Annotated in this window: 52 protein-coding genes and 1 pseudogene (2 of these 53 cut by a window edge); 22 read left to right on the top strand and 31 right to left on the bottom strand. The window is 60.1% G+C overall.

What is annotated here, in order from left to right; all coding sequences use genetic code 11:
• From AB7933_RS16720 to AB7933_RS16730, 3 genes are all read left to right on the top strand, one after another.
• Positions 1-411: the 3' portion of a DUF934 domain-containing protein gene (locus tag AB7933_RS16720; protein ID WP_024075374.1), read on the top strand. Its footprint begins 54 nt before the window's first position; 411 of the gene's 465 nt are visible here — the last part of the coding sequence; its start codon lies off the left edge, out of view; the stop codon is at positions 409-411.
• Positions 412-494: 83 nt separating this feature from the next.
• Entirely contained in the window at positions 495-989 is a 495-nt protein-coding gene (locus tag AB7933_RS16725) for a hypothetical protein (protein WP_024075375.1), read from the top strand.
• 72 nt (positions 990-1,061) lie between these two features.
• Positions 1,062-1,733: a DUF3313 domain-containing protein gene (locus AB7933_RS16730; protein WP_024075376.1), complete on the top strand. Its 672-nt coding sequence runs from the start codon at positions 1,062-1,064 to the stop codon at positions 1,731-1,733.
• Between the two features lie 12 nt (positions 1,734-1,745).
• On the opposite strand, the gene AB7933_RS16735 is transcribed toward AB7933_RS16730, so the two are convergent.
• Both AB7933_RS16735 and AB7933_RS16740 read right to left on the bottom strand, forming a co-directional pair.
• A complete protein-coding gene (locus tag AB7933_RS16735) occupies positions 1,746-3,146 on the bottom strand; it encodes a DUF1254 domain-containing protein (RefSeq protein WP_024075377.1) in 1,401 nt (466 codons plus the stop codon).
• Between the two features lie 229 nt (positions 3,147-3,375).
• Positions 3,376-3,741, bottom strand: coding sequence for a response regulator (locus AB7933_RS16740; protein ID WP_024075378.1), 366 nt, complete (start codon positions 3,739-3,741; stop codon positions 3,376-3,378).
• Between the two features lie 297 nt (positions 3,742-4,038).
• Between AB7933_RS16740 and AB7933_RS16745 the strand changes: the two genes are divergently transcribed.
• From AB7933_RS16745 to AB7933_RS16765, 5 genes are all read left to right on the top strand, one after another.
• Entirely contained in the window at positions 4,039-7,536 is a 3,498-nt protein-coding gene (locus tag AB7933_RS16745) for a response regulator (RefSeq protein WP_024075379.1), read from the top strand.
• Positions 7,537-8,367: a CheR family methyltransferase gene (locus AB7933_RS16750; RefSeq protein WP_024075380.1), complete on the top strand. Its 831-nt coding sequence runs from the start codon at positions 7,537-7,539 to the stop codon at positions 8,365-8,367. It begins immediately after the preceding gene.
• Positions 8,364-8,963: a chemotaxis protein CheB gene (locus AB7933_RS16755; protein ID WP_024075381.1), complete on the top strand. Its 600-nt coding sequence runs from the start codon at positions 8,364-8,366 to the stop codon at positions 8,961-8,963. The genes AB7933_RS16750 and AB7933_RS16755 overlap by 4 nt, the downstream gene beginning before the upstream one ends.
• A complete protein-coding gene (locus AB7933_RS16760; RefSeq protein ID WP_024075382.1) occupies positions 8,957-10,150 on the top strand; it encodes a hybrid sensor histidine kinase/response regulator in 1,194 nt (397 codons plus the stop codon). Before AB7933_RS16755 ends, AB7933_RS16760 begins: the two co-directional genes overlap by 7 nt.
• Before the next feature lie 78 nt (positions 10,151-10,228).
• Positions 10,229-10,606: a response regulator gene (locus tag AB7933_RS16765; RefSeq protein WP_003217591.1), complete on the top strand. Its 378-nt coding sequence runs from the start codon at positions 10,229-10,231 to the stop codon at positions 10,604-10,606.
• Positions 10,607-10,695: 89 nt separating this feature from the next.
• Here the strand turns inward: AB7933_RS16765 and AB7933_RS16770 are convergent, their stop codons facing one another.
• From AB7933_RS16770 to AB7933_RS16785, 4 genes are all read right to left on the bottom strand, one after another.
• A complete protein-coding gene (locus AB7933_RS16770) occupies positions 10,696-12,366 on the bottom strand; it encodes an ATP-binding protein (RefSeq protein ID WP_024075383.1) in 1,671 nt (556 codons plus the stop codon).
• Complete coding sequence (locus tag AB7933_RS16775; protein ID WP_041161204.1) at positions 12,366-13,865, bottom strand: ATPase domain-containing protein; 1,500 nt, start codon at positions 13,863-13,865, stop codon at positions 12,366-12,368. Before AB7933_RS16775 ends, AB7933_RS16770 begins: the two co-directional genes overlap by 1 nt.
• Before the next feature lie 136 nt (positions 13,866-14,001).
• Entirely contained in the window at positions 14,002-15,060 is a 1,059-nt protein-coding gene (locus AB7933_RS16780; protein WP_024075385.1) for a tetratricopeptide repeat protein, read from the bottom strand.
• 76 nt (positions 15,061-15,136) lie between these two features.
• Complete coding sequence (locus tag AB7933_RS16785; RefSeq protein WP_024075386.1) at positions 15,137-16,030, bottom strand: bestrophin family protein; 894 nt, start codon at positions 16,028-16,030, stop codon at positions 15,137-15,139.
• Positions 16,031-16,260: 230 nt separating this feature from the next.
• Between AB7933_RS16785 and AB7933_RS16790 the strand changes: the two genes are divergently transcribed.
• From AB7933_RS16790 to AB7933_RS16810, 5 genes are read left to right on the top strand one after another with little or no spacing between them, the layout of a single operon-like run.
• Positions 16,261-17,910, top strand: coding sequence for an AMP-binding protein (locus AB7933_RS16790; protein WP_024075388.1), 1,650 nt, complete (start codon positions 16,261-16,263; stop codon positions 17,908-17,910).
• A 22-nt stretch (positions 17,911-17,932) separates the two neighbouring features.
• Complete coding sequence (locus AB7933_RS16795; RefSeq protein WP_024075389.1) at positions 17,933-18,700, top strand: SDR family NAD(P)-dependent oxidoreductase; 768 nt, start codon at positions 17,933-17,935, stop codon at positions 18,698-18,700.
• A 12-nt stretch (positions 18,701-18,712) separates the two neighbouring features.
• The gene (locus AB7933_RS16800) at positions 18,713-19,897 is read left to right on the top strand and encodes an acetyl-CoA C-acyltransferase (RefSeq protein WP_024075390.1); all 1,185 of its coding nucleotides are present in this window, start codon (positions 18,713-18,715) and stop codon (positions 19,895-19,897) included.
• Positions 19,898-19,909: 12 nt separating this feature from the next.
• Entirely contained in the window at positions 19,910-21,037 is a 1,128-nt protein-coding gene (locus tag AB7933_RS16805; protein ID WP_024075391.1) for an acyl-CoA dehydrogenase, read from the top strand.
• Between the two features lie 11 nt (positions 21,038-21,048).
• The gene (locus AB7933_RS16810; protein ID WP_024075392.1) at positions 21,049-21,822 is read left to right on the top strand and encodes an enoyl-CoA hydratase; all 774 of its coding nucleotides are present in this window, start codon (positions 21,049-21,051) and stop codon (positions 21,820-21,822) included.
• 288 nt (positions 21,823-22,110) lie between these two features.
• Here the strand turns inward: AB7933_RS16810 and AB7933_RS16815 are convergent, their stop codons facing one another.
• The 16 genes from AB7933_RS16815 to arnC form a co-directional block, all read right to left on the bottom strand.
• Positions 22,111-23,262: an acyl-CoA dehydrogenase family protein gene (locus AB7933_RS16815; RefSeq protein WP_024075393.1), complete on the bottom strand. Its 1,152-nt coding sequence runs from the start codon at positions 23,260-23,262 to the stop codon at positions 22,111-22,113.
• Between the two features lie 3 nt (positions 23,263-23,265).
• Positions 23,266-24,369, bottom strand: a complete 1,104-nt coding sequence (locus AB7933_RS16820) for an enoyl-CoA hydratase/isomerase family protein (protein WP_024075394.1) — start codon at positions 24,367-24,369, stop codon at positions 23,266-23,268.
• A gap of 134 nt (positions 24,370-24,503) precedes the next feature.
• Positions 24,504-25,349 (bottom strand): alpha/beta hydrolase, encoded by an 846-nt coding sequence (locus tag AB7933_RS16825; RefSeq protein WP_024075395.1) that lies wholly within the window; start codon positions 25,347-25,349, stop codon positions 24,504-24,506.
• Positions 25,346-25,747 carry a RidA family protein gene (locus AB7933_RS16830; protein WP_024075396.1) on the bottom strand — a complete coding sequence of 134 codons (402 nt, stop codon included), beginning with the start codon at positions 25,745-25,747 and terminating at the stop codon, positions 25,346-25,348. The genes AB7933_RS16825 and AB7933_RS16830 overlap by 4 nt, the downstream gene beginning before the upstream one ends.
• A 2-nt stretch (positions 25,748-25,749) precedes the next feature.
• On the bottom strand, positions 25,750-26,967 hold the full coding sequence (locus AB7933_RS16835) for a cytochrome P450 (protein WP_024075397.1): 1,218 nt from the start codon (positions 26,965-26,967) through the stop codon (positions 25,750-25,752).
• A 2-nt stretch (positions 26,968-26,969) separates the two neighbouring features.
• A complete protein-coding gene (locus AB7933_RS16840; protein WP_024075398.1) occupies positions 26,970-28,571 on the bottom strand; it encodes an acyl-CoA dehydrogenase family protein in 1,602 nt (533 codons plus the stop codon).
• Positions 28,572-28,834: 263 nt separating this feature from the next.
• Positions 28,835-29,545: an HPP family protein gene (locus AB7933_RS16845; protein WP_024075399.1), complete on the bottom strand. Its 711-nt coding sequence runs from the start codon at positions 29,543-29,545 to the stop codon at positions 28,835-28,837.
• Between the two features lie 165 nt (positions 29,546-29,710).
• Positions 29,711-29,962 (bottom strand): type VI secretion system contractile sheath small subunit, encoded by a 252-nt coding sequence (locus tag AB7933_RS16850; RefSeq protein WP_081329281.1) that lies wholly within the window; start codon positions 29,960-29,962, stop codon positions 29,711-29,713.
• Between the two features lie 213 nt (positions 29,963-30,175).
• Positions 30,176-31,798, bottom strand: a complete 1,623-nt coding sequence (locus tag AB7933_RS16855) for an ArnT family glycosyltransferase (RefSeq protein ID WP_024075401.1) — start codon at positions 31,796-31,798, stop codon at positions 30,176-30,178.
• Positions 31,799-31,801: 3 nt separating this feature from the next.
• Entirely contained in the window at positions 31,802-33,181 is a 1,380-nt protein-coding gene (locus tag AB7933_RS16860) for a UDP-glucose dehydrogenase family protein (RefSeq protein ID WP_024075402.1), read from the bottom strand.
• Positions 33,178-33,579, bottom strand: coding sequence for a 4-amino-4-deoxy-L-arabinose-phosphoundecaprenol flippase subunit ArnF (arnF, locus tag AB7933_RS16865; protein ID WP_024075403.1), 402 nt, complete (start codon positions 33,577-33,579; stop codon positions 33,178-33,180). The genes AB7933_RS16860 and arnF overlap by 4 nt, the downstream gene beginning before the upstream one ends.
• Entirely contained in the window at positions 33,576-33,923 is a 348-nt protein-coding gene (gene arnE, locus AB7933_RS16870) for a 4-amino-4-deoxy-L-arabinose-phosphoundecaprenol flippase subunit ArnE (RefSeq protein WP_024075404.1), read from the bottom strand. The genes arnF and arnE overlap by 4 nt, the downstream gene beginning before the upstream one ends.
• Entirely contained in the window at positions 33,920-35,575 is a 1,656-nt protein-coding gene (gene arnT, locus AB7933_RS16875) for a lipid IV(A) 4-amino-4-deoxy-L-arabinosyltransferase (protein ID WP_024075405.1), read from the bottom strand. Before arnT ends, arnE begins: the two co-directional genes overlap by 4 nt.
• Positions 35,572-36,456 carry a 4-deoxy-4-formamido-L-arabinose-phosphoundecaprenol deformylase gene (arnD, locus tag AB7933_RS16880; RefSeq protein ID WP_024075406.1) on the bottom strand — a complete coding sequence of 295 codons (885 nt, stop codon included), beginning with the start codon at positions 36,454-36,456 and terminating at the stop codon, positions 35,572-35,574. Before arnD ends, arnT begins: the two co-directional genes overlap by 4 nt.
• Positions 36,456-38,447, bottom strand: a complete 1,992-nt coding sequence (gene arnA, locus AB7933_RS16885) for a bifunctional UDP-4-amino-4-deoxy-L-arabinose formyltransferase/UDP-glucuronic acid oxidase ArnA (protein ID WP_024075407.1) — start codon at positions 38,445-38,447, stop codon at positions 36,456-36,458. Before arnA ends, arnD begins: the two co-directional genes overlap by 1 nt.
• The gene (arnC, locus tag AB7933_RS16890) at positions 38,444-39,481 is read right to left on the bottom strand and encodes an undecaprenyl-phosphate 4-deoxy-4-formamido-L-arabinose transferase (RefSeq protein WP_024075408.1); all 1,038 of its coding nucleotides are present in this window, start codon (positions 39,479-39,481) and stop codon (positions 38,444-38,446) included. Before arnC ends, arnA begins: the two co-directional genes overlap by 4 nt.
• Positions 39,482-39,974: 493 nt before the next feature.
• Here arnC and AB7933_RS16895 point away from each other — a divergent pair, with 493 nt between their 5' ends.
• Positions 39,975-40,793, top strand: coding sequence for a M949_RS01915 family surface polysaccharide biosynthesis protein (locus tag AB7933_RS16895; RefSeq protein ID WP_024075409.1), 819 nt, complete (start codon positions 39,975-39,977; stop codon positions 40,791-40,793).
• Between the two features lie 107 nt (positions 40,794-40,900).
• On the top strand, positions 40,901-41,815 hold the full coding sequence (locus tag AB7933_RS16900) for a site-specific integrase (protein ID WP_024075410.1): 915 nt from the start codon (positions 40,901-40,903) through the stop codon (positions 41,813-41,815).
• 65 nt (positions 41,816-41,880) lie between these two features.
• Here AB7933_RS16900 and AB7933_RS16905 read toward each other — a convergent pair whose 3' ends face one another.
• Complete coding sequence (locus AB7933_RS16905; protein ID WP_024075411.1) at positions 41,881-42,738, bottom strand: SDR family oxidoreductase; 858 nt, start codon at positions 42,736-42,738, stop codon at positions 41,881-41,883.
• Positions 42,739-42,831: 93 nt separating this feature from the next.
• A complete protein-coding gene (locus AB7933_RS16910; protein ID WP_024075412.1) occupies positions 42,832-44,043 on the bottom strand; it encodes a multidrug effflux MFS transporter in 1,212 nt (403 codons plus the stop codon).
• A gap of 200 nt (positions 44,044-44,243) precedes the next feature.
• Between AB7933_RS16910 and AB7933_RS16915 the strand changes: the two are divergent.
• Positions 44,244-44,999 (top strand): annotated as a pseudogene (locus AB7933_RS16915) (MCP four helix bundle domain-containing protein); the annotation flags it as partial.
• Between the two features lie 132 nt (positions 45,000-45,131).
• A complete protein-coding gene (locus tag AB7933_RS16920; protein WP_371858036.1) occupies positions 45,132-45,857 on the top strand; it encodes a methyl-accepting chemotaxis protein in 726 nt (241 codons plus the stop codon).
• A gap of 64 nt (positions 45,858-45,921) precedes the next feature.
• Here AB7933_RS16920 and AB7933_RS16925 read toward each other — a convergent pair whose 3' ends face one another.
• Positions 45,922-46,290 carry a winged helix-turn-helix transcriptional regulator gene (locus AB7933_RS16925; RefSeq protein WP_024075414.1) on the bottom strand — a complete coding sequence of 123 codons (369 nt, stop codon included), beginning with the start codon at positions 46,288-46,290 and terminating at the stop codon, positions 45,922-45,924.
• A 98-nt stretch (positions 46,291-46,388) separates the two neighbouring features.
• Here AB7933_RS16925 and AB7933_RS16930 point away from each other — a divergent pair, with 98 nt between their 5' ends.
• Positions 46,389-47,138: an SDR family NAD(P)-dependent oxidoreductase gene (locus tag AB7933_RS16930; protein ID WP_041161206.1), complete on the top strand. Its 750-nt coding sequence runs from the start codon at positions 46,389-46,391 to the stop codon at positions 47,136-47,138.
• A 263-nt stretch (positions 47,139-47,401) separates the two neighbouring features.
• On the opposite strand, the gene AB7933_RS16935 is transcribed toward AB7933_RS16930, so the two are convergent.
• Entirely contained in the window at positions 47,402-48,019 is a 618-nt protein-coding gene (locus AB7933_RS16935; protein WP_024075416.1) for a CatB-related O-acetyltransferase, read from the bottom strand.
• Between the two features lie 640 nt (positions 48,020-48,659).
• Between AB7933_RS16935 and AB7933_RS16940 the strand changes: the two genes are divergently transcribed.
• Complete coding sequence (locus tag AB7933_RS16940; RefSeq protein ID WP_305451923.1) at positions 48,660-49,388, top strand: hypothetical protein; 729 nt, start codon at positions 48,660-48,662, stop codon at positions 49,386-49,388.
• Positions 49,389-49,522: 134 nt separating this feature from the next.
• On the opposite strand, the gene AB7933_RS16945 is transcribed toward AB7933_RS16940, so the two are convergent.
• On the bottom strand, positions 49,523-50,503 hold the full coding sequence (locus AB7933_RS16945) for an IS5-like element IS1384 family transposase (protein ID WP_010466230.1): 981 nt from the start codon (positions 50,501-50,503) through the stop codon (positions 49,523-49,525).
• A 286-nt stretch (positions 50,504-50,789) separates the two neighbouring features.
• On the opposite strand from AB7933_RS16945, the gene AB7933_RS16950 reads away from it, so the two are divergent.
• Both AB7933_RS16950 and AB7933_RS16955 read left to right on the top strand, forming a co-directional pair.
• Positions 50,790-50,981 (top strand): hypothetical protein, encoded by a 192-nt coding sequence (locus AB7933_RS16950; RefSeq protein WP_024075418.1) that lies wholly within the window; start codon positions 50,790-50,792, stop codon positions 50,979-50,981.
• 277 nt (positions 50,982-51,258) lie between these two features.
• Positions 51,259-52,551 (top strand): tyrosine-type recombinase/integrase, encoded by a 1,293-nt coding sequence (locus AB7933_RS16955; protein ID WP_028688854.1) that lies wholly within the window; start codon positions 51,259-51,261, stop codon positions 52,549-52,551.
• A gap of 778 nt (positions 52,552-53,329) precedes the next feature.
• Here AB7933_RS16955 and AB7933_RS16960 read toward each other — a convergent pair.
• Complete coding sequence (locus AB7933_RS16960; protein WP_023629719.1) at positions 53,330-54,676, bottom strand: MFS transporter; 1,347 nt, start codon at positions 54,674-54,676, stop codon at positions 53,330-53,332.
• 73 nt (positions 54,677-54,749) lie between these two features.
• Positions 54,750-56,039, bottom strand: coding sequence for a salicylate 1-monooxygenase (gene salA, locus AB7933_RS16965; protein ID WP_024075419.1), 1,290 nt, complete (start codon positions 56,037-56,039; stop codon positions 54,750-54,752).
• Between the two features lie 127 nt (positions 56,040-56,166).
• Here salA and AB7933_RS16970 point away from each other — a divergent pair, with 127 nt between their 5' ends.
• Positions 56,167-57,069, top strand: coding sequence for a LysR family transcriptional regulator (locus AB7933_RS16970; RefSeq protein ID WP_023629248.1), 903 nt, complete (start codon positions 56,167-56,169; stop codon positions 57,067-57,069).
• Positions 57,070-57,142: 73 nt separating this feature from the next.
• Here AB7933_RS16970 and AB7933_RS16975 read toward each other — a convergent pair whose 3' ends face one another.
• Positions 57,143-57,370, bottom strand: coding sequence for a DUF2790 domain-containing protein (locus AB7933_RS16975; RefSeq protein ID WP_023629249.1), 228 nt, complete (start codon positions 57,368-57,370; stop codon positions 57,143-57,145).
• A 156-nt stretch (positions 57,371-57,526) separates the two neighbouring features.
• Positions 57,527-57,671: the final stretch of a LysR family transcriptional regulator gene (locus AB7933_RS16980; protein WP_023629250.1), read on the bottom strand. Its footprint extends 791 nt past the window's final position; the window shows 145 of its 936 coding nt (coding positions 792-936); its start codon lies beyond the right edge, outside the window — the gene reads right to left on this strand; the stop codon is at positions 57,527-57,529.

Genomic DNA, 57,671 nt, shown 5'->3' on the forward strand with positions numbered 1-57,671 from the left:
CCCTGGGTATTGGTGCGCGACGAGGTGCGAGCGCCTGGCCCGTTGATCCTGCCGTTGGCGGCCTATGAGGCGGGGCAGGGCGTGTGGTTGGGGCCGGATGATGAGGTCGAGCACCTGCAACCCTGGCTCGCCACCTTGCCGCTGATCGCCCTGGACTTCCCCAGCTTTCGCGATGGACGTGCCTACAGCCAAGCCTATCTGTTGCGCACGCGACTGGGCTGGCAAGGTGAGTTGCGCGCAATTGGCGATGTATTGCGCGACCAACTCAGCCATATGCGTCAATGCGGGTTCGATGCGTTTGCGCTGCGCGCCGACAAGTCCGCCGAGGATGCCCTCAAGGGCCTGGCGGGGATGAGCGTGCTGTATGGCCGCAGCGCCATCGAGCCACGGCCGTTGTTTCGCAGGCGATAGCCTGGCGGGCGTTAATCGTACGGCCAGGCGCCGCATCTGCCATGATCGGGTTTCGCAAATGGGCTCACCCAAGGAAATCCGCAATGGACGATGTACAGCAACTGGGCGAGATGCTTCGTCATTACGCCGATAGCGAAGCGCATAAAAAACAGCAGTTCGATGTGCAATCAGCCCGCTGGGCGCAAAAGCTCGGCGAGTTGTTCCAGCAGATCGAGCAGTGGCTGGAACCGGTCAAGACCCATGGCTTGCTGGAGGTTCACCGCGAAGCCTACGTGGCCAGCGGCCCGAGCATGCCGGTGGAGACATCGCCTTTCAACACGGAAAAACTCACGGTGCAGATCACCGGCAAAAACGTCGAGTTCGTGCCCGAGGTCATGGGCGCCGGCGGGTTGATCTGCGTGTCGGTCATGGGCCTTACCGCCGCGCGGCATGGCAGTGTCTCGCTGGTATTGCCCGCGGATAAGAACGACTGGCTCTGGAAGAAGACCAACGGCCTGAAAGACCCGGACACCTTCGGCTTCGACGCCAACTTCCTCGCGGCGCAGTTACAGAGCCTGATTCCCCGCGAACGCGGCTAAGCGCGCGATTTTTCCGTGATTGGCTATACCTACAGCTCAACGTTCTGATGATGGTTGCCAAGGAGTTCAAGCATGAAGCTAAGGCGAATGATCAGCACGCTCTGCATCGCTTCGATCGGGATGGTGGGCTGTGCCAGCAAAGTTACACAACCGGATGAATATTCGGGGTTCCTTTCCGACTACAGTCGCCTTAAGGAGGCCAAGTCGCCCTCGGGGGCCGAAGTGATGCGCTGGGTCGACCCCAAGCTGGATGTGAGTCGCTACAACGCGGTGTATATCGAACCCACCCAGTTCTACCCCAAGCCCCACGCCACGACGAAAATCCCCGAAAGCACGTTGCGCGGCATCAACGACTACTTCAACCAGGCGCTCAAGCGCGAGCTCGGCAAGTCATTGCCCCTGGCGCAAGGGCCAGGCAACGGGGTATTGGTGGTGCGGGCAGCGATCACGGCGGTCAGCACCAAGACCCAGGGGCTCAAGCCCTATGAGTATGTGCCTGTTGCGTTAGTCGCGGCGGCGGTCAGCGCTGGCAGCGGCATTCGCGACCAGGACACGATCCTGGGTACCGAGGCACAGTTTCTCGATGGGGCCAACGGCAACGTCGTCGCCCAGGTCGTGCGCAAAGGCACCGGCAAACCCCTGGAAAACGACGCACAAGCGATGACGCCCAATGATGTAAAAGGCGTCATCGATGGCTGGGCGTCGGACCTGCATCAGTCCTCCCTGAAGTTCAGAAAGCCCTAGGCCCGCCAGCGTCTACTTGAGAGGGGTCAGCGGTGGCAGTTTCCATTCACCGTTGCCCACCTCAGGTTTGGGCAGGTAAATCCGCAGTACCGCGTAGAACGGACCAGGAGGGGCAGGTAGCCAATTGCTTTGTTCTTCTTTCGGCGGTTCGTGGTGCTGCAGCGCCAGGGTCAAGCCGCCGTCGGCGTCCAGCTTGAGGTTGGGCAGCATCCGCGAGTTGATCTGGTAACGCTTCTTGTGATTGGGCACCAGCAGCTTGGTCTTGGCGTCGTACATGGTCAGCGACCAGAATGCATCGGCCGGCGGCAGCTGGCCCTTGGCAAAGTGGACGGTGTAGCTGTGACGAGCGCCGTTGGCGGGTTTACCCTCGCTGTCGATGAGGTAGCTCAGGGAGGCCGCCTCATCGGCCGAGTTGCGGAAAATCCCGATGTTGGCGCCAGCGTAGCGGTACAGGTAGTTGTTCTTCAGGCGGTCACGGCTGCCGAACAGGTCGGCGCTGGCGACCTGATGGGTGTCGAGCTTGTCCTTTTTAAAGGCTGCGAATTCCGCCCTGGCGTCGCTAATGCCGTCTTCCAGGGCCTTGCGCTGTTCAGCCGTCAACTGGTTGACCTTGAACGGCGCGCCAGGGGCAATGCCGATCTTGGCAAAGCGCGCCAGCAGGTCTTTTTCGCTGTCCTGGGGCGCGGCGAAGGCCAGCATGAAGTTCAGGTAGCGAAACAACTGCGGTCCTTCGGTCATGGTCGCCAATGGCTTGGGCCATTGGATCTTGGCTGCCTTGGCCGGGGCGGCTTGCTTCACGTAATTGCTCAGCGACTGCACTTTGTAGCCGTTCTGAATCTGCTTGACCTTGTTCAGGTCCTTTTCATCAAACAACTGAGTGCGGTAGAGGGCGTAGGCAATATTGCTCTCGCTGTACACCACACGGTCCACGTTGACTGGCTGCTGACCTTTCCAGTCCGGGCCGGCGACCATGTAGTGGCCGCCATTGTTGCCGGTGCTGCGGGTGCCCAGGTAAGCGAAATTCTGCGTATAGAGGTCGATCAGTTGCACCGAGTAGTAACGGTCGTCTTCGATCTTGGGCAGGGTGAGCACCAGCGGCTCGCTGCGCAGATCCATCCACACGAATGAATAGGGTGTGTCGATGTTCGGGGTCGCGAATGCGGTGTCCTTTGGCGTGAGCGCCTGGGCGGTATTGCCGATATGGTTGAACGGTGCCTTGAAGTTGGCCCCGCCTTTATCAACGGCCTGGGTGTAGAGCGTCTTGTACATCTCAACGACTGGATAGCCATACAAGTAGGCTTCCTTGGCAATGGCCCGCGCTTCGCTCGGCGTCGCCGTGAAATCGGCCCAGGCACCGGTACTCATGAGTATCGAGAGGCTCGCCAACAGCAGGCGCGTCGGTTTTCCAATCATGTTGTTGCGTCCTTCCAGGGGGGCTTGGTGGGGAGAGTTATGGTACATGGCGCGGATGCGCCATGAGTTTCCATTTTTATTGGCCGAACGTCACGTTAAAAGCACGAAATCAGGCGTGCAGCCGCCGTTGCCTTGGCCGATCGAATCAATAACTGAGAAATTCAACGTCAGAAGCTGCGCAGGCGCTGACAGCCGTGCAGGGTGGGCAGCATGCGCTGACAGTGGGCGGTCATGCGGCAGGCGGCAACATCGCTTTGACCTTGTCGCGCAACTGATCGATCGAGAACGGCTTGGCGATCACCTGCATACCGGTAGACACATCGATATTTTCGGCATAGCCGCTGGCGAACAATATCGGCAAGGTCGGACGCAACTCACGGACCTTGGCCGCCAGTTGCTTGCCGTCCATACCCGGCAGGCCCATGTCGGTCATCATCAGATCAATCGTCTGGTGGATGTCTTCAACCACTTCGAGCGCCTTTTCGGCATCAGCGGCCTCCAGCACTGCGAACTCCAACTCTTCGAGTACATCGACGATCAGCATGCGCACGATGGCGTCATCTTCGACTACAAGGATGGTGGAGGCGGTGGGCATAGTAGACATTCCTGAAAGGTGAGGGGCTGAGCGTGAAAGGCAAAAAGACAACTTAGTAATGAGTGGAAGCAACGCCAGCAAGTTCCAAAGTAATTGCTGGCATTGTGACGTTCGTGGAGCAGAATGTCCCGTCGGGTTGTTCTGTTCCCCTTGCTTCTTTGGGTGAGGAAGAAAGCGCGAGGAGTTCCGGAGCCAAGCAGCCTGATATTTAAGCAGCCGAATCAATACAGAAAAATAGCGTTCGCGCGCAACTTTGGGGCAAACTCCTCGTTTTTCTGAATTGGCCAAGGCATGCCCATGACTCCCGCGTCGACTGTCGATGAAAAGAGCTTTCGTACACTGCTGGGCCGAAACGTCGCGCTGCCCCTGGGCGTGGGCGTGCTCAGCGCGGTATTTTTCGTCTGCCTGATCACTTATTTGCTGTCGGTAATCCAGTGGGTGGAGCACACCGACCGGGTCATCAACAACCTCAATGAGACGTCAAAGCTGACCGTCGACCTGGAAACCGGCATGCGCGGTTTCCTGATCACCGGTGACGAGCATTTCCTCGATCCGTATGAAGTGGCCAAGCCTCGCATCATTGCCGATTTGCGCAATTTGCAGGACCTGGTGGCGGACAACCCCCAGCAGGTGGACCGCCTCAAGCGCTTGGAAGCCTTGCAGATCGAGTGGAACAAGTACGCCCAATCGATGATTGATATGCAGCGGGAGAGCGGTGATTTCCGTAGCGCTGTGAAGGCCGGCCGCGGCAAGCGCCTGACCGACGAAATTCGCAAGGGATACGACGATGCGGTGGCGATGGAGCAGCAGTTCCGTATCGCCCGCAACGAAGACGTCACCCGTACCACGGTCATCAGCGTCAGCTTGTACCTGGCATTTGTACTCGGGTTGAGTGGCTTTCTGGCCTACATTGGTCGTAAGAATTTACTTTCCTTATCCGATAGTTACAGCGCAAACCTCGCGTCACAACAGAAGATCGCGCAGCGCCTCGAGCGGCAAGCCTGGTTGCGTAATGGCCAGACCGAGTTGGCCGAACAGGTCCTCGGCCAACTGACCTTGAACATGCTGGGCCGCAATATCTTGCAGTTCTTCGCCCAGTACATGGGCTCGGCCGTCGCGGCGCTGTATGTGCGCGAAGAACACGGCGGCCTCAAGCGCGTGGCCACGTACGGCTTCTCCCGCGAGCAGGAGCAGCAGGAACAGTCGATCTACAGTGACGAAGGTATCGTCGGGCAGGCTGCCCAACTGGATCGCCTGATTCGCCTCGACGACGTGCCAGTGGACTACTTCAAGGTCAGCTCCGGCCTGGGCGAAGGCGCCACGCGCAGCGTGATGGTGATGCCGACGAGCGACGATGACCGGGTCAACGGCGTGATCGAACTGGGTTTCCTGCGCCCTCTGGAAGAGCGTGACGTCGATTTGCTGGAGCTGATCGCCGGGAATATCGGCACTTCCATCGAAGCCGCGCGTTATCGCCAGCGCCTGCAGGAAGTGCTGGCCGAGACCCAGCAGCTCAACGAAGAGCTGCAAGTGCAACAGGAAGAGCTCAAGACCGCCAACGAAGAACTCGAAGAGCAGTCGCGCATCCTCAAGGAGTCCCAGGCCCACCTTGAGACCCAACAGGCGGAACTGGAGCAGACCAACGAGCAGTTGGCCGAGCAGACCCAGACCCTGGCGGAGCAGCGCGACGCCATGGACCGCAAGAACGTCGAACTCAACCAGGCCCAGCTCGAACTCGAGGACCGCGCCGAAGAGTTGCAGCGCTCCAGCAAGTACAAGTCCGAGTTCCTCGCCAACATGTCCCACGAGCTGCGTACGCCGTTGAACAGCTCGTTGATTCTGGCCAAGCTTTTGGCCGAGAACCCCCAGGAAAACCTCAGTGCCGAGCAGGTCAAGTTCGCCGAGTCGATCTATTCGGCGGGTAATGACCTGCTCAATCTGATCAACGACATCCTGGATATTTCCAAGGTGGAAGCCGGCAAACTGGAGGTGCGCCCGGAAAACTCCAGTGTGGCGCGCCTGGTCGACGGCCTGCGCGGGATGTTCGAACCGCTCGCCGCCGATCGCAAGCTGGCGTTCCAGGTCGAAGTGCTGGAAGGCTCGCCGACCATGCTGTTCACCGACCGCCAACGCCTGGAGCAGATCCTCAAGAACCTGCTGTCCAACGCCATCAAGTTCACCGAGCAAGGTGAAGTCAGCCTGTCGGTCTCCCGGGCGCCGGGTGAGGGCATTGCCTTTACCGTGCGTGATTCGGGCATCGGTATTGCCCCGGACCAGCAGGAAAGTATCTTCGAAGCCTTCCGCCAGGCCGACGGCACCACCAACCGCCGTTACGGCGGTACGGGCCTGGGGCTGTCGATTTCCCGCGACCTGGCCACCTTGCTCGGCGGCTATATCAGCGTGACCAGCGAGCCGGGCAAGGGCAGCGTATTTACCCTGGTGTTGCCGGAGCAGTACATCGAGCGTGAGGAAGACGCGGCGCCTATCGAGCCGCCACGCCAGGTGGTTGCGGTCCCGGCACCCAAGCCGATCGCGGTATCACCCTTGCCGATCGCGGACGCCAAACAGATCCCACGGTTTGCCGACGATCGCGAGAAAGCCCCGTTTACCACCCGTTGCATCCTGGTGGTGGAAGACGAGCCGAACTTCGCCCGCATTCTGTTCGACCTGGCCCATGAGTTGGGTTACCACTGCCTGGTGGCCCATGGCGCAGACGAAGGCTACAGCCTGGCCGAGGAATACATCCCCGATGCCATCCTGCTCGACATGCGCCTGCCGGATCATTCGGGCCTGACCGTGTTGCAGCGCCTCAAGGAACATGCCAATACCCGGCATATCCCGGTGCATGTGATTTCCGTGGAAGACCGCGTCGAAGCCGCCATGCATATGGGCGCCATCGGCTATGCGGTCAAGCCCACCACCCGCGAAGAGCTCAAGGACGTGTTTGCACGCCTGGAAGCCAAGCTGACCCAGAAGGTCAAGCGCGTGCTGCTGGTGGAGGACGATGACCTGCAACGCGACAGCATTGCCCGCCTGATCGGCGACGATGACATCGAAATCACCGCCGTCGGCTTTGCCCAGGAGGCCCTCGACCTGCTGCGCGCCAACGTCTATGACTGCATGATCATCGACCTCAAGCTGCCCGACATGCTCGGCAACGAGTTGCTCAAGCGCATGGCCACCGAGGATATCTGCTCGTTCCCGCCGGTGATTGTCTACACCGGGCGCAACCTGACCCGCGATGAAGAGACCGAACTGCGCAAGTATTCGCGCTCGATCATCATCAAGGGCGCCCGTTCCCCGGAGCGCCTGCTGGACGAGGTGACACTCTTTCTGCACAAAGTCGAATCCCAGCTGTCCCATGAACGCCAGACGATGCTCAAGACTGCCCGCAGCCGCGACAAGGTGTTCGAAGGCCGCAAGATTCTGTTGGTGGACGACGATGTGCGCAACATTTTCGCCCTGACCAGTGCCTTGGAGCACAAGGGGGCTGTGGTGGTCATCGGGCGTAACGGTCGTGAAGCCATCGATAGACTCAATGAGATCGACGATATCGACCTGGTGCTGATGGATGTGATGATGCCCGAGATGGACGGTTACGAAGCCACCACCTTGATTCGCCAGGACCCGCGCTGGAAAAAACTGCCGATCATTGCCGTCACCGCCAAGGCCATGAAGGACGATCAGGAGCGCTGTCTTGCGGCGGGTTCCAACGATTACCTGGCCAAGCCGATTGACCTGGATCGCCTGTTCTCGCTGATCCGCGTATGGCTACCGAAGATGGAACGCATTTAAGTGGAGCGAAGTTTTTTGGAAAAAAGCAGCGATATTGAGCTGCGCCTGCTGATCGAGGCGATTTACCTCAAGTACAGCTATGACTTTCGCGACTATTCCGGTGCGTCGGTAAAACGCCGCGTGGCTCACGCCCTGCGCCAGTTCGACTGCGCAACCATTTCGGCGTTGCAGGAGCGGGTGCTGCACGACCCGGCGGCGTTCATGCAGTTGCTGCAATTCCTGACGATTCCGGTCAGCGAGATGTTTCGCGACCCGTCGCACTTCCTCGCGATCCGCCAGGAAGTGGTGCCGCTGCTCAAGACCTACCCGTCGATCAAGATCTGGATCGCCGGCTGCAGCACGGGGGAGGAGGTGTACTCCATGGCGATCCTGCTGCGTGAAGAGGGGTTGCTGGAGCGCACCATCATCTACGCCACCGATATCAACCCGGCGTCCCTGGACAAAGCCAAGCAGGGGATCTTTTCTCTGGAGAATGTCCGCGCCTACACTGCCAACTACCAGCAGGCTGGCGGGCAGCGTTCATTTGCCGACTACTACACCGCGGCTTACGATTACGCGATCTTCGACAAGACGCTGCGTGAGAATGTGACCTTCGCTGACCATAGCCTGGCGACCGATAGCGTGTTCTCAGAAACTCAATTAATTTCATGCCGTAATGTTCTGATTTATTTCAATAAAAAGTTGCAAGACAGGGCGTTTGGATTGTTTCATGAGTCGCTGTGCCATCGCGGCTTCCTGGTGCTGGGCAGCAAGGAAACCCTGGAATTTTCCGGCTACAGCAAGCAATTCGAACCCCTGGTCAAGCAGGAACGGATCTACCGAAAATCATGAACGACGCCGCCGCCAACCCGATTCGCGGGATTGAAGCCATCGTCGTCGGCGCTTCCGCTGGCGGGGTCGAGGCGTTGCTGAGTATTTTCAGTGACTTGCCCGACACCTTCGGTCTGCCGATCGTCGCCGTGCTGCACCTGCCGGATGAGCGCCGCAGCCAGTTGGCCGAGGTTTTTTCACGGCGCCTGCGCATCCCGGTACGGGAAGGCCAGGACAAAGAAGCGATCGAGCCGGGCACCTTGTATTTCGCCGGCCCTGGCTATCACTTGTCGGTGGAGCATGATCGCAGCCTGTCCCTGAGCCAGGAAGACCGGGTACATCATTCCCGGCCTGCCATCGACTACCTGTTCGCCTCCGCCGCCGATACCTATGGCAAGGGCCTGCTCGCGATTCTGTTGACCGGCGCCAACCAGGACGGCGCCCATGGCCTGATGCAGGTCAAGCACAGCGGTGGCACCACGGTTGTACAGGACCCCGACGAAGCACGCATTGCGGTGATGCCACGGGCAGCCCTGGCCCTGCACACCCCCGACCATATTCTGACCTTGAGCCGCATTGCCTCCTTGCTGGCTTCCCTGGAATCTTCCCCATGTTAAGTACTGTCCAGGCCAAACTGCTGATCGTCGACGATCTGCCGGAAAACCTGCTGGCCCTCGAGGCGCTGATCAAGCGCGAGGATCGCCAGGTCTTCAAGGCCTTGAGCGCCGACGAGGCCTTGTCGTTGTTGCTGGAGCATGAGTTCGCCATGGCGATCCTCGATGTGCAGATGCCCGGCATGAACGGTTTCGAGCTGGCCGAACTGATGCGCGGTACCGAGAAAACCAAGAACATCCCGATTGTGTTCGTCAGCGCCGCGGGCCGCGAACTGAATTACGCCTTCAAGGGCTACGAAAGTGGCGCCGTGGACTTCCTGCACAAACCCCTGGACATCCATGCGGTGAAGAGCAAAGTCAATGTGTTCGTCGACCTCTACCGCCAGAGCAAGGCGATGAAACTGCAGGTCGAAGCCCTTGAGCGCAGTCGCCGCGAACAGGAACTGCTGTTGACGCGCCTGCAGGCCACCCAGGCTGAACTGGAACAGGCCGTGCGCATGCGCGATGACTTTATGTCGATCGTTGCCCATGAGGTTCGTACACCGCTCAACGGGCTGATCCTCGAAACCCAACTGCGCAAGATGCACCTGGCGCGGGATAACGCCGCCGCGTTTACCCTGGACAAGATGCACGCGATGGTCGACCGCGATGAGCGCCAGATCCAGAGCCTGATCCGCTTGATCGAAGACATGCTCGATGTGTCGCGTATCCGCACCGGCAAGCTGTCGATTCGCCCGGCACGCTTTGACTTGACGCAATTGGTACGCAACCTGCTGGAGAACTTTGCCCCCCAGGTGGCGGCCGCCGAGTCGTCGATGCAACTGGACGCCGAAGGGCCGGTGGAGGGCAACTGGGACGAGTTCCGTATCGAGCAGGTGGTCTCCAACCTGCTGACCAATGCGTTGCGCTACGGGGCCAAGAGCCCGGTGGAGGTGCGCGTCTATGCCGTGCACGGCGAGGCGCGGGTGGAAGTGCGTGATCATGGTATCGGGATCAGCGAAGACAACCAGAAGCGGATTTTCCAGCAGTTCGAGCGCGTATCCGCCAGCCATGTAGCCGCGGGCCTGGGCCTGGGGCTGTTTATTTCAGAGCAGATCGTGGCGGCCCACGGCGGCACCATCGAAGTCGAGAGCCAGATAGGCGAGGGCGCGCTGTTCCGGGTGTGCCTGCCCCTGGATGCGCCGGTGTGAAATCAATCGTCACCTCGACGCAACCTCTGCATGACCCTATGGTCGTATTTGCAGCAAATGACCGAACAAAGGCTTCCCATGAGTGAAGATGCACAAGATGTCGTACTGATCGTCGAAGACGACGAATCCATTATGTTCGTGCTGGGTGAATACCTGGCCGGCCTGGGTTACCGGGTATTGAAGGCCATCGATGGGGAGCAGGCGTTTGAAATCCTCGCAACCAAGCCACACTTGGACCTGATGGTCACAGATTATCGCCTGCCTGGGGGAATCTCCGGGGTGCAGATCGCCGAGCCGGCGATCAAATTGCGGCCGGAGTTGAAAGTCATCTTTATCAGCGGCTACCCGCAGGAAATCCTCGACTGTAATAGCCCGATCACGCGTAATGCGCCGATTTTGGCCAAGCCGTTTGACCTGGATACGCTGCAAGAGCATATCCAGCGACTTTTAGCTTGAAACAGCCCAAGGCGACAGTGTCCGCATGAGGGGACACTGCTTTAAATCGAACCAACGGATTGCCGCCTAGATCGGTCCGTTTACCCGCGTCACGCCTGAATCATCTCCCTGACCTTCGCCGTTAACAGATCAAAGGTGAATGGCTTGGTGATCAACTGCATTCCCGGGTCGAGGAAACCACCGCGCACGGCGGCGTGTTCGGCATAACCGGTGATGAACAGCACTTTGAGATCCGGGCGTATCTGGCGACCGATTTCTGCCAACTGCCGCCCGTTCATACCGGGCAGGCCGACGTCGCTGATCATCAGGTCAATGCGTTGTTCGGACTCGATAATCGGCAGCGCCGCGTCGGCATCTCCCGCTTCGACAAAGCCGTAGCCCAGCTCCTTCAGTACCGCGCAGACCAATACGCGTACGGCCGGGTCGTCCTCAACGATCAATACCGTTTCACCCGCATTGGCAAAGGGCAGCAACGTCGGGTTGTCGGCCTCCAGCGCGGTGAGCTCGCCCACAAAGCGCGGCAGGAACAGGCTGACGGTGGTGCCTTTGCCCACTTCGCTGTGGATCGTCACATGGCCGTGGGACTGACGGGCAAAGCCGTAGATCATCGATAACCCCAGGCCCGTGCCCTGGCCAATGGGCTTGGTGGTGAAGAACGGATCGAAGACTCGGCCCATCAAGTGTTCCGGAATACCGCAGCCGGTATCACTGATGCTGAGTTCTACATAGTCGCCGGGCTTCAAGGTGCCGTAGGCCGCCGTGAAAACGCTGTCCAGATGGCGGTTGGTGGTGTCAACCAGCAGTTTGCCGCCGCCGGGCATGGCATCCCGCGCGTTGATCACCAGGTTGAGCAGGGCACTTTCCAGTTGATTGGGGTCGGCTTCGGCGGTCCATAAGCCATCAGTCAGGTGCATGTCGAGGTCGATGCTTTCGTTGATGCTGCGTTGCAATAACTCTCCCATGGAAGCGACCAGTTGGTTGATATCCACCGGTTTGGAATCCAGCGATTGGCGACGCGAGAACGCCAGCAAACGATGGGTGAGGCCGGCAGCGCGGTTGGCGGACGTCACCCCCAAATCAATCAGGCTATCGAGGTCATCCAGCTTGCCCCGCGATACGCGCCTTCGCAGCAGCTCCAGGCTGCCGATGATCCCCGTCAGCATGTTGTTGAAGTCATGGGCGATACCGCCGGTCAACTGTCCGACCGCTTCCATTTTCTGCGATTGGCGTAATGCCTCTTCGTTGCTGCGCAGTTGGGCCGTGCGTTCCTCGACTTGTTGTTCGAGGGTTTCCAGGGTGCGTTGCAGGCGCAGTTCGCTTTCGCTCAGGTCCACCAGGCGGTCGCGGGCTTCGTATTGCCGGCGTCGACCACGCAGGGCGGCGCTGACCAGGCTGATCAGCGTCACCGGATGGAAAGGCCGCTCCAGGAAGGTCACGTTGCCCAGCAACCCGCTCAGGTGCGAGGAGCCATTCTGTTCGCTGCCGCCGTGGTGGGTCATCAGCACAATCGGCAGGTCTGACCAGGCCGGCTGCTGATGCAGGTGATCCAGCAGCGGTTCGAGGTCGACCCCGCGCAAGGCTTCAGCGGCGATCACCAGCAGGCCGGCACCGTGCTCCAAGGCGTCGCAGAGCATGTTCAGGTTGCTGGCTACCATACCGCTGTAGCCGGCTTCGTTGAGCATCATCAGCGCCAGAGAACCATCGCGCCCCAAGGGTGCGAGGATGATTGCGCGCTCGGAGAGGGGGGAAAAACCGCTCACTATCCCTCTTCCTTGAGCAAGGGTGAGCCGGAGCCTGTGAAGATCGGAATACCGCGCAATACACCCTGGAAGTTGTCGAGGGGCTCGCCCACGGTCATGCCGCCGCTGCCGATACGGTATTCGCGGATCGTCGATTCATGGGAGCCGGTACGTTTCTTGATGATCGAGATGGCCCGACGCACTTTGCCCAATGCTTCGAAGTAACGCAGCAGAATGACCGTATCGGCCAGGTAGGTGATGTCCACGGGGGTCTGCATATCGCCGACCAGCCCGTGTTGAGCGACGGTCATGAACGTGGCAGCGCCCCGGCGGTTGAGGTACAGCAGCAGTTCATGCATATGCAGGATCAGCGCGTTTTCTTCCGGCATGGCGGCCTGATAGCCGTTGATGCTGTCGATGACCACGGTTTTGATACCCCGCTCATCCACGCAGCGGCGCACGCGGTGCGAAAACTCGCCCGGCGACAGCTCCGCAGCGTCGACCTGCTCGATCAGCAGGTTGCCGGTGGCTTGCATCGCGGCGAGGTCGATGCCCATGTTTTTCATGCGCTCGAACAATAGCCCCAGCTCTTCATCGAAAATGAACAGCGCGGCTTTTTCGCCACGGGCGACCGCCGCGGCGGCGAAGATCATCGAGATCAATGACTTGCCGGTCCCCGCAGGGCCGAGGATCAAGCTGCTGGAGCCGGTCTCCACACCGCCGCCCATCAACGCATCCATCTCCGCAATACCGCTGCTCAATGTCTCGCGGATGTAGACGCCGCGATGTTCGGCTGCCACCAGGCGGGGGAATACGTGGATGCCATCGCCCATGATGGTGAAATCGTGGAAGCCGCCTCGGTATTTCTGGCCACGGTACTTCACCACGCGTATACGGCGCCGCTCAGCGCCATAGGTGGGCGTCAGCTCTTCCAGGCGAATCACGCCGTGGGCCACGCTGTGTACGGTTTTATCCAGGGATTCGGTGGTCAGGTCATCCAGCAGCAGCACCGTGGCGTCATAGCGTACGAAGTAATGCTTGATCGCCAGGATCTGCCGGCGATAGCGCAGCGAGCTTTGTGCCAGGAGCCGGATCTCCGACAGGCTGTCGATGACTACGCGGGTCGGCTTGACTCGCTCGACCACTTCAAAAATCTGCCGGGTGGCTTCCCCCAGTTCAAGGTCGGAGGAATACAGCAGGCTCTGCTGGTGCTCGGCGTTGAGCAGGCTTTCCGGCGGGGTCAGTTCGAAGATATGGATATGGTCGTCGAGTTCCCACCCATGGGATTTGGCGCCCTGGCGCAGCTCGCGCTCGGTCTCTGACAGGGTGATATACAAACACCGCTCGCCGTTGTGTGCCCCCGCCTGCAGGAAGTGCAGCGCCACGGTGGTTTTGCCGGTGCCGGGTTCGCCTTCCAGCAAGAACAGATGGCTGCGTGAGAGCCCCCCGGAAAGAATGTCATCAAGACCTTCGATACCGGTGGCCGCCTTTTCACTGAACAGCTCTTTGGATGTAGACAAGAAGTGCCCTCGGGTCACATACAAGTAGAAGGGGCGCCGCCTCAGGGCGCGCCATAAACTCTTGACCGTGGTGGCGTGTGGCGGTTCAACCCATTGTATTAGTTTGTCCGTTTCGCAGGTTTATGCAGGCCTGGTATCAAAGACCTTGTTGCAAGGCCGGGTCGTCTGGGTTCTGTTGCTCAAGTTGGGCCAGCAGTACCTGCACATTTTGCAATTGGCCGCTTTCCTTCCAGTAATTGACCAGCAACACCCGCGCCTTGCGGTTGGCAGGGTGGCGCTGGATGATTTCTTCCAACTGGCGCTGGGCGGCCTCGAGTTCCTGCTGGGCATGCAGGGTGGTGGCGAGGTCGTAGCGGTAATCCTGATTGTCCGGTTCCAGCTCCACGGCCTTGGACAGGCCGAGCAGCGCATAAGGGCGCTCGCCGTGGTGCAGCAGCCACATGCCCAGGGCGTGTTGCAGGTAGGCGGACTCAGGGTGCGCCGCCAATTGGCGAGCCAGCAACTGGCGCGATTCGTCGGTCTTGCCTTGTTTGTCCAGCAGCTCAATTTGCGCGACTACGGCCTGCAGGTTGTCCGGCTGCAAGCGCATCGCCTGTTCCAGGGCGTTTTGTGCCTCCGGCAGCAACGCGCTGTGGATGTACAGCCGCGCCAGTTGAATCCAGCTTTCAGCCGTTTCAGGCTGAGCCTTGAGCGTTTTCACGAATTCATCGAGCACTTGCTGCAATGGCCCGAAATACAGGCCCAGGGTGTCCGGCGAGAGCCCCAGCAAGGCGTTGGCGGCGGCAAAGCGCACGCTTTGCTCGGCGTCCTCCAGGAGTGGCCCGAGCAACAGGGTGCGCTGGCCGGTGGGCACCAGGCCGACAATGCTGCGAATCGCCGCCTCACGAACCCGTGGCGATTCATTGGCCAGGTCCTTGTCGGCCAATTTCAAGGCCTGGGGGCTGGGGTAGTTGGGCAATTCGGCATGCAGCGCGGCGCGACGTTCGTCGGACAGGTCTGGCCGGGCCAACTGCTGATACAGCACGCGGGCCGCCCCCGGTTCGCCGTTGTGCGCCTGTTTCAGGGCCTTGGAATAACCGTGGGCGATGGCAGGGGGCACCGCGACCGGGGTGGCGCGTGAGAAATACCAGGTGATCAGCACAATCAACAACAGGGCGCACAGGCCGACGATGGAGTAACGGCGTGACTTTGACATGCAGGCGTCCGAAAGCTTGGGTAGCTATTGCAAAGCGCTCAGCTTCGGTCAGACCAGGGCGAGTGTCAAACCGGCGTCAGGTCAGCACGTAGTCCACCGGCTCCAGGGCAGGGGGAAGGTCGGTTGCACCGAGGGCGGCGAGGACCTCTCGCTCCAGGGTGCGCACGATGGCGTTGCAGGGCAGGTCGTTCTCGTCGAAGCCGAACGGGTCTTCCAGGTCGTCACCGATTTCATCCAGGCCGAAGAAGGTGTAGCTGACGATGGCGGTGAACACCGGCGTCAGCCAGCCCAGCGGCTCGGCCATGGCGAATGGCAAGAGAATGCAGAACAGGTAAATGGTGCGATGCAGCAGCAGCGTGTAGGGAAAGGGCAGGGGCGTGGCCTTGATCCGCTCGCAGGAAGCCTGTACCTGGCAGAGGCTGACCAGGCGGGTTTCGAGCTGGGTGTAGCGCCATTCACTGATCACGCCGTGTTCGGCCAGCGTGGAAAACCGCGCGCCCAGCTGTTGCAGGACCTGGTCGGGAAGATTGGGATGGGCCGCCGGCACCCCGATCCAGGGCTTGATCGCCTGGGCTTCATCCTCCAGGCGCAGGCGCGCGATCAAACCGTGGGCAAAACCGCACAAGCCGCGCAACAGGCTTGCCCGTTCCAGTGGGTCGCCGAGCACCTGGGTTTCACGTATCAACGAGCGCACATCAATGAGCATCTGCCCCAACTGCTTGCGACCTTCCCACCAGCGGTCGTAGCAGGCGTTGTTGCGAAAGCTCATGAAGATCGACAGCGACAGCCCCAGCAGCGTGAACGGCGTGGCGTTGACCTTGGAGAAATAGGCGGGGTGCAGGGTTTCCACCAGCACGATCACCGAGGCCAGCAATGTCACCAGCAGGCTGCGCAGGGCGATGCGCTTGGCAATCGAGCCCTTGAGGGAAAACAGGATGCCCAGGAGGTTGGGTTTGGGGCGAACGATCATCGCAAGGGGGCTTCTTCGGTGGCGCAGGCCATCAGGTTAGAAGCTGGCGGGCGAACCGTCCAATCGCTTGGGCCGACCGGCTGATCGGTGGGGTCTATGATGAGAAGGCATTGGCCAAACCAGTCAGCCAGGTTGATGGCTTTGACCATTGCTGCTGCAACGCTCTAGAGCGACTATTTCACGGGTTCCGTTTACGTCCTGAAAATAAAAATACAGAAGGATTTAAAGCGATGCGTGAGTATTTGGCTGCCACCACCGAGTTTGATTACCAGCACACCGTAGATGCCGCCTTGGCTGGCAACCTGCAGGGCCTGAATGCCTGTGTTGAATGCTGCGACCGCCATGCCTTGCCTGGGCGTATCGCGTTGTTCTGGGAGGGCAAGGACGGGCGCAGCGCCACGTCCACCTTCAGCGAGTTGCAGGACCAGGCGGCACGCTTCGCCAACTTCCTGCTGGCTCAGGGCGTCAAGCGTGGCGACAAGGTCGCCGGCCTGTTGCCACGCACCGCCGAGTTGCTGGTGGTGGTGTTCGCCACCTGGCGTATCGGTGCGGTCTATCAACCGCTGTTTACCGCCTTTGGCCCCAAGGCCATTGAACACCGCTTGAACAGTTCCGGCGCAGCCCTGGTGGTCACCGATGCGGTGAATCGGCCCAAGCTCGCGGAGGTTCAGGGCTGCCCGACCATCGTCACGGTCACCGGCCCTAAAGGTGAAGGTCTGGTACGGGGCGATTTCAGCTTCTGGGCCGAGTTGCCCAACTATTCCAAGCTCTGCGAGCCGGTGCTGCTGGACGCCGAAGAGCCGTTCCTGCTGATGTTCACCTCGGGCACCACCGGGCCGTCGAAAGCCTTGTCGGTACCGCTCAAGGCCATCGTTGCGTTCCAGAGCTATACCCGTGATGCGGTCGACCTGCGTCCTGAAGACGCGTTCTGGAACGTCGCCGACCCGGGCTGGGCCTACGGCATCTATTTCGGCGTGACCGGGCCGTTGTCCATGGGCCATCCGATCACCTTCTACGACGGCCCGTTCACCCTGGAAAGCACCTGCCGGGTCATCAATAAATACGGGATCACCAACCTCACCGGTTCGCCGACGGCCTATCGCCTGTTGATTGCCGGGGGCGAGCAGTTCGCCCGTTCGATCAAGGGCAAGCTGCGTATTGTCAGCAGCGCCGGCGAACCGTTGAACCCGGAAGTGATCCGCTGGTTTGCCGACAACCTGGGCGTCACCATCCACGACCACTACGGCCAGACCGAACTGGGCATGGTGCTGTGCAACCATCATGGCCTGGCGCATCCGGTACACATCGGCTCGGCTGGGTTTGCTTCGCCGGGGCATCGCATCGTGGTGCTGGATGACGATTACCAGGAGCTGCCCGCCGGCCAACCGGGCATTCTCGCCATTGACCGCGAGCAATCGCCGATGTGCTGGTTCGCCGGCTACGACGGGGTGAAGACCAAGGCGTTCGTCGGTAAGTACTACCTCAGTGGCGACACGGTCGAATTGAACCCGGACGGCAGCATCAGCTTTGTGGGGCGCAGTGATGATGTGATCACCACCTCCGGCTATCGGGTCGGCCCCTTCGACGTGGAAAGCGCGCTGGTTGAACACCCGGCCGTGGTCGAAGCCGCCGTGGTCGGCAAGCCCGACCCGGAGCGCACCGAGCTGGTGAAAGCCTTTGTGGTGATCAACGAGCAATACCGAGCGACCCCGGAGCTGGCCGAAGAGCTGCGCCTGCATGTGCGCAAGCGCCTGGCCGCGCATGCCTACCCGCGGGAAATCGAATTTGTCAGCGACTTGCCCAAGACTCCGAGCGGCAAGCTGCAACGTTTTATCTTGCGTAACCAGGAAATCGCCAAGGCCCAAGCGGCGTTGGCGTGATCCACCTTTCAAGGAAACAATGATGCAGATTGAAAACAAGGTTTTTCTGGTCAGCGGCGGCGCTTCGGGCCTCGGCGCGGCCACGGCCGAGATGCTGATCGCGGCCGGTGCCAAGGTCATGCTGGTGGACCTGAACGCCGAAGCCGTCGCCGCCAAGGCCCGGCAACTGGGTGACAACGCCCGCAGCGCCGTGGCGGATATCAGCCAGGAAGCCGCCGCCGAAGCCGCCGTAAAGGCCGCCGTGGCTGCCTTTGGTGGTCTGCATGGCCTGGTTAACTGCGCCGGCGTGGTGCGGGGCGAGAAAATCCTCGGCAAGAACGGTCCCCACGCGTTGGCCAGCTTCGCCCAGGTGATCAACGTCAACCTGATCGGCAGCTTCAACCTGCTGCGCCTGGCCGCGGCGGCCATCGCCGAAACCGAAGCCAATGCCGAGGGCGAACGCGGGGTGATCATCAACACCGCGTCGGTCGCAGCGTTTGACGGGCAGATCGGCCAGGCGGCGTATGCGGCATCCAAAGGCGCGATCGCCAGCCTGACCCTGCCGGCGGCACGGGAACTGGCGCGATTCGGCATTCGCGTGATGACCATCGCCCCGGGCATCTTCGAAACGCCAATGATGGCGGGCATGACCCCGGAAGTCCGCGATTCTCTCGCCGCCGGTGTGCCATTCCCGCCACGCCTGGGCAAACCTGCCGAGTACGCCGCGTTGGTGCGGCACATCATCGAAAATAGCATGCTCAATGGCGAGGTGATCCGTCTCGACGGTGCCTTGCGCATGGCAGCCAAGTGAGGAGGATGCGTCATGAATGATCCCATCGTGATTGTCAGTGCCGCGCGTACGCCCATGGGCGGGTTCCAGGGCGACCTTAAGGGCCTGACCGCGCCGCAACTGGGCGCTGCCGCGATTCGCGCGGTGGTCGAGCGCGCCGGTATCGCCAACGATGCCGTGGATGAGGTGTTGTTCGGCTGTGTACTGCCGGCCGGCCTCGGCCAGGCACCTGCGCGCCAGGCGGCCCTCGGCGCCGGGCTGGACAAGGCCACGCGCTGTACCACCCTCAACAAGATGTGTGGTTCGGGCATGGAAGCGACCATCCTGGCCCATGACTCGCTGTTGGCGGGCAGCGTCGACGTGGTGGTTGCCGGCGGCATGGAAAGCATGTCCAACGCACCGTACCTGCTGGACCGCGCCCGCAGCGGCTACCGTATGGGCCACGGCAAGGTGCTCGACCATATGTTCCTCGACGGCCTGGAAGACGCCTACGACAAGGGCCGCCTGATGGGCACCTTTGCCGAAGATTGCGCCGAGCACAACGGCTTTGCCCGTGAAGCCCAGGACGCCTTCGCCATTGCCTCCCTGACCCGTGCGCAGCAGGCCATCACCCAAGGCTGCTTCACCGCCGAGATCGTCCCGGTGCAGGTCACCGTGGGCAAAGAGCAGAAGACCATCCTGCACGACGAGCAACCCCCCAAGGCCAAGCTGGACAAGATCGCCAGCCTGAAGCCGGCCTTCCGCGAAGGCGGCACCGTCACTGCGGCCAACTCCAGTTCGATTTCCGATGGCGCGGCGGCGTTGCTGCTGATGCGTGAGTCCGAGGCGCACAAGCGTGGGCTCAAGCCGTTGGCGGTGATCCACGGGCATGCGGCGTTTGCCGACGAGCCGGGCCTGTTCCCGGTGGCGCCAGTGGGGGCGATTCGCAAGCTGATGAGCAAGACCGGCTGGAACCTGGGCGACGTGGACCTGTTTGAAATCAACGAGGCCTTTGCCGTGGTCAGCCTGGTCACCATGAGCAAGCTGGAGATTCCCCACGACAAGGTCAATATCCATGGCGGCGCCTGCGCCCTGGGCCACCCGATTGGTGCCTCCGGCGCGCGGATCCTGGTGACGCTGCTTTCGGCCCTGCGCCAAAAAGGCCTCAAGCGTGGCGTTGCCGCCATTTGCATCGGCGGTGGTGAAGCCACGGCCATGGCCGTCGAATGCTTGTATTAAGGACTCTGTACCATGCTCCCGAATGACGAACAGCTGCAAATCAGTGACGCGGCCCGGCAATTTGCCCAGGAACGCCTGAAACCGTTCGCCGCCGAATGGGACCGCGAGCACCGCTTTCCCAAGGAAGCCATCGGCGAAATGGCCGAATTGGGCTTTTTCGGCATGCTGGTGCCGGAACAATGGGGCGGTTGCGACACCGGCTACCTGGCCTATGCCATGGCCCTGGAAGAAATCGCCGCAGGTGACGGCGCGTGCTCGACCATCATGAGCGTGCACAACTCCGTCGGTTGCGTGCCGATTCTCACGTTCGGCAACGATCAGCAGAAAGAACAATTCCTCAAACCCCTGGCCAGCGGCGCCATGCTCGGCGCCTTTGCCCTCACCGAGCCCCAAGCGGGCTCCGATGCCAGCAGCCTGAAAACCCGGGCGCGCCTGGAAGGCGACCATTACGTGTTGAACGGCTGCAAACAGTTCATCACCTCCGGGCAAAACGCCGGGATCGTGATCGTGTTTGCGGTCACCGACCCCGCCGCGGGCAAGCGCGGGATCAGCGCATTCATCGTGCCGACGAATTCACCGGGCTATACCGTGGCGCGGGTTGAAGACAAGTTGGGGCAGCATGCCTCCGACACCTGCCAGATCCTGTTTGAGGATGTGAAGGTGCCGGTGGCGAATCGCCTGGGCGAGGAGGGCGAAGGCTACCGTATCGCCCTGGCCAACCTTGAGGGCGGTCGCGTCGGTATTGCCTCGCAATCGGTGGGCATGGCCCGCGCAGCGTTCGAAGCGGCGCGCGACTACGCCCGTGAACGCGAAAGCTTTGGCAAAGCCTTGATCGACCACCAGGCCGTGGCGTTCCGCCTGGCGGACATGGCCACGCAAATCGCGGTTGCCCGTCAGATGGTGCATTACGCCGCCGCCCTGCGTGACAGAGGCAAACCGGCCTTGGTCGAGGCGTCCATGGCCAAGCTGTTCGCTTCGGAAATGGCCGAGAAAGTCTGTTCGGCCGCCTTGCAAACCTTGGGCGGTTACGGTTACCTGAGCGACTTCCCCCTGGAGCGGATCTACCGCGATGTGCGGGTCTGCCAGATCTACGAAGGCACCAGCGATATCCAGCGCATGGTCATTTCACGCAATCTTTAAGGAGCCGAAACATGAGTTACGAAACCATCCTGCTCGAAGTCCAAGGCCGTGTCGGACTGATCACCCTCAACCGCCCGCAAGCCCTGAACGCGCTGAACGCGCAACTGGTCAGTGAGCTGAACCTGGCGCTCGACAGCCTGGAAGCCAACCCGGAAATCGGCTGCATCGTGCTCACCGGCTCGAAGAAGGCTTTCGCCGCCGGCGCCGACATCAAGGAAATGGCCGAGCTGACTTACCCCCGGATCTACCTCGACGACCTGTTCAGCGACAGCGACCGTGTGGCCAACCGCCGCAAGCCGATCATCGCCGCGGTCAACGGCTTCGCCCTCGGCGGCGGCTGTGAGCTGGCGCTGATGTGCGACTTTATCCTCGCCGGCGACACTGCCAAGTTCGGCCAGCCGGAAATCAACCTTGGCGTCCTGCCAGGCATGGGCGGCACCCAGCGCCTGACCCGCGCGGTGGGCAAGGCCAAGGCCATGGAAATGTGCCTGACCGGGCGCTTCATCGACGCGGTGGAAGCGGAACGCTGCGGGATTGTCGCGCGTATCGTGCCAGCCGATGAACTGCTGGACGAAGCGCTGAAAGTCGCCACCCTGATCGCCAGCAAGTCGGTACCGATCAGCATGATGGTCAAGGAAAGCGTGAACCGCGCGTTTGAAGTCAGCCTGTCGGAAGGTGTGCGCTTTGAGCGTCGGGTGTTCCACGCAGCGTTCGCCACCCAGGATCAGAAGGAAGGGATGGCGGCGTTCGTGGCCAAGCGCGCGCCAGCGTTCAAGGATAGATAACCCGGTATCCGGAACACCGGGGTTCAAATGGACTTGTTGTGACGAGTGGGCCTGTTGTGGCGAGCGGGCTTGCCCCGCGTTGGGCTGCGAAGCAGCCCCAATAAGCCCCCCGCGTTTATCCAGGCCTATTAAATCGTCGGGTTTTGGGGCCGCTTCGCGCCCCAACGCGGGGCAAGCCCGCTCGCCACAACAAGCCCGCTCACCATATCAAGCCGACTTGCCGCATCAAGCCCACTTGCCGCATCAATTCCACTTGCCACATCAAGCCCCCTCCCACAGCCGTTTCAATCAAAGCTGGTAATTCTTGAGCTCTCGGGCAATCACCATCCGCTGGATCTCGCTGGTGCCTTCGTAAATCTGCGTGATCCGCGCATCCCGGTAGTAACGCTCCACCGGGTAATCCTCCAGGTACCCATACCCTCCATGAATCTGCATGGCCGAGGAGCAGACCTTTTCAGCCATTTCCGAGGCGAACAGCTTGGCCTGGGACGCCTCAGACAGGCAGGGCTTGCCGGCACTGCGCAGGCGCGCGGCGTGCAGGATCAGCAGGCGCGCGGCATTCAGCCGGGTTTGCATATCGGCCAACAGGTTGGCGACGCTCTGGTGCTCGATGATTGCCTTATCGAACTGCACGCGGTCACGGGCATAGGCCAGCGCCGCTTCAAAGGCGGCACGGGCTATGCCCAAGGCCTGGGCGGCGATGCCAATACGGCCACCTTCGAGGTTGGACAGGGCAATTGCCAGGCCTTTGCCGCGCTCACCCAGCAGGTTGGCCTCGGGGACCGTGCATTGGTTGAGGGTGACGGCGCAGGTGTCGGAGGCGCGAATGCCCATCTTGTGTTCGGTACGGTCCACCACGAACCCGGGCGTATCGGTGGGCACCAGGAAGGCGGAGATGCCTTTCTTGCCCAGTTCAGGGTCGGTGACGGCGAACACAATGGCCAGCTTGGCGCGCTTGCCGTTGCTGACAAACTGCTTGGCGCCGTTGATCACCCACTGGCCGTCGCGCAATTCGGCGCGGGTACGCAGGTTATGGGCTTCGGACCCCGCCTGGGGTTCGGTCAGGCAAAAGCAGCCGATGGCCTGGCCGCTGGCGAGGTCCGCCAGCCAGGTTTGTTTCTGTTCGGTGGTGCCGTAGTTGAGGATAGGCCCGCAACCCACTGAATTATGGATACTCATCAGTGCGCCCGTGGCGCCGTCACCGGCGGAAATTTCTTCCACCGCCAAGGCATAGGCCACGTAATCGACGTAGGTGCCGCCCCATTCTTCCGGCACGACCATGCCCAGCAGGCCCAGCTCGCCCATCTTGGCGACCAGGGCATCATCGATCCAGCCGGCTTTTTCCCAGGCCTGGGCGTGTGGGGCGATTTCGCCACGGGCAAAGTCGCGTGCCATGTCACGAATCATGACTTGTTCTTCAGTGTATTCAATATCTTGCATGACTTAGTTCGCAACCTGCTTGAAGGTGTGGAAGAAGCTCTCGACATGGTTGGCATCCAACTCATGGAGCGTCGGCGGATTCCAACGTGGGGTTTTGTCCTTGTCGATAATCAGGGCGCGCACGCCTTCGATCAGGTCGCCACGCTCGAACCATTGGCGGTCCAGGTGCAGCTCCAGGGCAAAGCACTGTTCCAGAGGGAGACGGCGACCGCGCCGCAGCATTTGCAAGGTCACCGCCATGGCCAGCGGCGAGCGGGTTTTCATCAGGTTGGCGGTGGTCATGGCCCATTCATGGCTGTCAGCCACGGTGACTTCCTGCAACTGTTCGACCATGCTCGGTACGTCCGGCAGTGCAAAGAAATGATCGATAGGCGAGCGTAAGGCCGCGAGCGGCGCGTCGGGCAGTTGCTGTACGGCCAGTTTGGCAAGTACGCCTTGCAGGTCCTTGAGTGGGGAGTCCTGCCATGCCAGGCGATCGAGTTTCTGGTCGAGGTCGGCCAGCCTGGTGCTGTCCAGGTACCAATCCGCCAGCCCGCAGTACAGCGCGTCAGCCGCGCGAATCTGCACGCCGGTGACGCCCAGGTAGATACCCAGCTCGCCTGGGATGCGCGGCAGGAAATAACTGCCGCCCACGTCAGGGAAATAACCGATAGCCACTTCCGGCATCGCCAGGCGACTGCGTTCGGTGACGACGCGCAGATCCGCGCCTTGCACCAGGCCCATGCCGCCGCCAAGGACAAACCCGTCCATCAGGGCCAGTACGGGTTTGCGGTAATGGTGGATGGCCAGGTCGAGGGCGTATTCCTCGACGAAAAAATCCTCGTGCAGCGTGTCGCCGTTCTTGAAGCTGTCGTAGAGGGAACGGATATCGCCACCGGCACAGAAGGCTTTTTCGCCGGCACCGCGCAGTACCACGGCGTAGACCTGAGGGTCATCGGCCCAGGCCTGCAGCTGGCGAGACAGGCTGCGGACCATGTCCAGGGTGATGGCGTTTAAGCCGGCAGGGCGATTGAGGGTGAGGTGGCCAATATGGTTACGTACTTGGGCCAGTACTTCGTGCTGCAGATTATCGGTATGGCTTGCTTCGGATGAAACCTGAGCAGTCATCTGTAACTCCCTGCTTTTATTGTTCTTTATCTAGATGTTTGCGGATGAACCATCTCGCGATCCTACCAGTGCAAATTTGCCCAGTACAACCCGGAATCCTGCAGGTCGTTTTTGCATTTATGCAGAAGTGCCGCTCAGGCTGGGGGCGGGTCGAAAAAACCTGCCAGGGCCTCGGCACAGAGCAGCACGGCACGCCGGGCACTGGCCTCAGTGGCAGGATAGTTGATAAAGCCATGAGGCATGCCGGTGTACTCCTTGTGTTGCACCGGCACGCCTGCCCGTTTCAAGCCACGTGCAAAGGCGCGCCCTTCATCGCGCAAGAGGTCGCAGCCGGCGGTAATGATCAGGGCTGCGGGCAACCCTTGCAGCGAGGTATCGCGCGCCGGCGAAAGCCAGGGATGCCCCAGGGGAATACCGGGCGGTACGTACTGGTCGAGGTACCAGTCCATCAGTTCGGCTGTCAGGCCAAACCCGTTGGCAAAGTTCCTGCGGGAGCGGTTGCGCGCCAGGCAGTCGAGCACTGGGTACAGCAACAGTTGGAAACCGATGGGCGGGGCGCCCAGGTCCCTGGCCATTTGGCAGATCACCGCCGCCAACCCACCACCCGATCCGCCCCCGGCGACCGCGATGCGCTGCGGATCCAGCCCAAGGGACGCACCGTTGCGGGCGATCCAGGAAGTGGCGGTATAGCAGCTCTTCACCGCCGCGGGAAAGCGGTGTTCCGGTGGGCGGGGGTAATCCACCGCCACCACGGCGCAACCTGCCCACTCACTCATGACCCGGCAAAAGCTGTCGTGGGTGTCCAGGTCCCCGGTGACCCAACCGCCACCGTGGAAGTACATCAGCACCGGCGCCGGGGCAGGGCGCGCGGGGCGGTACAGGCGCACCCCCACTGGTCGTCCCTCGGTCGCCAAGGTCAGGTCGCTGACGTCCATGACCACGGCATCGCGCACCTCCTTGCGTGCTTGTTCCGGGGTCATGGTGTCGCGGCCTGTGCCTGGGCTTCGATTTCCACCAGATATTCCGGACCGATCAGCGCGCAGACGCCCAGCAACATGGTGGTCGGTTCGCAGCCATCAAAAAACGCTTTATGGGCCTTGGCGATTTCCGGCCACCAATTCACGTTGGTGGTGTACATGCGCGTGGCAATTATTCGGGTACGGTCCGTGCCCAACTGCTGGAGCGCCGCTTCGATGATCTCCAGGCAGCGCCGGGTCTGCAGGTACACGTCGTTTGGGGCGTAGGGGTTGCCGTCTTCGTCAAAGGCCACTGTGCCACTGGTGACAATGATGTTACCGGCCCGCAACGCGCGGCAGTAGCCACCGGCCTTTTCCCATTTCGCCGCTGAGAAGCAGCGCTGAATCGGATCGTTGTTCATGATCAGTGGAGCTCCACATGAATGGTTTTCAGGCCTCGAAACTGCAAGTTGTTGGTGCGCCAAACCGGTGGCTGCCCATCGATCAAGCGCAGGTTGGGGAATCGCATCAGCAGGCTGGTGAACACGATATGGGCCTCCAGCCGAAACAACGCGGTCCCCATGCAGAAGTGTTCGCCGCGCCCAAAGGCCAGGTGGTCGTTCTTTTCGCGTCGGATATCAAAACGGTCCGGGTCCAGGAAGTGCGCGGCGTCGCGGTTGGCGGCGGCGCGGACCAGAAATACCAGCTCGCCCTTGCGCATCATGCGGCCCTTGAGTTCGATGTCCTCCCGCAGCACGCGGTGGCTGAATTGACCCGAGGGGTCGATCCGCAGCATTTCTTCGATGGCGCACGCCATGAGTGAAAGGTCGGCCCGCAGCGCCTGCAACTGATCGGGATTGAGCAGCAAGTGCAGCAGGCCAATACCCAGCATGTCGGCGCTGGTTGTGTTGCCGGCCACCAGCACGAACGCCAGTTGCGCGAGTAAATTGCCCTTGGTGATGGCAGCTGCCTCGCCCGCGGCGATCACACGGCTGACAAGGTCGTCTTCGGGCGCCTGGCGGCGCTGATCGATCAGGTCGCCGAAATACTCATACATTTCTTCCAGCCCTTGCAGGGCTTCGCGGGGGCCATACGCCGGGTCCAGGCTGCCCACCAGAAACACCAGAATGTCATCAGTCCAGCGCCGCAGCCTCAGCGCGTCTTTTTGCGGGATCCCATAGAGTTTGGCCAGGATACGCGCCGGCACCTGGTTGAACAGCTCGGCCATCAGCTCCGGTTCGTCGCTCAATTGCGACAGCAGCTCATCGACAATCGCCTGGATGTCTGCGCGCAATGCGTCGATGGCGCGCGGGGTAAAGGCCCGGCTCAACAATTGGCGACTGGCCTGGTGGGCCTGGCCGTCCTGGGCATACATCCACCGCGAGGCTTTTTCCACAAAAGGCTCGACCATCGCGCGTTTGTCCTCTGGCAATTGGGCATTCACCAATTGGCGTATCCGGTCGGAGGAGTAGCGCCTGGCATCACCCTGCGCTGCGTAGACGTCATCAAAACGGGTCAGCATCCAGGCGTTGAAATGGGGGCACCAGTACACCGGATAATGTTCGCGCAGACAGGCAAACGCCGGATAGGGATCACGAACGGTGTCTGGGTTGGAAAAGTCGGGCGGTGATGGACGGGCCATGTTCATTGCTCCCTGTACAGTGCACGGGTGAATTGATGGATGTAGTCGGCTTTGGCGATCGGTGCATCGACCAACACCGAAGGTGGTTTCAACCAAGCGGCCAATTGGGCGAGGCGTGCCGCGCTGGGCCGCTGTTCCGCGGGGCTGGCGAGCAGGCCCCAGTGGTGCAGGTACGCAACAAATACGTGGGTCAGGTCGTGCAGGATGGGCGGCTGGAGGCGTGCGGATTCGGCGGCCTGGATGATCAGGTCGAGTGCGCGGGCGTACGCCAGCCCGACCGCCTGTCGATGGGAAAAGTCGTTGCCCGGTCGGCACTCCTGGACAATGGTTTGCTCGATCTGCTGGCCAAGGTTGCACGGCGGTACGTGGTCGAAGCGTGGGCGCGCCAGGGCATCCTTGATTACCTGATAGGCCATCACGCTGTTGTCACCGGCGAACGTAATGCTGATTTCTAAGTCCATGCGCAGGGTGACGATCTGGTTGTAGTGATGGAATCCCAGGGAGCCGCAGAGTTCGCGGCACTGGGCGATCACTTCCAGTCCCATCCAGGTACCGACGCATTTGCTCAGGGCCGCGAGGATATGCAGCGCCTTGCGCTGCTCGGTATGCGGCCAGTGTGCTTCGAAGCGGGTGAGGATGGCCTGTTCGAGGTACTTGAGCGCCAGTGCCTTGAGCTGGGCGTTATAGAGGCGCTGACGGAACAGCGGGTTGCCGAGCAACGGGCCGGCCGCTAACAGCCGGTGGCGGCCAAATCGATACGTCAGGTATGCGCACAGCCCGGCGCCGTGGCGCGAGGCGGCCATCAACAACAGGCGCTCTTGCAGGAACGTTTCCAGTGCATTGATGAAGCGCTCGCCTTTGGGCAAGTCGCTGATGAACTGTCCATTGGCGGTAAACCGTGCGTAGCGCTGCAACAGCGCATCGGTACCCAGTTGCATCTGGCAAAAACGCAAGGCGCCAACTTCATTGGCATGAATACCGCCCTTGGGGTCACAGGCAATGACCTTCAGCCCTGGGCGCAGAGGGCCGTTTTCCTGGTCGCGAATCACCACGCGAAACCAGTGGTGCCCCTGGTCTTGGCTGTCGACCAGCAAGCGCGCGAGCACCATTATCACCTGCGCCGCGTGCAGGCTGTTGCCGATCCAATACTTGCAGGCCTCTGCGCAGGGCGAATCGAGCACCAGGCAGTGCCGTTCAGGATCATAGGTGACGGTGGTCTTGAGGTTACGGACGTCGGTGCCACTGGCGATTTCAGTACAGCCAAACGCATACACCGCACGCATCTGGATGACTTCATCACGGTAGCGCGCCACCTGCTCGGGGCTGCCCTGGGTCAGCAGGGCGTTGGCGGCGATCATGTGATCCACCAGCGAGGAATACAGAGCGTAGTCGTAGGCGCCGATCAGGCCGATGCGTTCGCACAGGTCTCGAAAATGTGAAGCGTCGGGTTGGCCGAGCCACATGTCGTTGTTGATCAGCCCCGCATCGAAAATCGCATGCATGCGCCTGATCGTCAGGTCCATGTAGGCTCTAAGGGGCAGGTGATAACGCTGTCGGGGGTCGAAAAGCGGCGCGCGCAGCACCTTCTGCAAGTGGTCGTCCACGATGGATCCTCACCAGGTTTGAATGGAGCATTCAAAACACTTGAGCAGGAGGGCCAGCATGTGGAACGACGATGAGAGCGGAACCGGGAAAGCCTTGACCTGTATCACCGCTCTGTGAGCACCCATTGATAGCCAGACGATCCAATGTCTTCGCTACTGGTTTACGGCGATCCAGAATTCAGAGAAAAGCAGACAACAACAAGTGGTTTGTACAACCTTAGCCCATCACACACGGGCGTAAACACCATTCGTCGTGAATGCGCCTACTCCACGCGACTCGCCAACACTTGGCCGATACTTCTGCGCCGCGCATGGCTTTCGGCAGCGTGGATCAGCTGTTCCAGCTCGGAGGGCTCGATGTCGTAGAACTGCTCCATGTCGGCTAACGCCAACTTGAGGTCGGCGGCGGTGATCGATGGGTCTCTTGCTGCCTGAGACTTATTCGTGAAGATACCCGGTACCTCGGTCGCGCCCTTGGGATAGCGCGTGCGTGTGGCGTTGTTGTAGGCCAGCGCGCACATGAGTAAGGCAGCGGCGCCGAGCATGACCGCCGGCAGTTCCTGCCAGCCGAGGGCCGCCGAGCTGGGGTCGGCCAGTACCAGCGTCATCGCCAGGCCGCCCGCCGGCGGGTGCAGGCAGCGCAGCCAGCAGATCAGGATGACGGTCATGCCCGCCGCCAGGCAGGCGCTGCCCAGGGTGCGCCCCAGTACCCGAGCAACCAACAGCGCGACCACTGCGGCGCACAGGTAGCTGCCGATGATCGACCACGGCTGCGCCAGCGCACCGGATGAGACGGCGAACAGCAACACTGCCGAAGCGCCCAGAGGCCCCAGCAAGTGCAGGGCGACTTCCATGCCAAACACTTGGGCGCATACCCAGACACTGAGCAGGGTGCCCAGGGCCATGCCAATCGCGGCACGGCTCCATTCGGCGGGGCGGGTATTGATAGCAGCAGGTAACCAGCGAGCAAGCATTGAGAAAGGGTCCGTCAACAGCAGGCGAAAAAAAAGGCTTGCCTGGTTGCCCGGAAAAGCCCTTTGAACGTTCCAACATTTGGGGGAGGAACCTGCGTAGTGTGCCGGCCTTGATGCAAGGTCGCCAATGCATATTAATGAAGGTTAAGTTCAATAATGATGAACTCAGTTGAGCTGCGGCGAAGGAGTGGGGGCCTGGCAGACCTGGCCGAGGATGCGATTATGCAGTTCATCGCTCAAGAGCCGTTCCTGCAGGTTTTCGCGCACCTTGGGGTCGTTGGACAATGGACCTTTCAGCGCCACCAGGGCGTTACGCAATTCCATGAGGCGTTCCAGCCTGGGGATGGGGATGTAGCCGAGATGGACGTGCTCATGCGTCAACGGAAAAGGAGCATCAAGCAATAAGTCATCGCGCACGGCATCATCCTTTTTAATGAGGTACGCCACTGGGTTGCCTGCGGCTGATAGCGTCCTTGTCGTTATCCATTCGATCAAGGCGTGGCAAATAGTTACCGCCTTTGACGAGCGAGTTTACCGCTGGGCTTCGAGCACGGGGAAGGGGAGCGCCACGCGCCATTACCCATAGTTGTGTAGGAGTTTTCCGGGAAGTGCCGGCCGAAGCCGGCAGCGTCACGGTTGGATGGTTTTGGACAGGTGCAGCAGCACGTAGGGGTTCTTGTCGAACTCGCCGGTGAGCGTTGGCGTGATCGAACGAAAACGCGGGTCTTGCAGCTCTTCAAAGTCAGCTTTGCTCATCACCAGCCATGCTGGCCCCTGGATCGTCGCCAGTTCGGCAGGCAGTTGGGTAAACAGCGGTACCCGGTCGCAATCAAGGTTGACGATCAATTTGATCGCCTTGGCGTCCTTGCCCAGGGCATGCAGCACGACAGGCGCCGGTTGCTGCTTGACCTGCGCCTGAACAGCAAGGCTGAAGGTGCGGGTGTCGTAGAGGCTGCGCTCCAGCGGTTCGACCACCAGAATGTAAGTGCTCCATACCGCCAGCACCGCGGTCAAGGCAGGCGCGAGTGAGCGCAGCCGTGACTTGAATAGCGCCAGCAGCGCCAGTACCTGCAGCACGCCAAGTATGCCGAAGACGCCGCCAAGATGACTCAATTGCTCGGGATAGCGTGGGCGCGCCAGCCACAGGCCGACGATCAGCAGCCCCGGCAGCAGCGTCCACAGCCCCAGCATCAGGCCGCGCAACCAGCCAAACAGGCGGCCCTGCGTCACCTGGAACGGATACGCCGCAATTATTGCCGCCATCGGCAGCATCGGCAGCACATACCGCGCCTTCTTGGCCTGGGGAACCGACAAGCCGAGCATCACCAGCAGGCCCGCCGCCGCGCAATACAGCACCAACTGCAGGGCTGGATCCGGCGCGCGCCGTCCTCCTATCGCCACCGCGAGCAGCACCAGCAAGGCCAACGGGTAGGCCAGCGCGTAATTGCCCATGGAACTGGTGAAGTAATACAGCACACCGCTGGAGCCTTCACTGCCATCCATGCGCCCCATGAACTGCATGCGGATCACGTCTTGCATGAACACTTCGCCGCCACTGAGCTTGGCCAGCAGCAACAGCAGGCCGACACACGCCACCAGCAGGGCCAGGGCCAGGAAGCCAAAGCTGAACAGCTGGCGCCATTGCCGGTTGATCAGGTAGTAGCTGCACAGCACGCCCGTAGGGATCACCAGGCCGATCGGCCCGCGAATCGCAAACCCCACGAGCAAAAGCAGATACAGCCAGTGCAGGCGCTTGCCCGCACCGAAGTGATCATGGGCATAACCCAGGTAGAACACGGCCAGGGCGACAGCCGCGAGCATCTGGTCCAAGGAAACGGCGCGGGTTTCGCTGATGAAGGTGCTGCTGAGCAGCAACATCGCTACGCTCAGCAGGCCCCAGCGCTGGGAGTACGGCGCCGTCAGGCGGTACACCAGCATGACAATCAGCGCCGAAGCAATGGACGTTGGCAACCAGGCCGTGAAGCTGTTGACCTGGCCCAAGGGCAAGGACAGCAGCCAGGTCATCAGTGTCGAGGTCGCCAGGTAGTCGGCGTAGGGTTGCCCGTAGGTCGTGGGGAAGAAGCTTGGCCCATGGCGCAGCATCTCCTGGGCGAACACTACGAAGCGCGAGTCAAAGCCGATGATAGCCTGGTGCCAGTTGCCGGCAATGAACAACAGCAACGCCAGCAGCCCCAAGCCAAGGGACTGTCGGCGAATCGTTGCAGTGAGCAGGGGCGCTTGAGCTTTGTTCACGTCTCAGGCTTCCACAACCTGCGGTACCCACTGCTGCTGGGGAATCGGCAACTGGCAGGAGTCGCCACGGCCCATTGGGAAATACTGGAAGCCTTTGCGTGCCAGGCGCTCGCCGTCGTACAAGTTGCGGCCGTCGAAGATCACTGGGGTTTTCAGGCGCTGGTGGATCAGGTCGAAGTCCGGTGCCTTGAACTGCTGCCATTCGGTGCAGACAATCAGCGCATCGGCGCCACTCAGGGTGGATTCGGGGGTGCCCATCAGCATCAGGCGCGGGTCATCGCCGTAGATGCGTTGGGTTTCCTGCATGGCTTCCGGGTCAAAGGCGCGCACATTGGCGCCGGCGGCCCACAGTGCTTCCATCAGCACGCGGCTTGGGGCGTCACGCATGTCGTCGGTGTTGGGCTTGAAGGCCAGGCCCCACAGCGCGAAGGTCTTGCCACGCAGGTTGCCCTTGAAGAAGGCATTGACGCGCTCGTACAGCTTGCTCTTCTGGCGCTGGTTGATGGCTTCCACGGCTTCCAGCAGGTCGCTGGAGCAGTTGGCCTGCTTGGCGCTGTGGATCAGAGCACGCATGTCCTTGGGGAAGCACGAGCCGCCGTAGCCGCACCCCGGGTAGATGAAGTGGTAGCCAATCCGTGAGTCGGCGCCAATGCCCAGGCGCACGGCTTCGATGTCCGCCCCCAGGTGTTCGGCCAGCTCGGCGATCTGGTTGATAAAGCTGATCTTGGTGGCCAGCATGCAGTTGGCGGCGTACTTGGTCAGTTCGGCGCTGCGCAGGTCCATGAAGATGATGCGGTCGTGGTTGCGGTTGAACGGCGCGTACAGGTCGCGCATGACATCGCGCACTTCTTCGCGCTCGCAGCCGATGATGATCCGGTCCGGGCGGCGGCAGTCGGCAACCGCCGAGCCTTCCTTGAGGAATTCCGGGTTGGAGACGATATCGAACTCCAGGTGCCGGCCAGCCAGGTGCAGGGCTTTCTCGATATGGGCGCGCAAAGTGTCGCCGGTGCCGACGGGAACGGTGGATTTTTCCACCAGGATCACCGGTTCGATGCGATGACGGGCAACTGCGTCGCCCACCGACAGCACGTATTTCAAATCGGCAGAACCGTCTTCATCAGACGGCGTACCCACGGCGATAAACAGCACTTCACCATGTTCGACGGCGAGTTTTTCGTCATAGGTGAAGTTCAGTCGACCGCTTTCCAGGTTCTCCTTGACCATCGCTGCCAACCCTGGCTCGAAAATGCTCACATGGCCCTGCTGCAGCAGCTTGACCTTGTTCTGATCAACGTCCATGCAGATGACATCGTGACCGACTTCGGCTAATACGGTGGCCTGCACCAGACCGACGTAACCACTACCAAATACACTGATTTTCATGGGGCATTCCTGGGGCTTGCAGCGCTAGCACGGCGAGAGTTGATAACCAGTACTCCGAGGATGACCAAGGCCACCCCCAGGGTTTTTGAAAGCGAAAAATGTTCGTTGAACACCGGCAGGCTGGCTGCCAGCAGGTACACCAGCGCGTAGCTGATGCTGAGCAGCGAATAGGCGCGGCCCAGGGGCAGGTGTTTAAGCGCGCCGAGCCAGCAGAGCATCGATAGCGCATAGGCGATGATCGCCAGGATCACTACGCCCAGGGCAGACAGGTCGATGGTGGTGGTGAGCCATTCGTTGGGCAGGGGCAGGCGCGTCATGCTCCAGCGCATGCCCAACTGGGCGGCGCTGACCAGGCCGACACTGCCCAGGGCCAGGGCAAAACCTTGCGCCCGGCTCATACCTGACGCCCCAGCAGCACGACACCGGCAATCACCAATGCCACGCCCAGCCAATGGCGGCTGTCGATGTGCTCTTTGAACACAAAGCGCGCCATCAGTGTGACCAGCACAAAGTTCAGGCTCAGCATCGGGTAAGCCACTCCGACCTCCAGGCGCTGCAGCACCAGCAACCACACCAGCAGGCCGAAGCCCAGGCACAGCAGGGCAGCCCACAGCCAGGGTGAACGCAGTTTCAGCGCCCAGCCGTCGGGCTGGTCGCGCCAGCTTTCCACGGCAAACTTCTGCGAGACCTGGCCCATGCAGGTGAGCAGGCAGGCGCTCAACAACAGCAGCAGGGTGATCATGGCGCAACCTGCGGGAAGATCAGAATCACAAGATTGCCTTGCTCAAAGCGCTGGCCGTCTTCAGGCAGTAACGCAACCTCGGCTATTTCATCCTCGCCTTTAACGCGCATCACCACGCCGACTACGCCTTTTTTACGCGCATCGCTCATCCATTGCTTGACCTGGGTCATGTCGACCTTGTGATGGGTGGCGTCCGGGTAGGCGAGGCCGTATTTCACTTCGCCGACGGTGTTATAGAGGGTGACGTCGGGGCGTTGCAGGCGCCATGCCAGGGCCGATGCCGCTCCCAGGTCATTGCTCAGCAACGCGGCAGACGGTTGAAGGGCCGGCAGGTGATCGATGATGAACTGATCCGGGGTCTTGTTGTACACCACCGAATGGGGCAGCGCAGCCGGGGCCAACGCCACCAGCAGCCAGCTGCCAAGCACCGGTGCCGCCCACCATTTCAGCGGGCGCGCGGCTTGCAGCAGGTTGACGATGATCCAACCGAACAGGAAAACGAATACCAGCACCAGGCTCAGGGTTTCCTGGCCGTGCTCGTACACCGGTTTTTTCAGTTGAAGCCAGGTCAACGCCAGCAGCGCCACGACCCCGATCACCAGGTTCAGCCAGCCATTGATGCGCAAGGCGCGGTCGCGACCCTGAGCCAGTTTATCGGCCAGGGCGTTGCCCATCAGCAAGGCCAGCGGCAGCAGGCACGGCATGATGTAGGACGGCAGCTTGCCCTTGGCCAGGCTGAAGAACGCCAGCGGCATCAGCAACCACAACAACAGGAAGGCGATCCTGGGGGTGCGTTTTTCCAGCCAGGCCTGCTTGAGCGTAGCCGGCAGCAATGCCACCCACGGCAACGAGAAGGCTACCAGCAGCGGCAGGTAGTACCAGAATGGCTCGGCGTGCTGGGCGTCCTCGCCGGCGAAGCGCTGGATATGCTCGTGCCAGAAGAAGAAGTTCCAGTAATCCGGCTCCTGCGAGTGCACGGCCAACGCCCAGGGCAAGCTGACGACGATGGCCACGACCACAGCGACCACGCCGTAGCCGAGCAACTCGCGAAAGCGTTTTTGCCAGATTGCGTAGGGCAGGGCGATCAGCACGGGCAGCAGCCACGCCAGAAAACCCTTGGTCATAAAACCCATGCCGCAGGCCAGGCCCAGCAATGCCCAGGCGCCCAGGCGACCGTTACGCGTGGTGTTATCGAAGCAGAACCACAGCGCCACGCCTGTCAGGTTGACCCAGAAGGTGAACTGCGGGTCCAGGTTGGCGTAACCGCCCAGGGCGGCGACGCTGACGAAGCTCATGTAGAGCACGGTACTGACCAGGCTCTTGTGCGGGTCATTCCACAGCCGGCGCGACACCAGGTACACCAGCAGGATGCTCAAGCCGGTGCTAAACGCTGAGGCAAAGCGTACGCCGAACAGGTTCTGCCCAAAGATCGCCTGGCCCAGCGCGATCATCCAGTAACCGGCGGCCGGCTTTTCGAAATAGCGAATGCCCATGAAGTGCGGCGAGGCCCACTTGCCGGTCAGCAGCATTTCCTGGCTGATCTGTGCGTAGCGGGTTTCATCCGGAATCCACAGGCCATGGGTGGCCAGCGGCAGCAGATAAAACACACCGAACGCCAACAGTAGCAGGGGCAGCGCCCAACGGCGGATCATGCCTGTTGCACTCCAAGCCAGCCCTCACGCCCACTCAGGGCGCCACGCACCAGGTGTTGCTGGGGTAGGGTGGTCAGGTCCGCGGGCAACAAGTCGCCCAGGGGTTTGAAGTCGATGCCGCGCTGCCCTGCCTGGGCCAGCAACTGGCGAAAATCATTGGCCATCAGAATCCCTTCTACTTCTGCGTGGATCGTGTAGACGTTCAGCTTCGACTCGGCAAAGCGGTCGAGGATGAAGCGGTTGAAGTCCTTGGCAGCCACCACCGGCCCGACGACTTCGTCGAAGGTCGGCAGGTCTACCGGAATTTGTGGGGTGCCCGCGCTGCCATCGGCCAATGTCGGTCGAAACAGGCTGGTGCCCCGGCAATCGCTGTTGTAGCGAAAGTTGAAGCCTTGCTTGGCTTGCACCACGCGTTCATCGGCACGCCAACCGGCCGCCGCTGAACAGTCGATGCGTTCACCGAGGATATCGCTGAGGGTGTCGACGCCACGGCGGATCTGCTCCACCAGTTGTGCCTCACTCCAGCGCCCGGTGTTGGCCTGCCAACCGTGGTGATCCCAGGCGTGCAGGCCGACTTCGTGCCCGGCGGCCTTGGCCTGGCGCATCAAGTGCCCCAGGTCACGACCGATCGGCTTGCCCGGCCAGGCGGTGCCGGCCAGCAAGATATCCAGGCCATACAGGCCTACGGCATTGGAACGCAGCATCTTCCACAGGAACTGCGGGCGGATGAGGCGCCACAAGTGGCGCCCCATGTTGTCCGGCCCAACACTGAAGAAGAACGTCGCTTTCACCCCGGCTTCATCCAGGGATTCGAGCAACCGCGGCACACCTTCACGGGTGCCACGGTAGGTGTCGACATCAATGCGAAGACCTGCCTGCATTACTTCTTGTCCGCGATTTCGAGCATGGCTTCTTTCAGGAAGAAGTCGAGGGTGTTGCCGATGGTCTCGCTCATCTCAACGGTTGGCTCCCAGTTCAACAGGCGCTTGGCGTTTTCGATGCTTGGCTTGCGGTGCGCCACGTCCTGGTAACCGGTGCCGTAGAACGCCTTGCTCTCTACGTCGCGGAAACCGGCGAACGGAGGGAAGTTGCTGCGCAGCGGGTGAGCTTCGAACTGACGCAGCAGTTCTTCGCCCAGTTGACGGATGCTGGCTTCGTTTTCCGGGTTGCCGATGTTGATGATCTGGCTATCGCAGACACCGTTGTCGTTATCAATGATACGGGCCAGGGCTTCGATACCGTCGGCGATGTCAGTGAAGCAACGTTTTTGCTCGCCACCGTCGAACAGACGGATCGGGGTGCCTTCCACCAGGTTCAGGATCAACTGGGTGATCGCACGGGAGCTGCCGATACGCGCCGAATCCAGGCGGTCCAGGCGTGGCCCCATCCAGTTGAACGGACGGAACAGGGTGAATTTCAGGCCCTTGTCGCCGTAGGCCCAGATGACGCGGTCGAGCAGTTGCTTGGAGACCGAGTAGATCCAGCGTTGCTTGTTGACCGGGCCGACCACCAGGTTGGAGGTGTCTTCGTCGAAGTACTGGTCCTGGCACATGCCATAGACTTCGGAGGTCGATGGGAAGATCACGCGCTTGTTGTACTTGACGCAGTAGCGCACCAGCTTGAGGTTTTCTTCGAAGTCCAGCTCGAACACGCGCAGCGGGTTGCGGGTGTATTCGATCGGAGTGGCGATGGCCACGAGCGGCAGGACGACGTCGCACTTCTTGATGTGGTACTCGATCCACTCGGTGTGGATGCTGATATCGCCTTCCACGTAATGGAAGTTCGGGTGGCTGCGCAGGCGCTCGATGGCGTCGGAGCCGATATCCAGGCCGTAGACCTCGTAGCGGTCGTCACGCAGCAGGCGCTCGGACAGGTGGTTACCGATAAAGCCGTTCACGCCTAGGATCAGTACACGGGTACGACGTGGCTTGCGGCCGGATTCGGCGCCGCGCAGGACGGAGCCGTCGACCAGGCCCAATTCGTTGGCCAGGGACGGGCCGGCCAGGTACAGGCCGTTGTCATTGCGCTGGCCGAACTTGACCACCAGGGAGTCTTCGCCGCAGGCGATGCGCAGCGGGTTGACGCTGATCACGCGGCCGGGCGCCAGGCCTTCGTTGCCCTTGACGACTTCGGCTTGCCACACGATCAGCTTGTGCTCGCCCACGGCGCAGAAGGCGCCTGGGTAAGGCTGGGTCACGGCACGCACCAGGTTGAACAGTTCTTCAGCCGGCTTTTTCCACTCCAGCTTGCCATCAGCGGCGGTACGGCGGCCAAAATAGGTAGCCTGGCTTTCGTCCTGGGCGGTTTCAGTCAGCTTGCCCGCGGCCAGTTGTGGCAGGGCATCGCGCAGCAGGTTGGTGGCGGCGTCACGCAGTTTGGCGTGCAGGGTCAGGCCGGTGTCGGTGCGCTCGATCGTGACTTTCTGCTGGGCGAGGATAGCGCCAGCGTCGGCACGCTTGACCATGCGGTGCAGGGTCACGCCGGTTTCGGTTTCGCCCTTGACCAGTACCCAGTTGGCCGGTGCGCGGCCACGGTATTTCGGCAACAGCGAACCGTGCAGGTTGAACGCGCCTTTGCTGGCGGTGGCCAACAGGGCTTCGCTGAGCAGGTTGCGGTAGTAGAACGAGAAGATGAAGTCCGGGTTGAGCTTGGCGATGCGCTCGATCCACAACGGGTGGTTGGCGTCTTCCGGTGCATGCACCGGGATGCCGTTGCGGGCGCACAGTTGCGCGACGGAACCGTAGAAATTGTTTTCCTTGGGGTCATCGGCATGGGTGAACACGGCAGCAATGTCGTAGCCAGCCGTCAGCAAGGCTTCAATGCCAGCACAGCCAATATCGTGATAAGCGAATACAACGGCTTTTGAATTCATGACGAAACCTGATCGGAAGGAGAAGTAGTGGTGGTATGGGAGGACGCCAGGCCGTCGACGACGACCACGGGTGCCGGTGCTGCCGGTTGGTTGCGCAGCACTTTTTCAATAAAGAACCGAGGGCGGGCGCGCACATCGCTGTACATGCGGCCCAGGTATTCACCCAAGAGGCCCATGCCGATGAACTGGCCGCCGGTGAACACGAAGAGCACCGCAAACAGCACGAAGGTGCCATCACCGGCCCATTGGGCACCGAAGGCCAGGCGCAGGATGATCAGCGCAAATGCGAACAGCCCGCCCAGGCCCGCCAGGCAGAAGCCGACAATAGACAGCAGGCGCAGCGGGGTGGTGGTCATGCACGTCAGCAGATCGAACATCAGGCTGATCAGGCGCATGGCACTGTATTTGGATTCGCCGTGCTCGCGCTCGGCGTGGTTTACGAGGATTTCCGTGGTGTGGCGGGCAAACCCGTTGGCCAGGATCGGGATAAAGGTGCTGCGCTCGCGGCAGGCAAGCATGGCGTCGACGATGGTGCGGCGGTACGCGCGCAGCATGCAGCCGTAGTCGGTCATGGCCACACCGGTGGAGCGTTGCACGGCCAGGTTGATCAGGCGCGAAGGCCAGCGGCGGAAGGCCGAGTCCTGGCGATTGTTGCGCACGGTGGCGACCACGTCGTAACCCAGGGCGGCTTGTTCCACCAGGCGCGGGATTTCTTCCGGCGGGTTCTGCAGGTCGGCGTCGAGGGTAATCACCACGTCGCCGCGGCACTGCTCGAAACCAGCCATGATCGCCGCATGCTGGCCGTAGTTGCGGTTAAGGATCACCGCCACCACGTTGCTACCGTCTTCTTCGGCGGCGTTTTCCAGCAACTGGGCGGATTTGTCACGGCTACCGTCATCCACCAGGATGATTTCGTATTCGTAGGCCAGTTGCTTGCAGGCTGCGGTGGTGCGACGCAGCAATTCAGGCAGGCTCTCTTGTTCGTTGTAGACCGGAATAACGATCGACACACAATGAATAGGGTAGGGTTTCAAAGATTCATGACCTCGGGGTTAGATCAGCTTGGTGCGTGAAAACAGCAGCAATCAGTGGGCGAAAATGCAGGCAACTGATCAAAAGGCAGTGGGGTGCGTGGTGTTCATTCAACGTCCTGAAGGCTGACCGTGTGTTCTTCCTAAGTGAACTGGAGTAAAGACCATTTCGCGCAAAGGTAAAGGGTAATCAACTAGTTAGTCCGTAAAGCGCGGTTTGCTCTCAAGTCCGTGAGCCCAAGATTAAGCGTAAAAATGTTGTACGAATATGAAAGCCTGATGAAAAACTCGTTTATTTGACAGGTAGACAGCTAGGGTTCAGCTAGGTACCTAACGTGTTGAGCCGTGCGGTAAATCCGCGAAATAGACGCGTGTTGGCCGCTGATGGGAGCCTGCGGGCAAACAACGGCTTCGACCGCCGAATTTATTCAACAATCTTCTCTGCATTGCCGCTCAAGTGCCGGTAAAGTAAGCCATCTCTTGCCAGGGTACTCGGATGAATAGCGTGCAGCTTTTGCGTGGCCAGTTGCGGCCCGCGTTGATGGGCTTGTTGATGACGATGGCGTGTATCACGACCGTGCGGGCCGATGAGGGGGTGGCGCTGACCCCGGTCACCCAGGTGCCGGAGGGCGTTGAAGTCCGTGGTAAGCAGGTTGCCGCCTATACATGGGACGACCGTCAGGGCAAGAACCTGCTGGTGCTCGCCGAACAACTCAATGAACGCGAGGACGATGGCACCCAATCGGCATTTGTCTATGCAGCCCAATACCTGATCGATGGCGACCGCCCCAAACGCATGTGGATGCTCTACGACGATGTACAGCATTGTGAGTTCGACGCGGCGTTGCACTTCGACATGGCTGCCACCAAGGTCACCGACCTGGCCGGCGACGGCCTCACCCAGGCTACCGTGGGTTACTCGCGCACCTGCACCAGCGATGTCAGCCCTAACGAATTCAAGCTGATCATGCATGTGGGCAAGTCGCAGAAGTACCGTTTGCGCGGTGTCGACCGCTACGGCGCCAGCTGGTGGGACGAAGAGGCCGGCGCACTGCGCGGCATGCCGTTGCCCAAGGACTGCAGCGTAGCCGGGCAACAGGCGCTGGTCAGCCAGTATAAGGAGCAGGGTACCGAACTGCCGTTGCCGGGTTGCTATACCGACGAGAAGGATTTTGCCAAGGCGCCGGAGAACTACCTGACGTTCATGCGCCAGCACTGGTTTGCGCTGATGCAGAAGCAGGATGCCGAGTGGAGCCAGTCCCAGACCCTACCTCAGCCTCAGGAACCCACCGAGGATGACGAAACGGCCCCGTGATGTGGCAGGCGGGCGGGTCCTGCGTTAGACTCGCCCCTCGCCATTCACTAAATACCTCGATTTAACAATGACTTGATCGAGGTATTTAATCCAAAGGCTGATCTACCTTGACTGAGTCTATCCGCAATCCACTGACCCTCTATCTCACTCGCCTGGCCCCCTCCAGCCAATTGACCATGCGCTATGTGCTGCAAGACGCAGCCGACCGCCTGGGGTACGAGGACATCAACCTCGAAGACATTGACTGGCACCTGCTGCAACCTGAACACGTGATCGCGCTCGTCGCTGCCTTGCGCGAGGACGGCTATGCCCCCAATACCTCATCGTTGTATGTGAACGCAGTGCGCGGGGTGATGAACGAAGCCTGGCGCATCAGCCTGATCAGCCAGGAGCATCTGTTGAAGATGCGTTCGGTCAAGGCGACTCCTGGCAGCCGCCTGGGCCAGGGGCGCAACCTGCGACGCACGCTGATCCGCGAAATGATGGAAGTCTGCGCCGCCGACCCGCGCCCCCAGGGCCTGCGCGATGCCGCTGTGATCGGCATCCTCTACGGTTCAGGTATGCGCAAGTCGGAATCGGTCAACCTCGACCTGGGGCAGATCAATTTCCAGGAACGCAGCTTGCGGGTGATCGGCAAGGGCAACAAGGAGCTGGTCAAGTACGCGCCAGACTGGGCTTTCGCCAAGTTGCAGGCCTGGCTGGCGTTTCGCCGCGAACAGCTCAAGGAAGGTGAACAAGACGATACCTTTCTCTTCAACCGCATCCGTCGGGGCAGCCATATCACACGCGAGCGCATCACCAAGCACGCGATTTACTACATTGCCCGTCAGCGCGGTGAGCAGGTCGGCGTGAAGATCATGCCCCACGATTTCCGCCGCTCGTTTATCACGCGGGTGATCGAAGAGCACGACCTGTCGATCGCACAGAAACTGGCGCACCACACCAATATCCAGACCACCGCCAGTTATGACGTGCGTGACGACAACGAGCGGCGGCGGGCGGTGGACCGGTTTGATTTGTAAACGATCAGCGCACTGTTCAACCGTGTGGGAGGGAGCAAGCCTCTCCCACCGGGTAATGTGCAGGATCAGAGGATCGGTTTACCGCCGGTGACGGCGTAACGGGAGCCCGATATGTAGCTGGCTTCGTCCGAGGCCAGCAGCACATAGATCGGCGCCACCTCTACCGGCTGCCCAGGACGGCCCAGCGGTGTTTCGCTGCCAAAACTCTGCACATCTTCATCGGGCATGGTCGCCACGATCAACGGCGTCCAGATTGGGCCGGGTGCGACGCTGTTGACGCGAATACCCTTGCTGCCCAGCAACTGCGCCAGGCCACCGGTGAAGTTGGCTATCGCGCCTTTGGTGGCGGCATAGGCCAGCAACGTCGGCTTGGGCATGTCGGAATTGACTGAACTGGTGTTGATGATCGAACTGCCGGCCTTCATATGGGGCAGGGCGGCCTTGCAGATACGAAACATCGCGGTGATGTTGATATCGAAGGTCTTGACCCATTCTTCATCCTCGATTTCTTCGAGGGTTTCGTGTGTCATCTGGAAGGCAGCATTGTTCACCAGCACATCGATGCGACCGAACTGTTCGACAGTCTTGTCGACCAGCGCCTGGCAGTTGGCCTTTTGCGCGATGTCGCCGGGCAACAACAGGCACTGGCGACCGGCTTCCTCGACCCAGCGTGCGGTTTCACGGGCATCTTCATGTTCGTCCAGGTAGGCGATCGCCACATCGGCGCCTTCGCGGGCAAATGCGATGGCCACAGCGCGGCCAATACCGCTGTCGGCACCGGTAATCAGGGCGATTTTATTCGCCAGCCGGCCTGAGCCCTTGTAGCTCTGCTCGCCGCAGTCGGGGTACGGGTCCATTTTTTTCTGGGAGCCGGGTACCGATTGGGCTTGAGGGGCGAAAGGCGGGCGAGGGTAGTCGGTCATTTCAAACTCCGTAGCTGTTTAAGGGTGCTATGGAATTAGGTGTTTGCCCGCCCGCGATAGTTGTAATGGATGCCTTCCAGGCCCGACGAATGGTTACGGCGAAGGCAGGCCACTGGAGCGCAAGTGTGCCGGCAGACGGCGCAAGGTCCATAAAGTGGTGAGCATTGCGGCCACGGCACACAGCGCGATACCGAGTAGCATGGGGGCCGGGGTGTGGTCTGCAAACAACCCGACCAGGGTCATGGACGCGGCCGCGGTGATCATCTGAATGGCACCGAGCAGGGCTGACGCAGAACCGGCCACCGCGCCATGATCCTCCAGGGACAGCACCCCGGCGGCCGGCAACAGCAAGCCGAGAAAGCCAAAACCGATAAACAGCAGCGTCATCATCAAGGCCAAGTGGCTGCCCCACAGCGTGGTGGTGGCCAACACGAGCATGACCGCCGCTACCGCCACCACCGACCAGCGAATCAACGGCGCCAGGCCAAAGCGTGCGCTCAGGCGTGCGGTGAGTTGGCTCATGGCAAAGAACGAGGCCGCGTTCAGCGCAAAGCACAGGCTGAATTGGGTCGGCGTCAGGCCGAAATACTCGATATATACGAACGGTGCGCTGCCGATAAACACGAAGAACGTCGCCAGGCCAAACCCACACACCACCGACAACCCGGTGAACACCGGGTTGCGCAGCAGGGCGCCGTAGCTGCCGAACGCGCTGCCCAGGGTCTTGCCCAGCCGGCGTTCGGCGGGGTGGGTTTCGGGCAGTTGCACGATGGTCATCACCAGGCAGAGCAGTGCCACCACGGCAAGTACCACGAATACCTCGCGCCAACTCCAGAGCGAGATGACCAGGCTACCGGCCAGCGGGGCCAGGATCGGCGACACACTCATCACCAGCATCAGCAATGCCATCAGGCGCGCGGCCTCATGGCCGGTGTACAGGTCGCGCACAATCGCCCGGGGAATCACCATCCCGGCACACGCACCAAAGGCCTGAACCGCGCGAAAACCAATCAATACTTCAATGCTCGGCGCCAAGGCACAACCGATACTGCCCACGGCGAAGATCAACAGGCCGGCGTAGATCGGCAGCTTGCGCCCGAATACGTCGCTGATCGGGCCATAGAACAACTGGCACACACCAATGATCATGAAGAACACCGTGAGGCTCATCTGCACTGCCGAAGGCGAAGCGCTCAGGCTGGCACCCAAGGTCGGTAGCGCGGGCAGGTAGATATCGATGGCGAAGGGGCCGACGGCGGTGATCAGGCCCAACAGCACGGCGAGGTGGGCGATACGTTTGGGCATGGCAGTTCCGGGCGAAGCAAAGGCCGATCAGCTTAAAGAACCGCTTCCCTGCAAACAAGCCGCTGCACCGGCTTTGAGGTAAACCGCGCAGTTGCTCGAACTTAGGCTTCAATAACATAGAGCTTCAGCCGATAACGTGTTCAGTGATGTTCAAGCGGTAGGGCTACCAACCGGCGGTCCAGGCTATGGGGAAAACCAGCATGACGATCAAACTACGCTTGATGTTGTTGATTGCGACCGGGTTGATCACGGCCCTGATCATGAGCCTGGCCAGTTATCTGGGGAATAACCAGATGAGCGATGCCGTGCGGGACAACGAGGTCAGCATGACGGTGCTGCGCAACCATATGGAAGCCGACATGATGCACGACGCCCTGCGCGCCGACGTGTTGTCGGCCATGTTGGTGGGGTTGGGCAAAAGCACCAGCACCAAAGCCGAGGTCACTGCCTCGCTGAACGAGCATGCCGAACACTTCCGGCAGGTATTGGGAGATAACCTCAAGCTGCCGCTGGATGACACGCTCAAGGCCGCCCTGGAAAAAATCAAACCGAGTCTCGACACCTATATCAGCGCCAGCGAGCGTATCGTCGCGCTGGCCTTGGAGAATCCAGAGGCTGCTCGTGCCGATCTGGGCGCGTTCAACAGCATTTTCAGCCAGTTGGAAGAACAGATGGCGACCTTGAGTGGCCTGATCGAAAACAACACCCAACAAACCGGCAGCGAGACGCGCCAGACTATCAGCAACGCCAACTTCACCCTGGGCGCGGTATTGATTGCCAGTCTTTTGCTGCTCCTGGCGCAAGGGCGCTGGGTCACCCTGAGCATTATGGGGCCGTTGCAGGCCGCCAGCCGTATCGCCGACAGTATTGCCCATGGCAACTTGAGCGAGCCGATTATCGAGCCCAAACGCAAGGACGAAGCCAGCGCGCTGATCCGTAGCCTCGCCACAATGCAGCGGGATTTGCGCGGCATGATCGAAGTGGTGCGCAGCAATGCCCAAGGCGTCAATGGCATGAGCGAGCAACTGAGCCATGGCTGCCATCAGGTGTCAGGCAGTAGCCAACAGCAAAGCGCCGCCGCCAGTACCATGGCCGCAGCGGCGAGTGAAATGACCGCCAGTATTGAGGAAATCACCCGCCATGCCGGACGAGCCCTGACCATGGCCAACCAGGCGCAAGCCTTGGCCACCGATGGTGGGCGGGTGATTCACCAGGTAGTCAGTGACATGGACGGCATTGCCCGTTCAGCGCAGCAGTCGGCCTTGGTGATCCGTACACTGGACAAGGAATCCGAAGCGATCTTCAGCATTATCCAGGTCATCAAGGGGATCGCCGACCAAACCAACCTATTGGCCCTGAACGCCGCGATTGAGGCCGCTCGCGCCGGTGAGCAGGGGCGTGGTTTTGCGGTGGTCGCCGATGAAGTGCGCAGCCTGGCCGGACGCACCAGTGCATCCACCCAGGAAATCGCCAGCATGGTCGGGCGTATCCAGCAAAGCACCCGGGAGGCGGTGACCAGCATGGAGGAGGGCGTCGCCCAAGTCGATAAAGGCATGGCGGTGACCGCTGACGTCGAGCGCGCCATCCGCGAAATTCTGCAGGCCACCCTCAATACCACGGAACTGGTGAACGATATTTCCCGCACCATCAGCGAGCAGAGCCTGGCCAGTAATGAAATTGCCCATCAAGTGGAGATGATCGCGGGCATGTCGGAAAACAATACTCGGGTGATAACACAAACGGCCTCGACGACGGATGAGTTGTCCTTGCTGGCAGGTGAGCTCTCACAGTCAGTCGATCGTTTTCGCCTTTGATGGTTTTTAATGTAACTTATTGATTTAACTCAACTAAATAGTCATTTAGTTGAGTTGGGTAACGTCAGGAAACTGAAGGCTGGGCGAGGGCGGTTGTTCTTCGCTCGCTGATGCGCTCGACCGTTTCCATATGCTCCGTCCCCCAGGCGCACAGCGCGCCCAGCGCAGTGGCCAGGGATTGCCCGAAAGGCGTGAGGGAATACTCGACCTTGGGCGGTATCTCCTGAAAGTCCATACGCGCAATGATTTCGTCGCGCTCCAGTTCTTTCAATTGCTGGATCAATACCTTATCGGTCACACCGCCAATGGCGCGTCTCAATTCGCCGTAACGGTGAACATCCTTCGCCAGATGATAAAGAACCAGCGGTTTCCACTTCCCGCCGATGACTGCAAGGGCCGCGTCGAGCCCGCAACTGAAAGCGTTATTGGCCATGATCGTGCTCACTGATGGGTACTTACCAAAAGGTGCATACTATTCAAATTAAAAGCGCGGATCTACAGTTGGGCCTCAACTTTTCTTGGGAAACCATCATGAACAGGCTCATCGGAAAAATTGCAGTCATTACCGGCGGGAACAGCGGCATCGGACTGGCCGCTGCCATACGTTTCGCTGATGAAGGTGCACAGGTCGTTGTCGTGGGACGCCGTCAGGCGGAACTGGACAAGGCGTTGCAGCTCATCGGCCACGACGCCGTTGCGATCCAGGGCGACATTTCCAGGCTGGACGACCTTGAGCGTATTTTCACGCAAATCAAGGCAGACAAGGGGCGGATCGACATCCTGTTCGCCAATGCAGGGCTTGGGGATTTCCAGCCCATTGGATCGATCACTGAAGAGTCTTTTGACCGCACGTTTGGTATCAACGTCAAAGGTACATTGTTCACCGTGCAAAAGGCCTTGCCGCTGATGAGCGCGGGCGGCTCGGTGATCCTGACCGGCTCGACGACGGCAAGCATGGGGACACCGGCATTCAGCGTGTATAGCGCCACCAAGGCGGCGCTGCGTAATTTCGCCAGGAGCTGGGCGCTGGATTTGAAAGGCACGGGCATACGCATCAACGTGCTTTCGCCAGGACCGATCTCGACACCTGGCCTGGATTCGGCATTGGCCACAACGGGCCAGGCTGATGCGATCGTCGACGGTATGATCACGCAGTTGCCACTGGGCCGCATCGGCAAGCCGGAAGAAGTTGCCGCCGCGGCATTGTTCCTGGCTTCGGAAGAAAGCAGCTTTATGACCGGGAGCGAAATGTTCGTGGATGGCGGTTTCGCTCAGGTTTGAGGCGACGCAGGTTTGGCCAATGGCCAAGAGGGGTTTTGCCTGCTGAAATCCGGTGGGCATTGTCCCTCAATACGTAACATCGTATTACGCATAATGACGCTGACGTTATGGTACTTGCGGCCTGATAAGGCCGAATCCAGTACCGGGAAAATTGCGAAGCTCCCGGCGCTGGATTTAGCTATAACGTCCATGCTGCAGCGCAATCGAAGGTTCATATGACGTATATCCAGGCTAAAGCGCTCGATAGCCAAGAGCGAGTTATCTTATTGACGTTGTTTTAAGTACTCGATAAACGGCTCGATATCAGAGCTGCACAGCAGATGCGCGACACTACGTACCTCGCTCTCAGGCCAATACCACCAGGCGGATTGTTCCAAAACCTGGCGAACAGGCTCATCAAAACGCCAACGGATAAACTTGGCCGGGTTTCCGCCTACTATTGAATAGGGCGCCACATCTTTGGTCACCAACGAGCCGGCCGCCACAACGGCGCCGTCGCCAATGGTGATACCCGAAAGGATCTTTGCATGTGAACTGATCCAGCAATCATTGCCGATCACCACGTCGCCATTGCTGCCGCCAAAGTCAGTAATATAGGCAACTTCTTCGACCTTGGCGGGAAACGGATAACAGCTTAGCCAGTCGATGCGGTGATGACCGCCCAGGTACACTTCGACGTTGCCGGCAATCGAAGTATAAGCGCCTACGCGCAATGTCGTTCCTTCATTCCAGTCATGTACCTTGAGATCGCCATAGGTGCCAATACCAAAGCTGAATTGCGGATAACGGTTGCGCAGTTTGTGTGTTGCACGCTCAAGCTTCGGCAGTGCACGCAGCGCTTTGCGTTCCTGACGCTCACGCCAGATGCGCAGTAGCTTCATGGGAAGAACCTTATTCAGACGTTGGAATGGGACGTTATCCTGAAGAATGAAAAGCTGGGTTGCAAGCTAGCAAGTGAAATGGATGGTTTGTTTTTTCGGCCTAGTGCGCACCTCAAGCCAGAATCCATTGTTCCTGGCTTCGGAAGAAAGCAGCTTTATGACCGGGAGCGAAATGTTCGTGGATGGCGGTTTCGCTCAGGTTTGAGACGACGCAGTTTTGGCCGACGGCCAAGAGGGGGTTTGCCTGCTGAAATCCGGTGGGCATTGTCCCTCAATACGCAGCATAGCATTACGCATAATGTATATTATGTTAAATTGTATGTCATGCCAGGTTACTGGCCAATCTCCCGCCAACCCCAGGTGTGACGCCTGATGAAAAAGTAGAAAATGACTGATTAAAAAAAATACCAAGATATCAGTGAGATGCAGCATTCTCCGCTGTCAAGGTTTCCCTTGCCCCCCCTCGTTAACGGTTAAAAAAGGAGAATCCTGATGAGGCTTTTGCCTGTTTAAAAAGCCTAAAAAGAAGACTAAATACTGTGCTATTTTTCAAGAGTACTCGTGACTTCCTTTTAGACCAATGGGATCGTCAATGTCAAAAGTCATAGACCCTCGGCCTGTCCTTGCTGGTCCCGAAAGTATGTCTCTCGATCTCGGGCTGTACTACGCTCGCTACCCCTGCATCGAAGCCTTCCTCAGTAGTCTCTCCGCTAATCTTGATGTAGAAACGGACTTAAAATGCGCTATCCGCTTTCTTGCATATCATAGTCACCCGCTTGGAACCTTTAATAATTACCGAACATTCGTTGAACGTTTGCTCCTATGGAGCTGGATTGTCGCCGAAAAAACTGTACTGACACTAGATAAAGAGACGTTTACGAATTTTATTACTTTTTGCAAGATGCCACCTTCAAATTGGGTTGGATTTTCTACAACCGCTAGATTCGCTCAAGTCGATGGTAATTCGGTTTTCAATGAATCATGGCGGCCTTTCAATATTCGAGCATCTAAAGATGTAGGGGCGCGCAGCCCTAAAGTGGAAACCTTGCGTTTCATTCGTAGCGTTTGTAGTTCATTTTATGGTTTTCTCTGCGAGGAAGATGTGATAGCGATAAATCCAGCTATATCATCACGAACTTTCTATGGAAGAGGAATGCGCGCTACTTACCCTGTGGAACGATATTTAACTTCCGAGCAATTAGGTCAGGTTCTGCAAGCGCTAGAATTTCATGCGCTGGGTGATCCTGCTGGTGAGCGTGCTCTTTTTATAATAGCAGCAACGACTCTTATGTGTTTGCATGCTGCAGACCTTGCAAATGCTGATAACTACTGCCCATGCATGAATTGCTTTGTTCTAGGGATGGTCTGAAGTAGCCATGTATTTCCCCGGCATACCACCTAGCGCAACTTTTAAACTCGCCAAATGATCAAAAAACAATCAATTCGACGAGTATTTCTTACGTTTTCGCCACCCGGACCCCACTCCGGTGGCCATTTCCCGCATTACAGGCGCACCTCTCCTGCATTCGTCAGTAAATGTCGGCGCGCCATCCACAGGTTCGACAGAGCGAACAGTGTCACCAGTTGCGCCGTGTTTTTGGCCAAGCCGCGAAAGCGCACCTTGGTGTAACCGAACTGGCGCTTGATTACCCGGAACGGATGCTCGACCTTGGCGCGCACCTGAGCCTTGGCCTTTTCAATCTTGCGCTTGGCTTTGTACAGCACGCTGCGCTTATCGAGTTTTTTGTAGGTGCTGCGGCGTGCCGCCACCTGCCAGATAACTTCACGTCCTTCATGCTCGGGCCGCTTTTCGACACCGGTGTAGCCTGCATCGGCGCAGACCACGTTTTCGTCGCCATGCAGCAATTTGTCCACCTGGGTGACATCCGCCACATTGGCCGCCGTGCCCACTACGCTGTGCACCAGACCCGATTCGTCATCGGCGCCGATGTGGGCCTTCATGCCAAAATAATACTGGTTTCCCTTCTTGGTCTGGTGCATTTCCGGGTCGCGCTTGCCGTCCTTGTTCTTGGTCGAACTGGGCGCATTGATCAGCGTTGCATCGACGATGGTGCCCTGGCGCAGCGACAGGCCGCGGTCGCCCAGATAGCCATTGATGACAGCGAGGATGCCGGCCGCCAGCTCGTGTTTCTCCAGCAAGCGGCGGAAGTTGAGAATGGTGGTTTCGTCGGGGATGCGCTCCAGGTTCAGCCCGGCAAACTGGCGCAGGATCGTGGTTTCGTACAGCGCTTCCTCCATCGCTGGATCGCTGTAGCCGAACCAGTTCTGCAGCAGATGCACACGCAGCATCGCCATCAACGGGTAGGCCGGACGGCCACCTTCACCTTTCGGATAATGTGGCTCGATCAAAGCAATCAAGCCCTTCCACGGCACCACCCGATCCATCTCGATCAGGAACAACTCCTTGCGGGTTTGCTTGCGCTTGCCAGCGTACTCGGCGTCGGCGAAGGTCATCTGCTTCATCGGGAAACTCGGTGGGTGGGGTCGCGGTATTTTGCCAAATCAGAAAGTCTTTTTCAGAGTTTCCCTAGACGATGCCAGATGGTGGTTGATACTAGAGGCGCCAGGTCGGCTGCTAAGGAAAGTTGAAGTCACTCCAGAGTTCCTGCCCTACTTGAGACGCTATCGAAAAAGCCGAGGACTACCCCCGTTCCCAGAGCAGAACGAAGAAATCCCTATCTTGGAGGCTAGTCACGGGCGCCCCGGTCTTTCCGTGCGACAAATACGAAGCATTGTTAAAGAAGCGCTTATGAAAGCTCATGCAAGCATTACTTCTACAGACAAAGGCGGTGAGCACTGGAATATCCTGCTTGGTGGCAGTATGCGTTTTTTGAAAGAAAGCGGCGCAAAGATTCGTGCGCAAAGCTTCCGCCCTGCCGAGTTGCAGAAATATCTAGGCATTTTCAGCTTGGCTTATACCTATGGAAGGTATTATGGTTGATAGAGCGTTCCCCGCTAGCTTAAATTCCTGGCCTATAAGCTTCTCTGGCGGGACGCCCGGCAGACTCATTTCTCCCATTTAAAAATCCGACTCCAATCGTAACTGCATGTTATTAAACGTATTATTTGTAAGGATCATGGGGTTACAGATTTTAAGAAGGACAGCGAGGATTGATCGGAGAAATCTAAGCAATATCCGATAATCACCAGACCCGGATATTGCTCTATACTACGCTGAAAGACCGATATAGACGCATTCGCCCAGGTTGAACCACTTCATGTCGCAGCATCCCCAGCCGCTTTTCGAGACCTTTGATCGCTTCCACGAACTCAACTTTCTTCACCTCAATGGCGAGCTTCCAGCGGTTCGGGACTTCCTCCATGGTTGTGCCGATGAGCTCCAGGCCGTCGAGGGCTATCGCGCCGTTCGGGGATTTCTGAAGTCCTACGCCGGCAACGAAGCCACGTTCAACTCCTATCGAACCCACGTCGAGCGGCTGCTGCTCTGGTCCCTACTGGTGGCTGTCAAGCCCCTTGTTGAACTGCGTCGCCGGGACGCCGAGGCCTTCATGGAGTTCTGCCTCAACCCGCCCGCCGACTGGATAGGTCCGGTCGTAAAGTCCCGCTTCCTGCGCGTGGGTGGTCGCAAGAAGCTCGACACGGACACCTACATCGTCAATTTGCAATGGCGACCTTTCAGTCACACTGTGGCCAAGCGCGAACGCAAGATTGCCGAAGAGGCCGTTGCCGCCCTTCCCTCCCGTCCCTACCGCTTGTCCCAGGGATCGGTGGCTCAGGTATTCGCAGTCTGCGGCAGCTTCTTCCAACACGCGATTGATGAGGGTCTCACCGAGGTGAACCCCTTCCGGGCGGTAAAACAGAAATCCATCTACAAGCAACGCAACACCTTGGATGTGGCGTCACGTTCCCTGACTCCGCTGCAGTGGAGCTACGTGATCGAGACTGCCGAGCAGATGGCCGCGACCGACCCGACACACGAACGCACTCTGTTCATCGTTGCGACTCTGTTCTCCATGTACCTGCGAGTCTCCGATCTGGTCGGGCGTGACAACTGGACGCCTACCATGGGCGACATCCGCCGCGATAGCATGGGCAACTGGTGGTTTCATGTGGTGGGCAAAGGCAACAAGGCCGCCAAGATCAGCATCCGCGACGAATACATCCAGAACTACCTGATACGCTATCGCCAGCATTTACAGCTCTCCCCCCAGCCATCTGCCCACGAGAAAACACCGTTGATCAGTTCCCTGAAGGGGCGTGGTGGGCTATCTGATCGACATATTCGCCTGCTGCTCCAAGGGCTATTTGATCGCGCTATGGGGCGTATGGCTGAGGAAGGCTGGAGCGATGACGAAATAGACCAGTTGCGTTCAGCTTCACTGCATTGGTTACGCCACACCTCCGCAACCTTTGATGCACCATATCGAGAGATGAAGGACCTCCAGGCTGACCTTCGTCACAATAGTCTCAGCACTACCCAAAATACGTACTACAACTCGCTGGACGAACAACGGGCACACTCGGTGAAAAGCCTTCCAATCAGACGTTAGACGCCCATTAAACACACACTTGTTTAGCCATCGCGCATAGCTTGAGAACGAGAAAATTTTCCTTGGCTCAGGTGATGGGTGAGTTATGCAACCAGCGCATGCTCGACCTCGACTCGCGGACATGCCATCTGCTTGCTGGCGCGTTTCTGCGCCAGCAAGAAATCAGGAGGTCGCGCTTCCGTCGTCATTGAAAAAGTCATCACGGGAGATGCGTCCGAAATCGCTGAGGTCTTGGTCTTACTGGTCTTCAGCGACCGTCTCGAAGATCGTCGATCATTGCAGCCTTCGTGCTGTACTTGGCTCCGAGATGTACCAGCCTCTCGATGTTCGCGGCAGTGAAGAACTGGTGGCCGGCAGCGATGACTCTCTGTGCTTTGATAATCCCGTGCAGGACTTCACCCACCCATTTCGCAGGCTGCGATCTTCAGGCGTTGGGGTTCGACAAGGCCCGGTCTCATCGTACGGGGCGTCCTGATTATGATCCGGCTAATCTGCTCAAGATCTGTCAGTACGGCTACGTGCAGCGCAACCGTCACGTTCATTGAAAAGTATGGATGTGATGACCGGCGCCTCAGCACCTGCTAACCATCGAGTTGGCAGCCGCTTCGAGTCTCAAGGCTTTCTCATGATCCAACGCCTAGCCTAGGATCCGACTACGCACAGCGGATCGGCATCTATAGCAGCCGAGACCATGGTGGTTCCATATGCCGGTTGCGAGCGGTCAACCAGAGCACCACACCCGACATGGGTGCGGTGCTCAGTTCCTGATAGCAGTGGATCAGCCGGCAGTCGATTCCAGAGGTTTCTCCATCAGCGTGCAGACCTGACCCGGCCGGTGCCAGAGAAAACCCATAATGGCGGCGGCGCCCACCAGCCCCGGCAGCGCGAACGCCAGAAAGCTCGCCTGCAACGGCAGTTGCGCGGCGTGCAAAGCTCCGCCCAGCAACGGGCCGATGATGGCGCCAATACGGCCAATTCCCATCGCCCAGCCCAGACCAGTGGAGCGGATATGCGCGGGGTAAAATTGCACGGCGCAGGCATTGGCGAGGATCTGCGTACCGATAGTGCAGGCCCCGGCCACGCCGATCAGCAGGTAGAGCACCGGCAGCGGTGACTTCAGCGCCAATAGACTCAGCGACAGCGCACCGGTGGCGAAGAACGCCAGGAGTACCCGACCCAGGCCTATGCGATCTCCCAGCCAGCCGCCGCCGATTGCCCCGAAGATGGCGCCGAAGTTCAGCACCAGCAGGAACGCCAGGCTGGAGTTGAGGCCGTAGCCGGCAGCGTTCATAAGCTTCGGCAGCCAGGAACTCAGGGCGTAGACCATCAGCAGGCAGCAGAAGAAGGCCACCCAGAGCATCAGCGTTTTCAGTGCGCGACCATCCTGGAACAACTGGGAGATGGCCACCTTGCCCGCCTGCCCCTTTGCCAGATTGAGCCGGTCGTGCATTTTGGGCACGTAGTCGGGCTCTGCCCTGGCCAGCAGCTCTTTGGCGCGTTCGACCTCCCCCTGGCGCAGCAGGAAGTTCAACGACTCCGGCAGCTGGCGCACCAGCAACGGCAGCACCAGCAGCGGTACAACCGCCACGAAGAACACCGATTGCCAGCCCCAGCTGGGCATCAACGCCATGCCCAGACCCGCAGAGAGCATGCCCCCCACCGAGTAACCGCTGAACATGATCGCCACCAGGGTGCTGCGGATTTTCTTCGGCGCGTACTCGTTCATCAGCGCCACCACATTGGGCATCACCCCACCGATACCAAGCCCGGCGAAAAAGCGGCAAATGGCAAACTCCTCGGGAGTGCGCGCGAATCCGTTGATCACGGTAAAACCGCTGAACAGGACCACACAGGTCATGATGGTCTTGCGGCGCCCGATCCGGTCCGACAGTGGGCCGAAGAACAGTGCACCGAGCATCATGCCCACCAATGCGCAGCTGCCTAGCAGACCGGCCTGCAGCGCAGAGAGGTTCCAGGCTTGCATCAGCGACGGCAGCACCACGCCGTAGATAACCAGATCATAGCCATCGAAGATAATGATCAGCGCGCACCAGAACAGCACGCGCCCGTGAAAGGTATTGAAGCGGGCCCCGTCAAGCAGGGCGGAAACGTCGATATCACGCATGGCATAGCTCTTCTTGTCATTGTTATAGAGCCGGAACCGGCATCGAGGCCGATTCCGGTAGAACGACGCGCAACTAGGCGCAGTGGCTCAGGGCTGTCCAACCTAGTCGAGCGCGGGCATCTCGCACGTCAGCGTCGAGGTCGTGGTTCCACAACCAGTCGAAGCGGCTAGCCAAGGTAGCTCCCAGCGCCTGTTTGTCATCACCCACTGCCGGGTCACGCAGTTCGTAAAGTTCACCGGCTTCCCAGGAGGTACGCTGCACGCGGCAGGCACGCGGGCGGCGCAAGGCGTCGTAGGCAGCCAGCAACTCATCGAGGTTGCCGCGACTCACCTGAACATCTCCCAGCAGGCGGGCGAGGAAGTAGGCGTCCTCGAGCCCCTGCCCTGCCCCGGCGCCCTGGTGCGGCAGCATCGCGTGGGCGGCATCGCCGATCAGCGCCACACGGCCGTGGACATAACCAGGTAGCTCGGCGAGGTCGTGCAGAGCCCAGTAGGTTGGCGAGGGAATGCACTCCAGCAGGATTCGCGCAGCATCGCCCCAGCCGACGAAGGCGTCGAGCATCTCACGCTGGCTGGCCTGACGAACCCAGGGCGAATTCTCGGGCCAGGTGGGCGCGGGCTGACTGCGGTCAGATACGAAGGCCACCACGTTGATGATGCGCCCCCGCTTAACCGGAAAGGTAAGGATGTGGCCATCCAGGCCCAGGTACATCTGCGGCACGTCCACCAAGTGCTCGTCAACGCCAGCGGCACGGTAGGCCTCGCGCAGGTGCAGGCTATCGATCATGCCACGGTAGGCGCAGGTACCACTGAAGCGCGGCACGGCGGGCGGGGCCCCGATACCCTCGAGGACATGGCCACGAATAGCCGATTTGATGCCATCGGCGGCGATCAGCAAGTCACCGCGATATTCACTACCGTCGGTAAAGCGCACACAGGCCTCATCGCCGTGCTGCTCCACGCCCACGGCGCGCTTATTGAATCGGGCAATGCCCTCCGGCAGTCGGCTGGCGAGCACGTCGAGGAAATCCGCCCGGTGCACCGAAGACTGCCCCACGCCAGGAGCCACGCTCGCGCCAATGTAACCGGCGTCGACGCTGCGGCGCCATTCGAACCACACGTCCTGCCAGGGCTCGGGGGTGCGATCGGCAACCTGGGCGTAAGGCTCTGCAATGCCGAGACCGGCAATGGCTCGCACCGCGTTAGCACCGAAGGAAACGCCCGCTCCCACCTCACCGAAGGCCGGTGCGGATTCGAAGAGCTGGACGTCGAGATGGGAATGGCGGCACAGATCCAGTGCCAGGGCGACGCCGGAAATACCGCCGCCGATGATGCCGATACGCAGGGCAGGCTTGGTGATCATGTTTGTACCCATGATGTTGTTGTTGGAGTGAAGTCATCATGGGCGCACGAGAAATATTGATAAATACCGCAGCCTGCATACAAACTATTTCAAACCTGAATATTCCTACCAACCTATGAGGCAGACCATGGACCTGCGCGACCTGGATCTGAACCTGCTAGTGGTGTTCAACCAGTTGCTGATCGACCGCCGCGTCTCCACCGCCGCGGAAAGCCTGGGTCTGACCCAGCCCACCGTGAGCAACGCCCTCAGGCGCCTGCGTACAGCCCTGCAGGACGACCTGTTCGTGCGTACCTATCAGGGTATGGAGCCTACCCCCTACGCCCAGCAACTTGCTGAGCCAGTGTCGCTGGCCATCCATACCCTGCGCGAGGCGCTGAGTCGCCAAGACAGTTTCGACCCGCTAACCAGCGAACGCACCTTCACCATCGCGATGACCGATATCGGTGAAATCTACTTCACCCCGCGCCTGATGGATGCCCTCTCCCGCCTGGCACCAGGCTGCCGCATCAGTACCGTGCGCAACACCTCCGTATCCCTGATCGAGGCGCTGCAGAGCGGCACCGTCGACCTCGCCGTAGGCCTGCTGCCACACCTGCAGGCAGGCTTCTTCACTCGCCGTCTGTTCCATCATCGTTACGTATGCATGTGTCGCAAGGACCACCCCGTCACCAGCGAGCCGCTCACGCTGGAGCGCTTCTGCGCTCACGGTCATGTGCGGGTCATCGCCGCCACCACCGGCCACGGCGAAGTGGACGCACACATGGCGCGTCTGGGGATAGAGCGGGACATCCGTCTCGAAGTGCCGCACTTCGTCGCTGTGGGCCATATTCTCCAGCGCACCGATCTGCTGGCCACGGTACCCGAGCGCTTTGCCGAGTGCTGCGTCCAGCCCTTCGGTTTGGTGGCCCTGCCCCACCCCGTGCAGCTACCGGAAATCGATATCAACCTGTTCTGGCACGCCAAGTATCACCGAGACTCCGCCAACCGCTGGCTCAGGCAACTGATGTTCGAGCTATTTGCGGACTGACGGCGCCCGAAGTGCCTGACAGCCCATTGCCTGCCATGAGGGATCGGGCTGACTGCCGAGTCCTGCGACGGACTCAATACACGCAGCTCTCGCCCTGGCGCAGATACACCAGGGTATGGATCTCGCCGTGTGAATCCTCATAGACCATGGTCGCCTCGCCCACCTCACAGCCCTGAGGCATCTCGATCGAAATGACCCTGGCGACATCCATGGCCTGGCCATAATGGTATGGCTGCGCATCGTCGGCGACTGCCCACTGAGCGACAAGTGTCACGCCGATCATCCAGTATCTTGCTTTCATGCTGCACCTCGTAATGACTCGATGAGCATCAGCTTAAGGAGTGGTTCCGGCAAGAAACAGCGAACTCCAGGCAAGGTAGTTTTGCCTTTAGCGTAATAATCGAAGAGCGCTAAGCGACAGGGCATCAACCCTGGCCACACCGGTTTGCTCCCAGGGTCACGCCCAATAGGTGGGGTTTTCCACCAGGGTTCGATTACCGCGGAATACCAGGGGTAATTGCTCCTTGAGGAACTCCACCCAGGTTCTCACCTTGGCATCGAGAAAGCGCCGCGACGGGTACAGCGCATAGATACCCCGCTCG

This window comes from Pseudomonas gorinensis, from assembly GCF_042015035.1.
Classification (GTDB): Bacteria; Pseudomonadota; Gammaproteobacteria; order Pseudomonadales; family Pseudomonadaceae; genus Aquipseudomonas; species Aquipseudomonas gorinensis.

Bases quoted from the DNA above. Each gene is read 5' to 3' on its own strand.
- AB7933_RS16820 (WP_024075394.1), bottom strand. From the start codon at position 24,369: ATGACTGCTCAGGTTTCATCCGAAGCAAGCCATACCGATAATCTGCAG.
- AB7933_RS16920 (WP_371858036.1), top strand. From the start codon at position 45,132: ATGGCCGCAGCGGCGAGTGAAATGACCGCCAGTATTGAGGAAATCACC.
- AB7933_RS16795 (WP_024075389.1), top strand. From the start codon at position 17,933: ATGCAGATTGAAAACAAGGTTTTTCTGGTCAGCGGCGGCGCTTCGGGC.
- AB7933_RS16935 (WP_024075416.1), bottom strand. From the start codon at position 48,019: ATGAAGCTACTGCGCATCTGGCGTGAGCGTCAGGAACGCAAAGCGCTG.
- AB7933_RS16730 (WP_024075376.1), top strand. From the start codon at position 1,062: ATGAAGCTAAGGCGAATGATCAGCACGCTCTGCATCGCTTCGATCGGG.
- AB7933_RS16760 (WP_024075382.1), top strand. From the start codon at position 8,957: ATGTTAAGTACTGTCCAGGCCAAACTGCTGATCGTCGACGATCTGCCG.
- AB7933_RS16800 (WP_024075390.1), top strand. From the start codon at position 18,713: ATGAATGATCCCATCGTGATTGTCAGTGCCGCGCGTACGCCCATGGGC.
- AB7933_RS16940 (WP_305451923.1), top strand. From the start codon at position 48,660: ATGTCTCTCGATCTCGGGCTGTACTACGCTCGCTACCCCTGCATCGAA.
- AB7933_RS16825 (WP_024075395.1), bottom strand. From the start codon at position 25,349: ATGACCCCGGAACAAGCACGCAAGGAGGTGCGCGATGCCGTGGTCATG.
- AB7933_RS16780 (WP_024075385.1), bottom strand. From the start codon at position 15,060: ATGTCAAAGTCACGCCGTTACTCCATCGTCGGCCTGTGCGCCCTGTTG.
- AB7933_RS16815 (WP_024075393.1), bottom strand. From the start codon at position 23,262: ATGCAAGATATTGAATACACTGAAGAACAAGTCATGATTCGTGACATG.
- AB7933_RS16790 (WP_024075388.1), top strand. From the start codon at position 16,261: ATGCGTGAGTATTTGGCTGCCACCACCGAGTTTGATTACCAGCACACC.
- arnA (WP_024075407.1), bottom strand. From the start codon at position 38,447: ATGAATTCAAAAGCCGTTGTATTCGCTTATCACGATATTGGCTGTGCT.
- arnD (WP_024075406.1), bottom strand. From the start codon at position 36,456: ATGCAGGCAGGTCTTCGCATTGATGTCGACACCTACCGTGGCACCCGT.
- AB7933_RS16960 (WP_023629719.1), bottom strand. From the start codon at position 54,676: ATGCGTGATATCGACGTTTCCGCCCTGCTTGACGGGGCCCGCTTCAAT.
- AB7933_RS16910 (WP_024075412.1), bottom strand. From the start codon at position 44,043: ATGCCCAAACGTATCGCCCACCTCGCCGTGCTGTTGGGCCTGATCACC.
- AB7933_RS16740 (WP_024075378.1), bottom strand. From the start codon at position 3,741: ATGCCCACCGCCTCCACCATCCTTGTAGTCGAAGATGACGCCATCGTG.
- AB7933_RS16975 (WP_023629249.1), bottom strand. From the start codon at position 57,370: ATGAAAGCAAGATACTGGATGATCGGCGTGACACTTGTCGCTCAGTGG.
- AB7933_RS16925 (WP_024075414.1), bottom strand. From the start codon at position 46,290: ATGGCCAATAACGCTTTCAGTTGCGGGCTCGACGCGGCCCTTGCAGTC.
- AB7933_RS16810 (WP_024075392.1), top strand. From the start codon at position 21,049: ATGAGTTACGAAACCATCCTGCTCGAAGTCCAAGGCCGTGTCGGACTG.
- AB7933_RS16835 (WP_024075397.1), bottom strand. From the start codon at position 26,967: ATGGCCCGTCCATCACCGCCCGACTTTTCCAACCCAGACACCGTTCGT.
- arnT (WP_024075405.1), bottom strand. From the start codon at position 35,575: ATGATCCGCCGTTGGGCGCTGCCCCTGCTACTGTTGGCGTTCGGTGTG.
- AB7933_RS16930 (WP_041161206.1), top strand. From the start codon at position 46,389: ATGAACAGGCTCATCGGAAAAATTGCAGTCATTACCGGCGGGAACAGC.
- arnE (WP_024075404.1), bottom strand. From the start codon at position 33,923: ATGATCACCCTGCTGCTGTTGTTGAGCGCCTGCCTGCTCACCTGCATG.
- AB7933_RS16970 (WP_023629248.1), top strand. From the start codon at position 56,167: ATGGACCTGCGCGACCTGGATCTGAACCTGCTAGTGGTGTTCAACCAG.
- AB7933_RS16905 (WP_024075411.1), bottom strand. From the start codon at position 42,738: ATGACCGACTACCCTCGCCCGCCTTTCGCCCCTCAAGCCCAATCGGTA.
- arnF (WP_024075403.1), bottom strand. From the start codon at position 33,579: ATGAGCCGGGCGCAAGGTTTTGCCCTGGCCCTGGGCAGTGTCGGCCTG.
- AB7933_RS16845 (WP_024075399.1), bottom strand. From the start codon at position 29,545: ATGCTTGCTCGCTGGTTACCTGCTGCTATCAATACCCGCCCCGCCGAA.
- AB7933_RS16830 (WP_024075396.1), bottom strand. From the start codon at position 25,747: ATGAACAACGATCCGATTCAGCGCTGCTTCTCAGCGGCGAAATGGGAA.
- AB7933_RS16735 (WP_024075377.1), bottom strand. From the start codon at position 3,146: ATGATTGGAAAACCGACGCGCCTGCTGTTGGCGAGCCTCTCGATACTC.
- AB7933_RS16725 (WP_024075375.1), top strand. From the start codon at position 495: ATGGACGATGTACAGCAACTGGGCGAGATGCTTCGTCATTACGCCGAT.
- AB7933_RS16950 (WP_024075418.1), top strand. From the start codon at position 50,790: ATGAAAGCTCATGCAAGCATTACTTCTACAGACAAAGGCGGTGAGCAC.
- AB7933_RS16860 (WP_024075402.1), bottom strand. From the start codon at position 33,181: ATGAAAATCAGTGTATTTGGTAGTGGTTACGTCGGTCTGGTGCAGGCC.
- AB7933_RS16755 (WP_024075381.1), top strand. From the start codon at position 8,364: ATGAACGACGCCGCCGCCAACCCGATTCGCGGGATTGAAGCCATCGTC.
- salA (WP_024075419.1), bottom strand. From the start codon at position 56,039: ATGATCACCAAGCCTGCCCTGCGTATCGGCATCATCGGCGGCGGTATT.
- AB7933_RS16945 (WP_010466230.1), bottom strand. From the start codon at position 50,503: ATGAAGCAGATGACCTTCGCCGACGCCGAGTACGCTGGCAAGCGCAAG.
- AB7933_RS16765 (WP_003217591.1), top strand. From the start codon at position 10,229: ATGAGTGAAGATGCACAAGATGTCGTACTGATCGTCGAAGACGACGAA.
- AB7933_RS16745 (WP_024075379.1), top strand. From the start codon at position 4,039: ATGACTCCCGCGTCGACTGTCGATGAAAAGAGCTTTCGTACACTGCTG.
- AB7933_RS16785 (WP_024075386.1), bottom strand. From the start codon at position 16,030: ATGATCGTTCGCCCCAAACCCAACCTCCTGGGCATCCTGTTTTCCCTC.
- AB7933_RS16895 (WP_024075409.1), top strand. From the start codon at position 39,975: ATGAATAGCGTGCAGCTTTTGCGTGGCCAGTTGCGGCCCGCGTTGATG.
- AB7933_RS16805 (WP_024075391.1), top strand. From the start codon at position 19,910: ATGCTCCCGAATGACGAACAGCTGCAAATCAGTGACGCGGCCCGGCAA.
- AB7933_RS16955 (WP_028688854.1), top strand. From the start codon at position 51,259: ATGTCGCAGCATCCCCAGCCGCTTTTCGAGACCTTTGATCGCTTCCAC.